The 57,671-nt window shown below is 70.5% G+C and carries 48 protein-coding genes (2 of these 48 only partly in view); 31 read left to right on the top strand and 17 right to left on the bottom strand.

The window, feature by feature from the left end; all coding sequences use genetic code 11:
- The 4 genes in view from ACQP0P_RS47375 to ACQP0P_RS47360 are tightly spaced (each overlapping or abutting the next) and all read right to left on the bottom strand, a layout consistent with a single transcriptional unit that may run on beyond the window.
- Positions 1 to 581 carry the 5' portion of a class I adenylate-forming enzyme family protein gene (locus ACQP0P_RS47375; protein WP_433369706.1) on the bottom strand. It extends 934 nt beyond the left edge of the window, so only the first 581 of its 1,515 coding nucleotides appear in the window; the start codon lies at positions 579 to 581; the stop codon falls past the left edge of the window.
- Positions 578 to 1,699, bottom strand: a complete 1,122-nt coding sequence (locus ACQP0P_RS47370; protein WP_433369703.1) for a cytochrome P450 — start codon at positions 1,697 to 1,699, stop codon at positions 578 to 580. Before ACQP0P_RS47370 ends, ACQP0P_RS47375 begins: the two co-directional genes overlap by 4 nt.
- A complete protein-coding gene (locus ACQP0P_RS47365; protein WP_433369700.1) occupies positions 1,696 to 2,427 on the bottom strand; it encodes a glycosyltransferase in 732 nt (243 codons plus the stop codon). The genes ACQP0P_RS47370 and ACQP0P_RS47365 overlap by 4 nt, the downstream gene beginning before the upstream one ends.
- Positions 2,427 to 3,386, bottom strand: coding sequence for a 3-oxoacyl-ACP synthase III family protein (locus ACQP0P_RS47360; RefSeq protein WP_433369698.1), 960 nt, complete (start codon positions 3,384 to 3,386; stop codon positions 2,427 to 2,429). Before ACQP0P_RS47360 ends, ACQP0P_RS47365 begins: the two co-directional genes overlap by 1 nt.
- Before the next feature lie 156 nt (positions 3,387 to 3,542).
- Here ACQP0P_RS47360 and ACQP0P_RS47355 point away from each other — a divergent pair, with 156 nt between their 5' ends.
- The 3 genes from ACQP0P_RS47355 (at position 3,543) to ACQP0P_RS47345 (ending at position 7,006) form a co-directional block, all read left to right on the top strand.
- Positions 3,543 to 4,982: an MFS transporter gene (locus ACQP0P_RS47355; RefSeq protein ID WP_433369696.1), complete on the top strand. Its 1,440-nt coding sequence runs from the start codon at positions 3,543 to 3,545 to the stop codon at positions 4,980 to 4,982.
- A gap of 90 nt (positions 4,983 to 5,072) precedes the next feature.
- Positions 5,073 to 5,453, top strand: a complete 381-nt coding sequence (locus tag ACQP0P_RS47350; protein WP_433369694.1) for an ArsR/SmtB family transcription factor — start codon at positions 5,073 to 5,075, stop codon at positions 5,451 to 5,453.
- Between the two features lie 128 nt (positions 5,454 to 5,581).
- The gene (locus ACQP0P_RS47345; protein WP_433369691.1) at positions 5,582 to 7,006 is read left to right on the top strand and encodes an ABC transporter substrate-binding protein; all 1,425 of its coding nucleotides are present in this window, start codon (positions 5,582 to 5,584) and stop codon (positions 7,004 to 7,006) included.
- Here the strand turns inward: ACQP0P_RS47345 and ACQP0P_RS47340 are convergent.
- The gene (locus ACQP0P_RS47340) at positions 6,992 to 7,987 is read right to left on the bottom strand and encodes a GlxA family transcriptional regulator (protein WP_433369688.1); all 996 of its coding nucleotides are present in this window, start codon (positions 7,985 to 7,987) and stop codon (positions 6,992 to 6,994) included. The genes ACQP0P_RS47345 and ACQP0P_RS47340 overlap by 15 nt on opposite strands.
- A 260-nt stretch (positions 7,988 to 8,247) precedes the next feature.
- Here ACQP0P_RS47340 and ACQP0P_RS47335 point away from each other — a divergent pair, with 260 nt between their 5' ends.
- Together ACQP0P_RS47335 and ACQP0P_RS47330 are read left to right on the top strand one after the other, a co-directional pair.
- Complete coding sequence (locus ACQP0P_RS47335; protein WP_433369685.1) at positions 8,248 to 8,760, top strand: N-acetyltransferase family protein; 513 nt, start codon at positions 8,248 to 8,250, stop codon at positions 8,758 to 8,760.
- 152 nt (positions 8,761 to 8,912) lie between these two features.
- Positions 8,913 to 10,622, top strand: a complete 1,710-nt coding sequence (locus tag ACQP0P_RS47330) for an ABC transporter ATP-binding protein (RefSeq protein WP_433369682.1) — start codon at positions 8,913 to 8,915, stop codon at positions 10,620 to 10,622.
- A gap of 93 nt (positions 10,623 to 10,715) precedes the next feature.
- On the opposite strand, the gene ACQP0P_RS47325 is transcribed toward ACQP0P_RS47330, so the two are convergent.
- The 10 genes from ACQP0P_RS47325 to ACQP0P_RS47280 all read right to left on the bottom strand — a co-directional run bounded on the left by ACQP0P_RS47325 (position 10,716) and on the right by ACQP0P_RS47280 (position 21,360).
- Positions 10,716 to 11,498, bottom strand: coding sequence for a glycoside hydrolase family 16 protein (locus ACQP0P_RS47325; protein ID WP_433369680.1), 783 nt, complete (start codon positions 11,496 to 11,498; stop codon positions 10,716 to 10,718).
- Positions 11,499 to 11,500: 2 nt separating this feature from the next.
- Complete coding sequence (locus ACQP0P_RS47320) at positions 11,501 to 12,643, bottom strand: hypothetical protein (protein ID WP_433369677.1); 1,143 nt, start codon at positions 12,641 to 12,643, stop codon at positions 11,501 to 11,503.
- A gap of 138 nt (positions 12,644 to 12,781) precedes the next feature.
- Positions 12,782 to 13,543, bottom strand: coding sequence for a hypothetical protein (locus ACQP0P_RS47315; protein WP_433369674.1), 762 nt, complete (start codon positions 13,541 to 13,543; stop codon positions 12,782 to 12,784).
- The gene (locus tag ACQP0P_RS47310; RefSeq protein ID WP_433369671.1) at positions 13,543 to 14,535 is read right to left on the bottom strand and encodes an AAA family ATPase; all 993 of its coding nucleotides are present in this window, start codon (positions 14,533 to 14,535) and stop codon (positions 13,543 to 13,545) included. Before ACQP0P_RS47310 ends, ACQP0P_RS47315 begins: the two co-directional genes overlap by 1 nt.
- A gap of 50 nt (positions 14,536 to 14,585) precedes the next feature.
- Positions 14,586 to 16,475, bottom strand: coding sequence for a hypothetical protein (locus ACQP0P_RS47305; protein WP_433369668.1), 1,890 nt, complete (start codon positions 16,473 to 16,475; stop codon positions 14,586 to 14,588).
- Positions 16,472 to 18,370, bottom strand: a complete 1,899-nt coding sequence (locus ACQP0P_RS47300; protein ID WP_433369666.1) for a hypothetical protein — start codon at positions 18,368 to 18,370, stop codon at positions 16,472 to 16,474. The genes ACQP0P_RS47305 and ACQP0P_RS47300 overlap by 4 nt, the downstream gene beginning before the upstream one ends.
- A 30-nt stretch (positions 18,371 to 18,400) precedes the next feature.
- A complete protein-coding gene (locus ACQP0P_RS47295) occupies positions 18,401 to 19,174 on the bottom strand; it encodes a hypothetical protein (protein ID WP_433369663.1) in 774 nt (257 codons plus the stop codon).
- Positions 19,175 to 20,308: 1,134 nt separating this feature from the next.
- Positions 20,309 to 20,674: a DUF2795 domain-containing protein gene (locus tag ACQP0P_RS47290; protein ID WP_433369660.1), complete on the bottom strand. Its 366-nt coding sequence runs from the start codon at positions 20,672 to 20,674 to the stop codon at positions 20,309 to 20,311.
- 220 nt (positions 20,675 to 20,894) lie between these two features.
- On the bottom strand, positions 20,895 to 21,125 hold the full coding sequence (locus tag ACQP0P_RS47285; protein WP_350913499.1) for a hypothetical protein: 231 nt from the start codon (positions 21,123 to 21,125) through the stop codon (positions 20,895 to 20,897).
- Positions 21,115 to 21,360 carry a DUF6400 family protein gene (locus tag ACQP0P_RS47280; protein WP_433369657.1) on the bottom strand — a complete coding sequence of 82 codons (246 nt, stop codon included), beginning with the start codon at positions 21,358 to 21,360 and terminating at the stop codon, positions 21,115 to 21,117. Before ACQP0P_RS47280 ends, ACQP0P_RS47285 begins: the two co-directional genes overlap by 11 nt.
- 324 nt (positions 21,361 to 21,684) lie before the next feature.
- Between ACQP0P_RS47280 and ACQP0P_RS47275 the strand changes: the two genes are divergently transcribed.
- The 23 genes from ACQP0P_RS47275 (at position 21,685) to ACQP0P_RS47165 (ending at position 49,915) form a co-directional block, all read left to right on the top strand.
- Positions 21,685 to 21,915, top strand: coding sequence for a hypothetical protein (locus ACQP0P_RS47275; protein ID WP_433369654.1), 231 nt, complete (start codon positions 21,685 to 21,687; stop codon positions 21,913 to 21,915).
- A 179-nt stretch (positions 21,916 to 22,094) separates the two neighbouring features.
- On the top strand, positions 22,095 to 24,287 hold the full coding sequence (locus ACQP0P_RS47270) for an alpha-galactosidase (protein ID WP_433369652.1): 2,193 nt from the start codon (positions 22,095 to 22,097) through the stop codon (positions 24,285 to 24,287).
- Positions 24,288 to 24,358: 71 nt separating this feature from the next.
- Positions 24,359 to 25,900 carry an MFS transporter gene (locus tag ACQP0P_RS47265; RefSeq protein WP_433369649.1) on the top strand — a complete coding sequence of 514 codons (1,542 nt, stop codon included), beginning with the start codon at positions 24,359 to 24,361 and terminating at the stop codon, positions 25,898 to 25,900.
- 206 nt (positions 25,901 to 26,106) lie between these two features.
- On the top strand, positions 26,107 to 28,308 hold the full coding sequence (locus tag ACQP0P_RS47260) for a polysaccharide lyase 8 family protein (RefSeq protein ID WP_433369646.1): 2,202 nt from the start codon (positions 26,107 to 26,109) through the stop codon (positions 28,306 to 28,308).
- A 144-nt stretch (positions 28,309 to 28,452) separates the two neighbouring features.
- Positions 28,453 to 28,770 carry a hypothetical protein gene (locus ACQP0P_RS47255; protein WP_433369644.1) on the top strand — a complete coding sequence of 106 codons (318 nt, stop codon included), beginning with the start codon at positions 28,453 to 28,455 and terminating at the stop codon, positions 28,768 to 28,770.
- Positions 28,771 to 29,220: 450 nt separating this feature from the next.
- Positions 29,221 to 30,255, top strand: coding sequence for an oxidoreductase (locus ACQP0P_RS47250; protein ID WP_433369642.1), 1,035 nt, complete (start codon positions 29,221 to 29,223; stop codon positions 30,253 to 30,255).
- Entirely contained in the window at positions 30,236 to 31,156 is a 921-nt protein-coding gene (locus ACQP0P_RS47245; RefSeq protein WP_433369639.1) for a sugar phosphate isomerase/epimerase family protein, read from the top strand. The genes ACQP0P_RS47250 and ACQP0P_RS47245 overlap by 20 nt, the downstream gene beginning before the upstream one ends.
- On the top strand, positions 31,153 to 32,466 hold the full coding sequence (locus ACQP0P_RS47240; protein ID WP_433369636.1) for a M20/M25/M40 family metallo-hydrolase: 1,314 nt from the start codon (positions 31,153 to 31,155) through the stop codon (positions 32,464 to 32,466). The genes ACQP0P_RS47245 and ACQP0P_RS47240 overlap by 4 nt, the downstream gene beginning before the upstream one ends.
- Positions 32,463 to 33,611: an Ldh family oxidoreductase gene (locus ACQP0P_RS47235; protein ID WP_433369633.1), complete on the top strand. Its 1,149-nt coding sequence runs from the start codon at positions 32,463 to 32,465 to the stop codon at positions 33,609 to 33,611. The genes ACQP0P_RS47240 and ACQP0P_RS47235 overlap by 4 nt, the downstream gene beginning before the upstream one ends.
- Positions 33,608 to 34,531 carry a Gfo/Idh/MocA family protein gene (locus ACQP0P_RS47230; RefSeq protein WP_433369630.1) on the top strand — a complete coding sequence of 308 codons (924 nt, stop codon included), beginning with the start codon at positions 33,608 to 33,610 and terminating at the stop codon, positions 34,529 to 34,531. Before ACQP0P_RS47235 ends, ACQP0P_RS47230 begins: the two co-directional genes overlap by 4 nt.
- Positions 34,528 to 34,992 carry a DUF6917 domain-containing protein gene (locus tag ACQP0P_RS47225; protein WP_433369627.1) on the top strand — a complete coding sequence of 155 codons (465 nt, stop codon included), beginning with the start codon at positions 34,528 to 34,530 and terminating at the stop codon, positions 34,990 to 34,992. Before ACQP0P_RS47230 ends, ACQP0P_RS47225 begins: the two co-directional genes overlap by 4 nt.
- Positions 34,993 to 35,239: 247 nt before the next feature.
- Positions 35,240 to 35,767, top strand: a complete 528-nt coding sequence (locus tag ACQP0P_RS47220; protein WP_433369624.1) for an EF-hand domain-containing protein — start codon at positions 35,240 to 35,242, stop codon at positions 35,765 to 35,767.
- Between the two features lie 189 nt (positions 35,768 to 35,956).
- Positions 35,957 to 37,138: a DegT/DnrJ/EryC1/StrS family aminotransferase gene (locus ACQP0P_RS47215; RefSeq protein ID WP_433369621.1), complete on the top strand. Its 1,182-nt coding sequence runs from the start codon at positions 35,957 to 35,959 to the stop codon at positions 37,136 to 37,138.
- On the top strand, positions 37,135 to 38,286 hold the full coding sequence (locus ACQP0P_RS47210) for a DegT/DnrJ/EryC1/StrS family aminotransferase (protein WP_433369619.1): 1,152 nt from the start codon (positions 37,135 to 37,137) through the stop codon (positions 38,284 to 38,286). The genes ACQP0P_RS47215 and ACQP0P_RS47210 overlap by 4 nt, the downstream gene beginning before the upstream one ends.
- Positions 38,283 to 39,266 carry a UbiA family prenyltransferase gene (locus ACQP0P_RS47205; RefSeq protein WP_433369616.1) on the top strand — a complete coding sequence of 328 codons (984 nt, stop codon included), beginning with the start codon at positions 38,283 to 38,285 and terminating at the stop codon, positions 39,264 to 39,266. The genes ACQP0P_RS47210 and ACQP0P_RS47205 overlap by 4 nt, the downstream gene beginning before the upstream one ends.
- On the top strand, positions 39,263 to 40,597 hold the full coding sequence (locus ACQP0P_RS47200) for a protoporphyrinogen/coproporphyrinogen oxidase (protein ID WP_433369614.1): 1,335 nt from the start codon (positions 39,263 to 39,265) through the stop codon (positions 40,595 to 40,597). Before ACQP0P_RS47205 ends, ACQP0P_RS47200 begins: the two co-directional genes overlap by 4 nt.
- Positions 40,598 to 40,674: 77 nt before the next feature.
- Positions 40,675 to 42,282, top strand: coding sequence for a class I adenylate-forming enzyme family protein (locus tag ACQP0P_RS47195; RefSeq protein ID WP_433369611.1), 1,608 nt, complete (start codon positions 40,675 to 40,677; stop codon positions 42,280 to 42,282).
- Positions 42,273 to 44,099, top strand: a complete 1,827-nt coding sequence (locus tag ACQP0P_RS47190; RefSeq protein WP_433369608.1) for a CoA transferase — start codon at positions 42,273 to 42,275, stop codon at positions 44,097 to 44,099. The genes ACQP0P_RS47195 and ACQP0P_RS47190 overlap by 10 nt, the downstream gene beginning before the upstream one ends.
- A 14-nt stretch (positions 44,100 to 44,113) precedes the next feature.
- Positions 44,114 to 45,787: a class I adenylate-forming enzyme family protein gene (locus ACQP0P_RS47185; RefSeq protein WP_433369605.1), complete on the top strand. Its 1,674-nt coding sequence runs from the start codon at positions 44,114 to 44,116 to the stop codon at positions 45,785 to 45,787.
- 5 nt (positions 45,788 to 45,792) lie between these two features.
- On the top strand, positions 45,793 to 46,617 hold the full coding sequence (locus ACQP0P_RS47180) for a class I SAM-dependent methyltransferase (protein WP_433369603.1): 825 nt from the start codon (positions 45,793 to 45,795) through the stop codon (positions 46,615 to 46,617).
- Positions 46,614 to 47,057: a carboxymuconolactone decarboxylase family protein gene (locus tag ACQP0P_RS47175; RefSeq protein ID WP_433369600.1), complete on the top strand. Its 444-nt coding sequence runs from the start codon at positions 46,614 to 46,616 to the stop codon at positions 47,055 to 47,057. Before ACQP0P_RS47180 ends, ACQP0P_RS47175 begins: the two co-directional genes overlap by 4 nt.
- Positions 47,058 to 47,222: 165 nt before the next feature.
- Positions 47,223 to 47,936, top strand: coding sequence for an ABC transporter ATP-binding protein (locus tag ACQP0P_RS47170; protein ID WP_433369597.1), 714 nt, complete (start codon positions 47,223 to 47,225; stop codon positions 47,934 to 47,936).
- On the top strand, positions 47,933 to 49,915 hold the full coding sequence (locus ACQP0P_RS47165) for an FtsX-like permease family protein (protein ID WP_433369594.1): 1,983 nt from the start codon (positions 47,933 to 47,935) through the stop codon (positions 49,913 to 49,915). Before ACQP0P_RS47170 ends, ACQP0P_RS47165 begins: the two co-directional genes overlap by 4 nt.
- Positions 49,916 to 50,124: 209 nt before the next feature.
- Here the strand turns inward: ACQP0P_RS47165 and ACQP0P_RS47160 are convergent, their stop codons facing one another.
- Together ACQP0P_RS47160 and ACQP0P_RS47155 are read right to left on the bottom strand one after the other, a co-directional pair.
- On the bottom strand, positions 50,125 to 50,760 hold the full coding sequence (locus tag ACQP0P_RS47160) for a hypothetical protein (protein ID WP_433369591.1): 636 nt from the start codon (positions 50,758 to 50,760) through the stop codon (positions 50,125 to 50,127).
- Between the two features lie 377 nt (positions 50,761 to 51,137).
- Entirely contained in the window at positions 51,138 to 53,189 is a 2,052-nt protein-coding gene (locus ACQP0P_RS47155; RefSeq protein WP_433369588.1) for a cellulase family glycosylhydrolase, read from the bottom strand.
- Positions 53,190 to 54,077: 888 nt separating this feature from the next.
- On the opposite strand from ACQP0P_RS47155, the gene ACQP0P_RS47150 reads away from it, so the two are divergent.
- The 3 genes from ACQP0P_RS47150 to ACQP0P_RS47140 all read left to right on the top strand — a co-directional run.
- On the top strand, positions 54,078 to 54,866 hold the full coding sequence (locus ACQP0P_RS47150) for a DUF2637 domain-containing protein (RefSeq protein ID WP_433369585.1): 789 nt from the start codon (positions 54,078 to 54,080) through the stop codon (positions 54,864 to 54,866).
- Positions 54,867 to 55,664: 798 nt separating this feature from the next.
- Entirely contained in the window at positions 55,665 to 56,873 is a 1,209-nt protein-coding gene (locus ACQP0P_RS47145) for a hypothetical protein (protein WP_433369582.1), read from the top strand.
- A 338-nt stretch (positions 56,874 to 57,211) separates the two neighbouring features.
- Positions 57,212 to 57,671: the beginning of a GmrSD restriction endonuclease domain-containing protein gene (locus tag ACQP0P_RS47140; protein WP_433369579.1), read on the top strand. Its footprint extends 1,235 nt past the window's final position; 460 of the gene's 1,695 nt are visible here — the first part of the coding sequence; its start codon is at positions 57,212 to 57,214; its stop codon lies off the right edge, out of view.

Genomic DNA, 57,671 nt, shown 5'->3' with positions numbered 1-57,671 from the left:
AAGATCACCGCCGCCGGCTGGTCCGGGTCGGATCCGTACGCCCGCCGCCCGGACGGGCCGGACGGGCCGGACGGCGATCGGAGAATCCCCGGCAGTCGCAGCGCACCTCGGGGAACCCCCGGCAGCCACGGGCCGGTGTACAGGTGGCGGACGGGCCGGCCGGGAAGCGGATCGGCGAGGTTCGGCAGGAGCAGGCCGCGGCGGCGGGCCAGGCTCCTGAGCGGGCCGCTCAGCGTGTAGAGCAGGGACTCGCTGATCACCCACGCGGGCCGGGTCGCGGCCATCCGGGCCGCGAGCACGCCGGGCGCCAGCCCGGGGTCCGCGAGGACGAGCGTCCCGCCCGCCGCGACCGCCCCCAGCGCCAGCGTCACCGCGTCCACTCCGGGCCGCACCGCGAACAGCACCCCGTCCCCAGGCCGCATCCCGTCCTCAGGTGACGGTCCGCCCATCGCGTCGCGGACCGCCGACACCCGGCGGGCGAGCTCACCGTAGGTGATCTCGCGGCCTCGGCCGTCGACGATGGCGGTCCGTCCCGGCTCCCGCCCGGCGATGGTCATGATCCCGTTGATGATGTCGTTCACGTGGCACTGACCCACAGGTGCTCGTAGGTGGGAATGAGGACCCCTCTGGCCGCGCGCCGTCGCAGCACGCGTACCCGGTGGGAGAGCAGGACGGAGGCCACCGCCCGGATCTCCGCCAGGGCCAGCGGGTAGCCGATGCAGAAGTGCGGGCCCGCGCCGAACCAGAGCCTGCGCAGCTCGGGCGGGTGGGGGCGGGAGGGATCGAACGGGCCGTACGCCCTGGCGCAGTTGTGGGTGACGATCAGCACCCTGTCACCGGGGCGCACCGCGGCCTTGCCGACGTGCGCGGCGGTGGACACCGAGCGGAGCATCAGCGGGGTCGGCGTGGTGACCCGCATGGCCTCCTCGATGACCTGGTCCAGGTCGTTCACCGGGGTCCGGTGGTCGTGCAGGAGGGCGAAGAGCCGGGGGACGAACGTGGCGACCGTCTCGGTACCGGTCAGGAAGAACGCCCCGGCCGCTCCCCTGGCCTCGGCGGGCGAGAGCCCCTGTGCCCGCATCCGGCCCATCACCGTGGACTCGTCGGCGGCCTCATAGGCGGCCTGCGCGATGTCCCCGATCCGGTCCAGCACCTGCCGGGCGGCCGCCACCTGCCGATCCGACAGCCGCCGCGAGCGGAGCGAGACCATCGAGACGACCCGCTCCCCGTCCGCGAACAGCTCCCTGGCCCGAGTCTCGGAGACCTCGCCCAGCCCGATCACCCGGCAGATCACCGCTCCGGCCATCAGCCGCATGGCGTCCACCAGGTCGACCGCCTCGCCGCGTCCCAGCCGCGCCGAGAGGTCGTCGAGCGGCCCGCGGAGCACGTCGTCCACCAGTGCCGAGACGTACCCGGGGGTGAACAGCGGCATCAGCTTCCTGCGCAGCGCGAGGTGGCCCGCTCCCTCCATGTTGAGCAGCACGGAGGGACCGAGCACGGGCGTCCACAGGTCGCCGGGCGATCCGGGACCGTCCTTGCGGAACCGCTCGTCCATCAGCACGGCCCGCGCGACGGTGGCGTCGTTGACCACCACGCCCAGCCCGGGAACCCGCACCACGGGCCCGAGCCTGGCCAGCAGCCGCAGGAGCGGGTAGGCGAAGGGATGCGCGGCCAGGTAGAGCCGCGTCTCGTGGTTCACCGGACGTCGATCACTTCGGGGCGGTAGTGGTGGTCGGCATACCAGGCGAGGGTGCCCACGAGGCCGTACGCCCTGAGCCTGCGCACGGAGCCGAAGACCACCACGTCGCGGCGCGAGCCGTACCCGGCGGTGAGCATGCGCACCCGGTTGACCAGGGCGCGGTCCTCGTGGACCTCCTCGATCGCGGTCCTGGGGAAGCCGCCCGCGCGGTCGTAGAGCTCCGCGGTGATGGCCAGGGTGGCGCCGGGCATCATCACGTACGGCCCCAGGTAGCGCGGGTCCCTGTTGCCGGGCCGAAAGCGCCCGAAGGCGGCCGCCACCTCCACCACGAACGGGATGAGGTGCCGTTCCCAGAACTTCAGCCGGAACTCGTCGGTCCGGGGGCGCAGCCGGCCGCCGACCATCTCCAGCCCGTCGCCGAAGGCCCGCCGGATGTTGCGCACCCAGTCGGGGCGGGGCAGGCAGTCGGCGTCGGTCCTGGCCAGATGGGTCGCCCCGTGCGCGATGGCGTGGCGCATGCCGGTGTCGGAGGCGGCGCCCGTGCCCTTCCGGGTCTCGACGATCACCTGGACACCGTGCCGCCGGACGATCTCGGCGGTGCCGTCGGTGCTCGCGTTGTCCACCACGAGCAGCGTGAAGTCCCGGTCGTCCTGCTCGGCCAGCGCCCTCAGCGTCGCCTCGACGCCGTGCGCCTCGTTGTAGGCGGGGACGATCACCCAGAGGTCCATCACATCTCCGCCAGGATCACGCCGGTGCTGATCCCGCCGCCCAGCCCGAGCAGCGCCACCCGGTCGCCGGATCGCCAGCCGCCCAGCGCGAGCTGGAGCGGCAGCGTGGTCGAGGCGCAGTTGCCGTGCTCGGGCAGGCTGACCACGAGCCTGTCGGTGGGGATGTCGAGCACCTGGGCCAGAAAGCGCAGGTAGGGCAGCGCCACCTGATGCACCGCCACGATGGCGAAGTCGTCCCAGGTCAGGCCGGTGCGCTTGAGCGCGTTGAGGAAGATGTCCGGGCCGACCGTCTCGAACGCCTCCTTCAACCTGCGCCCGTCGCCGCGGAAGTAGGAGTATTCGGGGTCGCGAGGATGCGCCGAACCGCCTCCCGGCAGGGTGCCGATCGCCCACGCCGTGGAGTCGGCCGCGAAGTCGCGGTAGAAAATGCCACGTTCCATGTCGGCGGCGACCATGACCGCGGCTCCGGTGTCCGACATCGTGTAGCCCGCGAAGGAGTCGACGAACTGCGCGCGGTCCCTGACCCGCCAGCGGATCGCCCGTGAGGGGATCTCGCCCGAGCAGACCAGTACCTTGCGGTGCGCCCCGGACAGGATCAGCGCCTCGGCGATCTGGATCCCGTTGAGCATGCTGTTGCAGGCGTTCTTGATGTCGAACACCGGGCAGGAGAGTCCCAGCTTGGCCGCCACGATGTGCGCGGTGGCGGGCTCGACCATGTCCTGCGAGGCCGATGCGAAGACGAGCAGGTCGACACCTGAGTGGTCGAGGCCGCGGGCCGCCTCGGCGGCCAGGTCCGAGGCCTGCTGGTCATCGCGGGCCACATGGCGCCGTCGGATTCCCGTCAGCCTCTCGACGACGCCTCCGTAGGGCACGTAGCCCTCGATCCGCCGCTCCACATCCGCGCTGGACATGGTCCGTTCCGGCAGATACGTCGCGACGCCCGTGATCCGGGCTTTCATTGATCTCCCTAAACAGGATTAAGTCTCCCCATATCCCCATACTCGCGCAATGTATCGAAAAGATGGAGATTTATCCTGATCGTGCAGCTGAGGACCGGTGAAACGGCGCGCCTCCCACCGGCATAAGCCGGTTATGCGGGGGTAACCGCTCCTGTCGTGAGCGACGTTCAGACGGGGACCGTGACCACGAAGGTCCCCGCGAGGTTGGACCGGCTGCCGTGGTCACGATGGCACTGGATGATCGTCGTCGGCCTCGGCACCGTCTGGATCCTCGACGGCCTCGAAGTGACGATCGTCGGAAACCTCTCCGCCCAGCTGGCCAAGGAGGGCAGCGGCCTGGCGATCACCCAGGCCCAGGTCGCGGGGCAGGCCGCGGCCCTCTACGTGGCCGGGGCGTGTCTCGGGGCGCTGTTCTTCGGCTGGCTCACCGACAGGTTCGGCCGGAAGAAGATGTTCATCATCACGATGGCCGTCTACCTGGTCGCCACCGCCGCGACGGCGTTCTCCTTCTCCGTCTGGTGGTTCTTCCTGTTCCGGTTCCTGACCGGTTTCGGCATCGGCGGCGAGTACGCGGCCGTCAACTCGGCCATCGACGAGCTCATCCCGAGCCGCCATCGCGGCAGGATCGACATCATCATCAACGGCAGCTACTGGCTCGGCGCCGCCGGAGGCGCGCTGCTGACCGTGCCGCTGCTCGACAACCTCCCGCTGAACATCGGCTGGCGTGTCGCCTTCGGGATGGGGGTGGTGCTCGGCCTGGCCATCCTGCTGGTCCGCAGACACGTGCCGGAGAGCCCTCGCTGGCTGTTCATCCACGGCCGCGACCGGGAGGCCGAGAGGCTGGTCGACGAGGTGGAGAAGCGGATCGAGCGCGAGGAGGGCATCCCGCTCGACGAGCCCTCGCGGTCGATGACCATCCACCAGCGCACGTCGATCGGCTTCGGGCGGATCGCGCACACCATGGTCGCCCTCTACCCCAAGCGCACGGTCCTCGGCCTGGCGCTCTTCATCGGTCAGGCGTTCCTCTACAACGCCATCACCTTCGGGTACGCACAGATCCTGTCGACCTTCTTCGGCATCGTCACCCACACCGGCTACTACTTCGCGATCATCGCGGTCGGCAACTTCCTCGGCCCGCTCCTGCTCGGGCGGTTGTTCGACACGGTCGGCCGCATCCCCATGATCTCCGGCACCTACATCGGGTCCGGGGTGCTCCTTTTCGGCACGGCCTGGCTGTTCGACCAGGGGGTGCTGACCGCGATCACGCTCACCGCCTGCTGGTGCGTCGTGCTCTTCTTCGCCTCCGCCGGGGCGAGCGCGGCCTACCTGACGGTCAGCGAGATCTTCCCGATGGAGACCCGGGCCATGGCGATCGCGTTCTTCTACGCGATCGGCACCTTCGCCGGTGGCGTGTCCGGGCCGCTGGTCTTCGCCAACCTGGTCAAGAGCGGCAGGCCCGGTGACACGGCGCTGGCCTTCTGTATCGGCGCGACCCTCATGATCATCGCAGGGCTGGTGGAGCTCTTCCTCGGGGTCAAGGCCGAGGGCAGGGGACTGGAGGACATCGCCCAGCCGCTGAGCGCCAAGCAGGGCTGACCGCCCCACCGGGCTCGCGGGACCCGTCGCCGTCCGGGCGACTTGGTACGATAGTCATTATCATCTGAGTATCTGTTCAGGAGTTCGCCCATGGAAGTCGTCGCCGGCCTGGACGCGTGCGTGACCGTGGAGCCCGACGAGGCCAGGGTCGCGGCGACACGGGATCGCCTTGTCACCCCGGGCGAGGCGGCCCGGCTCGCCGACCTGTTCAGACTGCTGGGCGACCAGACCCGTGCGCAGCTGCTGTACGCGCTGCTCGAGGCCGGTGAGCTGTGCGTCTGTGATCTCGCCGAGACCGTCGAGGTCAGCGACACCGCCGTGTCGCACGCCCTGAGGCTGCTGCGGACGGCGGGCATCGTGGCCAATCGCCGGTCCGGCCGGATGATCTACTACCGTCTCGCCGACGCCCACGTCAGGATGCTCCTCGACCTCAGTCGCGAGCACCTCCGTCACGAGATCGTCGAGGGCTGAGAACCGCCCGTCCGGTTGTCGCCGGGGTTCGCCGCGCGGTTCACGGCAGGATTGAGGGGCGCAGCGGGGTTTTGGCGGCCGTCGTCGCGGCAGAGGAGCACATAAGATCTTTTTTCACGATCTACACCGTGATTGAAGTCGCCGGGCTGAACACCGTCACCCGCACCGTGATCCTTTTGAAGGTATGCATGCGTGGTACAGCTCGCGTGTTCGCCATGACCGCCGCCCTCGCCCTGGGGCTGACCGCCTGCGGCGCCGGCGGGGCGGCCGAAGGCGGGAAACCGGTCGAGCAGTCCGTTTCCAAGCCCACGGAGAAGCCGACCGAGAAGCCGACTGAGAAGCCCGCGGGGCCCGTCACCCTGAAGTACTGGACCTTCTCCCCGCCCGAGGCCGGGCTGAAGGCGGCGCTCGCCGCCTTCGAGGAGGCGAATCCCGGCATCAAGGTCGACCTGCGCACCTTCGGTGAGGCCGACTACCGCAAGCGGCTGCCCAAGGCACTCGACGGCGACGGGGCGCCCGACGTCGTCGGCATCCACATCCCGACCATGACCGGCGCGGTCAAGAACCGGCTCCGTCCGGTCGCCGACTGGAAGGACGAGGTCTCCGGCGACCTGCTCGGGGAACTCGACCCGGTCGCGGTCAAGCAGACGGAGCAGGTCGCCAAGGACGGCACGCTCTACTCGGTCCCGATGGGATCCACCGCCGGCGCGGTCATGTACTACGACGCGGCTCTCCTGTCCGAGCTCGGGGAGTCCTTTCCCAAGACGGTCGCCGATCTCGAATCCATCGTCATGCGGGTCAGGAAGGAGATCCCCGACCTCCAGCCGATCGTTTTCTCCGGCGAGCCGCGCCGGCAGGAGGAACTGCTGTTCACCATCGCCGGCCAGACCCACCCGACCCTCTCCGACGACCTGCTGGCCGGCGGAAAGTCATGGAAGAGCGCCGAGATGGTCTCGGCCCTGACCGCCTATGGGGCGATGTTCGACAGGGGCATGCTGGCGAGGTCCGCGCTGGCCCTCAGGGGCGACGGCCCGGCCGAGCTCTTCCGCTCCGGCAAGGCGCTGTTCCTGGTGGACGGCTCAGGCCAGAGCTCGATGCTGTCCACGTCCTACCGCAGGACCGGCAGGTTCTCCGTCAAGAAGATCGGTGCCGGCCCCTTCCCCACCGTCCTGCCGAACGCCAGGCCGGCCGTCCGTAGCACGGCCGAGGTGGGCCTGGCCGTCCCAAGGAATTCCGGGCACGTGGCCGAGGCGGCCACGCTGATCGAATTCCTGACCGTGGGCGACGGCGTCTCCAGCTGGGCCGGAGACCTGACGATGACCCCCGCGGCCGCGAACTTCAAGGTGGAATCGTCGGTCTTCGCCACCCCGGAGGGTAAGGACGGCTACGCCGCGCTCCAGGAACTCATCCGGGGCGGCGGCTCGCTGAACGTCCCCGACGAGGTGTTCCTGGAGCGCGCGGAGGGCGATGTGATCCTCGATGTCGCCCACGGCAGGATCACCCCGGAGAAGGCGGCGGCCCGCCTGCAGGAGGAGTGGTCACGCAGCCGGTGACGGCTCCGGACCCGGTGCGGTCTCCACGGGCCGGAACGTGCGGCGGTAGGCCAACGGCGAGACGCCGACGACCACCTGCAGGTGCTGGCGGAGCGAGGCCGCGGTGCCGAACCCGGCCCGCAGGGCGATGCCGTCCACCGGCAGGTCGCTGCTCTCCAGGAGCTGCCGGGCCAGCTCCACCCGCTGCAGGGTGAGCCACTGCCCGGGGCTGAGGCCCACCTCGTCGCGGAAGCGCCGGGTGAAGGTACGGCGGCTCATCCGGGCGTGGGCGGCCAGCTCGCTGAGGGGGAGCGGCTTGTGCAGCCGTTCCAGCGCCCAGGCCCTGGTCGCCGCGGTGGTCGTGGCGGTCGGCGCGGGAAGCGGGCGCTCGATGAACTGGGCCTGGCCGCCGTCGCGCCACGGCGGCACGACGCATCGCCTGGCCACCTGGTTGGCCACCTCGGTGCCGTGGTCGCGCCGGACGATGTGCAGGCAGAGGTCGATCCCCGCGGCCGCTCCGGCGGAGGTGAGCACGTCCCCGTCGTCCACGAACAGTACGTCCGGGTTGACCCTGACCCGAGGAAACAGCTTCTGGAAGTGCTCGGTGTGGCTCCAGTGGGTGGTCGCCGGGCGGCCGTCGAGCAGTCCGGCCGCCGCGAGCACGTAGGCGGCGGTGCAGATCGAGACCAGGCGGGTGCCCGGCCGGATGAGCGCGATCGCATCGGCCATGGACCTGGTGAGCCGTCCCTCGGTGGAGACGGGGCCGAGCGCGCGGGTGGCGGGGATCACCACGGTGTCCGCGCCGGCCAGGGCCTCGGCTCCGTGGTCCACCGCGATCGAGAAGTCGGCGTCGGTGCGTACCGGGACGCCGCCGACGGTGCAGGTGAGCACCTCGTAGAGCCGCTCGCCCTCGGGGCTCCTGGCGATACCGAAGATGCGCGGCGGGATGCCCAGCTCGAAGGGGATCACACCGTCCATGGCGAACACGACGACCCTGTGCATGGCCTGATTCTCACATACGGCGGATGCGGGCCATCTTCATCGGAGGGTCACGCCCGGCCCGTGGTCGCCCAGGGTACGGGCCTGGCGGTGGAGACGATCACTCCGCTGCTCAGGCGACTTCCGGGGAAGGGGGCACGGCACGCGTCCGTGACCGAGGAGCCGTGTTCCGGCCGTCGCCGAGTGTACTGATCTTCCGGCGCGGTGAGATTCTTTATGCGGCATATCCCGTATAGGGGTGCATGTCCTGTTACGATCCGCCGATGATTATCCGTGACGGGCACCTCGGCGACGTACCGGCCGTCCTGGCGATGTTCGACAGCGCGGTGGCGTGGCTGACCTCCCAGGGGCGCACCGGCCAGTGGGGCAGCGAACCGTTCTCGACTGACGCGGCCCGTGTGCAGAGTGTCACCTCATGGGCGACGTCCGGCGGGATGCGCGTCGCCGAACTCGACGGCCGGCCCGCGGGATGCCTGGTCGTGGGGTCCGCGATGCCCTACGTCACCCCCGCCTCCGAGCCCGAGCTGTACGTTCAGGGGCTGGTCATCGACCAGCGGTTCCATGGTCGTGGGGTCGGCTCGGCCCTGCTGGAGCGTGCCAGGGCCGAGGCCGTCGAGCGGGAGGTCGCGCTGCTGCGGGTCGACTGCTACGGCGGCGACGACGGCCGGCTGGTGGCGTACTACGAGAGCCAGGGCTTCACCAGGACCGAGAGTTTCAAGGTCGGCGACTGGCCCGGCCAGCTCCTGGAGATGAGGCTTCCCGCAGCGGGGGGCTGAACGGCTCGCGACGGGCGGGGTGGTCCGGCGGCGGCACGCGCGGCATGTCACGCGGGCGAAATTTCGATACGAGAGGATTGATCGTAGATCTACCATTATTTGGGGGATTTGTGGTTGGCGCTCTCGATCACCGCTATCGCGGTGAGCATCCAATGCGTACGCTCGCCTATCTCTTCCGGGAGGACCGCCTCAGGCTGCTCGTGGCGGTCTTCGCCTTCCTCTTCAAGCACAGCCCCACCTGGCTGCTGCCGCTGATCACGGCCAATGTCGTCGACATCGTGGTCGGTCACGGCCCGATCGCGTACCTGTGGGTCAACGCGGGCGTGCTGCTCGTCCTGCTGCTCCTCAACTATCCCCTCCACCTGCTCTACGTCCGCTGCCTGCACGGAGCCATCCGCCGGATGGGGACGGACCTGCGCTCCGCGCTCTGCCGCCGCATGCAGCAGCTCTCCATCGGCTACCACTCGCGGGTCAGCGCCGCCGTACTCCAGACCAAGGTCATCCGGGACGTCGAGAGCGTGGAGCAGACCAGTCAGCAGGCGGCGGACATGGGCCTGTCCGCGCTCACCATGCTGGCCGGGGGCCTGGTGGTGATCGCCGTGCGGGTGCCCGCCGCGATACCGGTCTTCCTGGTGGTCGTACCCGCCGCCGCGCTGCTCGTGATGCGGATGCGCACCCGGCTGCGCGACGACAACGAGAGCTTCCGCCGCGAGGTCGAGCAGCTGTCCACCCGGGTCAACGAGATGACCACGCTCATCCCGATCACCCGCGCGCACGGCCTGGAACAGGACGCCCTGCACCGCGTCGACGGCACGCTGACCAAGGTGCTGCGCAAGGGGCTCCGGCTTGACCTGCTCAACGGCAGTTTCGGCGCGCTGGCCTGGATCCTGCTCAACACGCTCGGTGTCGCCTTCCTCGCCGGCTCCGCGCTCGTCGCCTACTACCAGGTCATCCCCATCACCGCGGGCGACGTGGTCATGCTCACCACCTTCTTCGCCACCCTCACCTCCGCCGTCACCTCCCTGCTCAGCCTCACCCCGGTGGTCAGCAAGGGGCTGGCCTCCGTACGGTCCATCGGCGAGGTGCTCCAGGCGCCCGACCTGGAGCACAACGCGGGCAAGGAACAGGCCGCCTCCGTCGGCGGCGAGATCGAGTTCCGCGACGTCGAGTTCTCCTACGGCGAGGGCACCGCGGTCACCGGGTTCAACCTCACGGTGGCTCCCGGAGAGACGATCGCGCTGGTCGGCCCCTCGGGAGCGGGCAAGTCGACGGTGCTCAACCTCGTCATCGGCTTCGTGCGTCCCACCTCCGGCCGGATCCTGCTGGACGGGCGTGACATGGAGACGCTGGACCTGCGGACCTACCGCAGGTTCCTGTCCGTCGTACCGCAGGAGTCGATCCTGTTCGAGGGCAGCATCAGGGAGAACGTCACCTACGGCATGGCCGACGTTCCCTCCGACAGGGTGCGGCAGGCGCTCCAGGACGCCAACGCGCTGGAGTTCGTCGACCGGCTCCCCGCCGGCCTCGACACGGTCGTCGGAGAGCGGGGCGCCCGTCTGTCGGGCGGCCAGCGTCAGCGGCTGGCCATCGCCCGCGCCCTGATCCGCGACCCGCGGGTGCTGATCCTGGACGAGGCCACCTCCGCCCTGGACACCCGCTCGGAGGCGCTCATCCAGGAGGCGTTGACCCGCCTGGTCGCCGGGCGCACGGTCCTTGTCGTCGCTCACCGGCTGTCGACCATCCGCGGTGCCGACCGCATCGTGGTCATGCGCGAAGGCGGGATCCAGGAGATGGGCACCCACGACGAGCTGATCCGGTTGCGTGGAGCCTACGCCGGGCTGCAGGGCGCCCAGCTCGCCTGAGCGTCTTCCGCACGTTCCCGGAGCAGCCTGTCCGGGAACGTGCGGAGGGTGCGGGACTCATGTCCCGCACCCTCCTGCCCTACCGAGATGGGGTCAGCCCGCGACGCCCGCCCCGGACGGGTAGATGCGGAGCCAGTCCACCTCCATCCACGCCTCTCCCGAGCTGCCCTGGCCCGGGAACCAGTCCAGCTGCAGGCAGACCGACATCGAACTGCGGGTGGCGTTGCCGGAGCGGAACCACTCCTGCCCGTCGATGTAGCCGACGACGCTGTTGGGGGTGATCTCCACCGCGTAGGTGTGCCAGGTGGTCATGTCGATGTTGGCGTGGGCCTGCTCCTGTCCCTGCGGGGTGTGCAGGAAGAAGTTCGGCCGCTGCCTGTTCGGGTCGTCGATGACCTCCAGGAAGTCCACCTCCTCGCCGGTGGAGCTCTGCACGTTGCCGCCGCCGTCCTTCGGCCACAGCAGGGCGACGGGATGGTACGACCCGGCGCCCGGGTACAGGCGGATGCGGGTCTCCCAGCGCCCGTAGGCCTGGTCGTGACGGGCGGCCAGCCCGGCCGTGGTCCCGTCCTCACGGCCGTACAGGTAGAGCGCCCCGTTGCCGAGGTAGAGCTGCTGCGGAGAGCGGCGGCCGTTACCCGCGTGCCCGGCCGAGTCGTAGAACACCCAGTCGGACTCGTTGAGGTAGTCGTCGAACTCCGCGCACCAGGACGGCGTGCCCCAGTTGAGGGCTTGCGCGGCGCTGGCCTCGCCGGTCGTGGCGGGGGCGCAGGGCGCCGCCGTGACCACCTCTCCCTGGGCCGCGCTGAGAGTGCTCACCGCCAGCGCGGCCACCATGCTGAGTACGGCCACCCGCACGTGGGATCTGGTGATCATGATTACTCCTCCCAGGACCTGGCGCAGAGTTTGGAGGGGCTGAAGCTCCAGCAGCCGACGGTCGTCGGGCTGGGGGCCGCCGTCCTCATCGGGCTTGACAGCGGCTGGGCGGACTGGGGCGGCGGTGCGAACACCCAGCGGGGCGCGTTCGACGACGACGATCCCTGGTTCGAGACCGGCAGGGCGTCAGGAGACTCCGCGGTACGGCTCCGCCAGGGCGCGAGGCTCCAGCACGAGGCGATGTCGGCGGGGTCGCACACCTCCGAGGAGGAGCGCTTGAACGAGGGCGGCGGCGCGACGGCCCGCGGGGAGGAGTCCACCGCCTGGGGCTGGTTGTCACGGACCCCCTCGCTCAGCAGGGTGGGCTCGTAGACGCCGGTCTGCGCGGGGGCGGGCTGTGGCGTGTGCGACGTCTGGCTCGGCGCGCCGGTGCGCGGTGGCGTGGTGGGGATGGTGGGGGTGGTGGGCTGACTCGCCGAGGGCTTCGGCGTCGCCTTCGGCGGGATCGACGTCGGCTTCGGGAGTGTCGGCTTCGGGAGTGTCGGCTTCGGGAGTGTCGGGAGTGTCGGCTTCGGGAGCGTCGGCCTCGTGGGACTGGGGGTGCTGGCCGGTGCCGTGGTGGCCGGCGGGGTCGCGGCCGGGCTGGTGGCCGTCTCACTCGGCTTCGGCGCGGAGGTGCCGGAGGGTGCCGGTGTCGCGGACGGCGGCTTGGTGTCCTCGGGAGGATTGGTGGGCTTCGGGGCCGTCGTCGGCTCGGTGGTGCGCCTGGTGGTGGTGTTCGCGGGTGGTTCCTCGGTCGGACGCGTCCTGGCGGGCGTCGGGGCCGCCGATGAGGTGGTCCCGGTCCGTGCGGGTTGCCGGGCCGCCGTGGTCTCCTCGGCGGGCACCTCCTCCTGTGGGGTGGGCGCGGCGTTCCTCGTACCGGGGCTGCTACGGGTGACCGGCGCGGTCTCCTCGGTGGTGCGGGACTGTCTCGTCGGGGTGGGCGGAGGGCTCTCCCGCTGGGCCACGGGGGCCTCGGTGGTGCGGGATTGTCTCGTCGGGGTGGGCGGGGAGCTCTCCTTCTGGACGGAGGGGATCACGATCTCGGAGACGGCCTCCTGCTGGGGGAGCGCCTCCTGGATCGGGCCTGAGGTGGTGCTCACGCCGGGATCCGCCATGGCGGCCCACGGCTGGGCGATGACCGCGCCTGTCGTCGCGGATACCGCGGCCAGCAGGAGGCCGGAGAGTAAGCTGACTCGCCGGGACGAGCTACGTGGGGGCATTGATGGCTCTTCCTGGATCTATGGGGTGGGCTTTGGGCCGGAGACGGGTCTCCAGCCGGAGGTGGTGAATTCGGGGGTGCCCGGCAGGGCGACCGGCGGTATGGAGGCTGCCAGGGGGTCGGGGATGTTGACCCAGTCCCCCTGGTTCGCGCCGCGCATGCCGGGCTGCCAGCGCATGAGCAGGCTGATGGCGTACGAGTTGGAGAAGGTCGGCTCGGTGTCCCCGACGCCCCTGGTGGCGGTCACCTGGACCAGGACCGAGACCTGCGTCTGATCCTGGCCGCGGGGTTTCCACTGGACGCCGACCGTCCGTGTCCGCATGGCGGCGCCGTCGGGTAGCGCCCCGTCCTTGGGAAGGCCGAGGATCTCGCGCCATCCGGCGACGGCCTCGCGGGCGCCGGCCCGTGCCGCGTCGTGCTGCTCGGGTGCCGCGTACAGCAGCGCCGCCTGCTCGGCCTGTGCGGAGTCCAGGGTCCACGCTGCCTCCAGCGCGGCGGCGGCGGCCGAGATCGCGCCCACCTCGCTGCGGGGGAATCCGACGGGGTAGCCGGCCGCGCCCTCGTAACCGGAGGGCGGGGCGAGCACGACGGTGTCCCCGGCGTTCCCGACGGGTACGGAGGCGCTCACGGTTTCGGATTCGGGTCGCAGGAACTGCCAGGCCGCGGCCGCCAGCAGGATCGCCCCCACGATCGAGACGACCACGATGATCATCCGGCGCCGAGGGTTCGGCGGTGGGCCCAGATCCCAGTTCAGCTCGGGATCGTCGGCGACATGGCGCACTAGTGGCTCCGATCGGTGCGCTGGTTGAACGTCTGCCCGGCCGCCGCCGCCAGGCGGAGGTAGGCGCCCCGGGTCGTGGGCCGCAGGCGGACCAGGTCAACCTCGGCACCCTCCTTGAGGTGCGGGTCGTAGGGGATGCGGATCACCGCGCGGCAGCGGGAGGTGAAGTGGCGCTCCAGCAGGTCCAGATCCACGTCGGACTTGGCCTCCACGGCGTTCAGCACGACGATGGCGTTTCTGACCAGGTCGGCGTGGCCGTGGGCGGTCAGCCAGTCCAGCGTCGCGGCGGCAGAGCTCGCCCCGTCCACAGCGACCAGGCTGACCAGCACGATCTGGTCGGCCAGCTCCAGCGTCGCGCCCATGGCCCCGTGCAGCAGGCCGGTACCGCAGTCGGTGATGCAGATGGAGTAGTAACGCTCGATGAGACCGGCGACGGTGCGGTAGTCCTCGGCGTTGAAGGCCTCGCTCACGGCCGGATCGGTGTCGGAGGCGAGGACCTCAAGCCGGGCGGGGGACTGCGAGGTGAAGGCGCGCGCGTCGGCGTAGCGCAGGATGTGGGGGGCCTCGGCCAACATGGTGCGGATGGTCGCGGCCGTCTCGGACTTGACCTTGAGGCCCAGGGTCCCGCGGTCGGGGTTGGCGTCGATCGCGATCACCCGGTCGCCGCGCAGGGAGGCCAGGGTGTTGCCGAGGGCGACGGTCGTCGTGGTCTTGCCCACCCCGCCCTTGAGGCTCATGACCGCGATCCGGTGGTGCCCGCTCGCGACGGGGGTCTGTGCCTGCGCCATCAGCGTGCGCCGTTCCAGCTCCGCCGCCGACTCCGCGGGGATGATGCGCCTGCCGGAGAGTTGCCAGACGAGGCGGCGCCATCCTCCGGCGGGCTCAGGGCGGCGGTTGGTGAGCAGGTGTTCCGCGGTGAGCGGGACCGTTTCATGGAACTGCTCGGCTGGAGTGGGCGGCGATGCCTGGATATAGGGGGAGGTATCCGTCATTGCCAAGGTCCTTTCGCAGAGAGCGATCGTGGGGAAGGGGTACGGGGCTGTCAGCAGGTCCGCCAGCGCACCGTCGTAGTGATCGAGTCGTCGAGGCCGTGAACGGTCAGCGGGGCGGTGACGGAGGCGGGGGCACCACACCAGTTGCGGATCCGGTGGGCCCGCAGGTTGATCACCTGCGTGACCCCTTCCCGCAACGTGCCGTCGGAAGGGCTCACGGCCAGGCCGGGAGCCGATATCCGCCACTTCAACGGCTCTCCCGAGACGGTGAGGACCATGCTCCCCTGGCCGAACTCGTCCAGCGTCACCACGGGCGGGACCCGCATGCGAGAGGCGAGTCCGTCTCGTCGCGCCGGCGCGTCCGCGGTGGGGCCGGAGTCGAGGGGAGCCTGGGTGGTCTGGCTGGTGGACGCCTGCAGCGACCTGGCCGGCTCCTTTGACTCGATCGCGGGGCCGAGAAGGTTCATTCCGGTGAGGGTGCCGGCCGCGCCCGCCACGACGATGATGACGATCTTGATCGTCATGTTCCTGATCCGGGCACCGGCCCAGCTGAGCGCCTCCAGCACGCGGATCCCCATCTCGATCCGCTCCTCGTCGGGGCGGTCGTCGGGTTCGGTGTGGAAGCGCAGCGCGGGAACCTGGGTGTCGTCGCGCATCTCGACGGACGCCTGCCCCGCGATGACGACGGGCTCGGCCCTGGCGACAGGTTGAGAGGCGGGCGGCGCCTGCCTGGGGATGGTGCCGGTGATCTCCTCGCTCTGGGCGAGGACCTCGCGCGCCCATGCCTGGGTGAGCAGGGCGTCGTACAGCGGGGTGTCGTGCCCGGGTACGGGGGGTGCGGACGGTGGGCGGACCGGCCGAGTCCTGCGGGGTGGCAGGGCGGGCAGCGGGGGCAGGCCGGAGGGATCGGAGGCGCCCGCCGCCGGCCCGCCGGCCGGTGGCGTGACCGTACTCGCCGCCCCTGTGCCCGTTGACGTCGTGGCCGGTGGTTTCGCCGGTGGCCTCGAGGCCACCGGCGGATAGGGAGGCGTGCCGACCCTGGGCGCGGGTAGTGCCACGGCCGGCGGTACCGGAGCGGCGGGGACACCGCTCCCGGCCGGAGAAGCGGGGAGGACGGAGGACCGGCCCTCGGCGGGAGGTGCGGGCAGGAGCGCGGGCCCGCCGCGGGCCGGGTGTGCGGGCGGGACCGCCTCCGGGGGCAGCGAGTCCGTGAGCCGCTGCCGCTCCTCGGCGGAGAGCGGCGCGACCGGCGGGTGGGAGATCATCTGTGGGACCGTGTAGCGGATGTTGATCGGCCGCGTGCACGCGGAACACCTGATCATGTGGGAAAGCAGGGTGGTCCGGGCGTCGTCGGGATCGATGGCGGAGGATGCCTGCCCACCGGGCCTACCGGTGGGGAAGACGCCGGGAAAGACCGCCTCCACCAGCGGGGCGAGCTCCGGACAGGTACGCCGCCCGTTGGCGAGCGCGTCCAGCCCGCTCACCAGGGTCTCGATCAGATCCTGGGTACGGGTGGCGAGCCTGCCGATCTCGTCGGCGGGCATCCCCAGCACGTGGGGGAGATCCTCCATGCCGAGCGCGTGGCGGTACATCAACCTGAGCGTCTCCGTGCCCAGGGGGTCGACGATCGTCCACACCCGTTCGATCAGCAGGGCATCGGGCATGCCGGGCCCCGAACCCGGCACGTACCGCTCCCGGTGACCGGTGGAGGTGCGGCAGTCACGTCGCAGCGTGGCCAGCAACCGTCCCCGGACCGTGACGCCCTCGGGGGCGGCCTCGGCCCGGCCGGCCGCCAGCGCGGCGACGACCGCCGCGCGTGCCCGGCCGGATTCGAGGCGGGAGGCGGCGTAGTCCATCAGGTGCGCGCCATGCTCGCGCACCCAGGCCGCCCCCTGGCCGGGGCCGGGCGCGAAACGCCCGGATCCGGTGGGTGTGCTCATTGGCCGTCGTATTCGACCGGGTCCGGCTCGACCTGGCCTTGGTCGGGCTGGAGGGGGGAGGTCCGGTTTCGGTCGTTCTCGCCGCGCCCCCACTGTGCGGGGGCACCGTCTCCGGTGCCCGGCTGAGCCGGGCTCAACCGGCCGGGATCGGGCTGTGCGGGAACCTGCCGGCCCTGGTCGGGCTGATCGGGAAGATTCTGGCTGGGAAAGGACTGGCCGGGATCGGGCTGGCCGGGATCGGGCTGGACCTGGTCGGGCACCGGCTGGGGAAGCGGCGCGGGAGCGGGGTCGGTCACCACGAGTTCCAGGTTCCGCTGGGGCAGGCCGGTGAACTTGGTCCAGTTGCTGACCTCACCGGATGCTGGCTCCGCGTAGAGCCAGCGGATGAACGCGGGCCACAGGCACGAGTCGCGGGGGATCGTCTGGCCGCTCTGGGCCGGGCTCGGACCCTGGGACGTGCTCAGCGCCTGGAGCTCCTCGGCGGTGTAGTTGCGGCATGGTGGCGTGCCCGGCGGGGCGATGTTGAGATCCCACACGCCGTTCTCGTCCGTGTAGCGCATGCCCCTGTCCAGCCCGAGGGCCTCGTAGGCTCGCCGCAGGAGCTCAGGGTCCTCGAAGACCGGCAGCGAGACGCCGTTCTGGCCGCCGGGGAGTTGCGGCGTGGCCGGCATGAGCACGGTTCCGTCGGGCCCCTGCGACGCGTTCTCGCCGGGCACGGCGGACGGCTGCGGCTGGACGGGCTTCAGGCTGCCACCGGGCGCTGTCGGTGTCACCGTTCTCGGCGGGGCCGACGGCCGTGTGCTCAGCGAAGGCGCGCCCGCGTCGTCCGTCGGCCTGGTCGCGGGGGGCACGACGACAGGCGCCGTGGGTGGCCTGACATCGCCGGAGGGCACGATCGGCTGGCCCGTACCCGACCGGATCGCCGGCCGCAGGGTGCCCGTCGGCCGGGTGTGCGGTGCCGTCTCCCCTGGCTGGGAGGTTCGGCTGCCGCCGGTGGGCTGTGGCTGGGAGGGCTTGTTGCCGCCGGTGGGCTGTGGCTGGGAGGGCTTGTTGCCGCCGGTGGGTTGCGGTTGTGAGGTTCGGTTGCCGCCGGGGGGCTGGGAGGGCTTGTTCCCGCCGGGGGGCTGGGGCTGCGACGACAGTGAGGGGCCCGAGGGCTTCGTCCTGCCGGCCTCAGGAGCAGGCTTGGGTGGCGAGACCACCTCGACCTTCTTCTCCTCGGGGTGCTCGATGACGCTGCCGCTCTCGCTCTCGCTCTGCGAGATGTTCCCGCTGACCCTCTCCGTCGGCGTCGGCGCAGGAGGGGCCGGGGGCTTGACGGGCTGGGGATTCGCCACCGGTGGTGGAGCCGGGGGTTGCACCGGCCCCGGGTTGGGGGCGGGCTGCACCGGCGCCGAGGTGGCCTTGGGGTCCGGGGCATTCGTCGGAGTCGAGGGTTTCGCCTTCGTGGTCGTCTTGGGCGGTGGTGGGGTCGGCGTGCTCTTGGGGTTTCCGGGCCGCTGTGCGAGAGGGGCTGCGGCGGCGGCCAGGGCCAGGACCGGGAGGGCGACACAGCCTTCCCCCGATGCCTCGACCGCGTGCCCGTCGGTGGTGGTGGTCAGGCAGACCCGCGGGTCGGTGGAGCCGCCGCTGCCGGCACCGCCCGCGATGGTGCTGCCCGCGTCGGCGCCGGAGAGCGGGACCGGTTGATCACCGCCGGAAGACGCGCTCGACGACCAGGCCCTGGCCTGGTCGTCGAGGAGATACGTGCCCGCGGCCAGCCGCATCACCTGCCCCCCGCCGGGGTCGGAGCGGACGGCGATGACGGTTCCCAGCCCGGCACCGGCGCTGAAGACGCCGATCGCGACACTCGCAGTGAGCACCGTCGCGCGCGATGGCTTACGTGAGGGTGTCATTATGAATGTTCCTTTTCTTCCGGTGAAACGTCAGTCGCCGTGGCTCTCCAGGACGTCGCTCCACTCGCCCAGCACGCGAGCGGGCTCGTTCGAGCCGGCAGGGGGGACATATGTCACATACATGCGTCCGTATGTGGCGCTCACCGAGTGGGCGAAGGCCTTACCACGGGTGCGGACGGCGGCCGAGCCCTTCAGCTTGACCGTCGCGCCCTCCCGCTCCGCTTCGCGGACCTCGGTGGAGCGGGCTCCATACCAGACCAGGGCGCCCCCGTCACTGGTCCTGAGCGCGCGTACCGGTCCCTCAAGCCGGTACGACAGCGTGAGCTTCCAGTCGGCCTGTCCCAGCTGCGCCCGCTCCTGCTGCCAGAACAGTGCGGCCTCGCTGGTCCACGGCCCCTCGTCGAATCGTGCGTCGATCTCGGCGTTCTGCAGGCTCGCCAGGTGTGCGCGGGCGATCTGGCGAGGGGTCGCGCTCAGCCCGGTGGTGTTCTCCGGCAGGCTCGTCGCGTAGCCTTCGGCGTCGGTCGCTATCTTGGGGAACCGCGCCGGGGTGGCACGCGCGTCGGCGGCCGAGGCGACGAGCCGCCAGCCACCGGGGGCCGAGCTCATCACGTCGACGATCCGGGCGACACCGGGTTCGTACGAGACCGCCACGAACCAGTCGGCGCTGCCGTTCACGTGGCGCGGGATCCACATCTGCGGGTTGGGCCATATCCCCGAGGCCAGCGACTTCTTCTCCATCTCGGCGGTCTTGAAGCCGGCCCGCGTCATCTCCAGCGCGAGTCCGTGCTCCAGCTTCGCCATGGCGGCCTGGTCCTTCCTGCTCTGGGCGGCCGACAGCCCTCGCTGGTAGCGGCCGTGGATGCCGTACGCCTCCTTGACGGTGAGCTGAGGCGGGCGGGACGCGGCCGGCGAGCCGGTGTCGGGCGGGGGGGTTTCTGTCTCGCTCCGGGGTTTCTCCGTACGGGGCTTCTCGGTGGGAGGTTTCTCCGTACCGGTCGCCTCGGGGCGAGGAGAGGACCTACCGCTCTTTGCGGGTTTCGGGGTTGATCCGGGGGTGGGGGGTGAGGAGGACGGCGTCGGTGAGGGCGAGGAAACGGCCTTCTCCCAGCCGGCGTCCGAGGAGTCGGGGGTGGGGTTCGCCGCGAGGGACGGACCGGAGGGCTCTCTGGTCGCGAGCCAGAGCGCGGAGGCGGCGATGATCGCTAAAACCGCCGTGAACAGAATGACCTTCCGCCAATCGAATGACAGGAGGCGCTCGGGATGCCAGTCGGATCCTTGTTCGGAATCATGCCTGGAGGAAGCACTGCCACGGCCAGAGGACCCAGCCTGTCCATCTGGGAAATCTGATGCACGCCATGACATAGGTCCAAATATTAGACTGACCGTGATCTATTGGGAAGGTAAAGGGCTTAGTAATTAGTACTTATGGCTATTTGATTATAAATAACACTTAAGTCGACATATGGGCTGTCCGAAATACGAACTGCCCCCACCTGCTGGCATCCTGTCGATGGACCGTACCAGTAGTTCTCTAGAGATGTGCCGTCATCTCTGGGTTTCGGGTGACCTTCCGTGCTCCTTGGTGAACTGCCCTTTTTCCAGAGCAAGCCTGTCGTTCACCTTCCGTTGGGCTTTCCGGTCCCCGGCCGGGCGTCCCGCAGGGGGCAAGTGATCGCGAAAACCTTTCACACTCCGGATTGGTACAAGCTCCATAACAACTTGATATGAATGCGTTTCCCGGGTTCGGCTGTTCGGCCTCGGATCCCGTTCCGGGAATTGGAGCTCCGTCTTTTCCGTACCCGCCGGGGGACGACGGTCTCCCGCCTCGGCAGGGGTGCTCCGAACGGCCCGCCGGGCACGCGATCGGCCCGCGACGGGCGCGGGTGGGGAGGCCCGGTGCCGACGCGAAACGCCCCATCCGGGCAGGGGTGCCGTCTACTCCAACTCGATGAGCTCCACCAGAACCGCGTCCACCCCGGGGTACTCCCGTTCCGGGATCATCAGCAGCGAGTCGACCACCACCTGGTGAGCTCCCCGGGTCCTGGCCTCCGCGACCAGGTGCTCGCGCCGGGCCGGGTAGGAGACCCCCTCCAGATAACGCCGGGCGACCTCGCCGAACGCCTTGTTGACCTCGGTCGGCGAGTGATAGTCCCGGTCGGGGAGCTGTCGCAGGATGCCGTTGACCCGCTCGCATTCGTCGCGTACGTGGGCGACCAGGTCGTCACGGCGCTTCGGGTAGTTGACGCCGCGCAGATGGCGCTGGAGCAGAGCAGGATTGATGAGCTTGCCGTCGGCCATCATGACCAACCCCCCGGTGGATGTTCTCGTGCGGGTGCCGCCCGGAGCACGCACGCCCGTGTCGCACCCGGGTGACGAAGATCGCGCGGGTGTCGTTCGAACTCGATGATCCCCCGCGAGAGCCGCCCTCCGGCCTCCCGGACCTTCCTGCACGGAGTCCGGGGAGCCGAGGCGTCTGATGCGATCCCTGCCCGGTCCTGCCGGGTTGACACCTTTGGCCAGGTCAGCCGGAGGTGGTCCGGCCGCCCGCGCCGAAGCCCGTCTCGTGGTTCCACAGGTGGGTGCATCCCGGGCACTGCAGGTGCAGCAGACTTCCGGTGTTGCCGATGAGGTAGCGCCAGTGCTCCCCGCAGTTGCGGCCGCCGAGGCAGTCGTCGCAGTCGCGGTGGTCCTGGCAGCCGGGGCAGGGCACCCACGCCCTGCGTCCGAAGTCGGCGTGTGGGTCAAGCGGCACGGCCGGACCCCCTGGGGGGAAGCACGCCGGCGGCCACGAGCATGTCGTAGGTCTCCTGCTGCCGGCTGTCGAGGCCGGAGTAGAGGAGGTCGTACGCCTCCTCCTCGGCCCGCAGCACCCCCGGCGGATCCCAGTCCGGCTCCAGCGCCGCCATGACGGCGGCGCGGCGGCGAGTCTCCTCAAGGGTGAGGTCGATCTCGAAGTCGACATACGGGCTGGCGCTGTCCTGACTCATGACATGGCTTCCGGGTCTGCTGGTGAGCGTGGCGGAGGAGTGATCGGGGAGGGCGGCGCCCGGTTCGGCCCGGGCTGGGCCGCTCTTTGAGATCAACCACATGTGCTGCGGGGAGGGACTCCTCCTGGAGGAAAATTCCTGTCCATTATATACCCATATGTACTTTATATTGCCTTTAGTGGTACTTCGGGTGATATGTGGCAGCCGGGCCGCGGGCGCCGCCTGATGTCCGGCGTCCGGGACGGGGAAACCGGGAGCCGAGGGCAGAACCCGGGTGACCGGGTATAGAGCACCCCGAGGACAACTACGGCTCGGGGGCCTGCCATGACCACCTACACCCTGTCGATCGTCGAAGGCGACACCGGCGGTATCTCGTCGGGCAAGGATCTCTTTTCGCCCGACTCTCCGATCGATTTCAGCGACCTCGGCCCGTATGCCCTGATGTGGCTGACCGAGCACGGTTACCAGGAGCAGGGCAGGCGGGTCCTGGTCACTCCCGTGGGCCGGCATCCCGAGGGGGTCCACGTGATCGCCTCCCACGACGTGGACCTCTGACTCCCGTCGGCTCACGGCTCCCCGGACGCCGTATCCGATCCCCTGGCGCCACCGGGCGTCATACCCGATCATGGTTGGGCGCCCCGGCGGAACCGGGCAGCGCACGGCAGGCGCTTCACCGGGCGGTACCGGTGTCCCGCGCCCGGCAGGGGAACAGGGGAACTCGGAGAGGAACCGCGATGCCCAGGTGTGACGGGCGGGTAGTCCAGCTGCGCGCGGGGGGCACGGGTCTGGTCGTCGACCTGACCGGAGCGGTGCCCGCGGTCCTGCACTGGGGAAGGGATCTCGGCGAGTTGTCCGAGGCGGCGCTCGCCGCGCTCGTCCTGACCGGCGAGCCCGCCGTGTTGAACAACGCCATCGACACGCCTCGGACGTTCTCGATCTGGCCGACGGAGGCCGAGGGCTGGTCGGGAACCCCGGCGCACCAGGGGCATCGGGGTGGCACCGCGACGACGCCCCGCCCCCACCTGGCGCGCGCCGAGCGGCACGACCGACCGGACGGCGGCATCGAACTCGCCGTCCACCTCCGGGACGACGTCTCGGAGGTGGACATCGCGGTCACCTACCGGCTCGGCGCCTCGGGGATCCTCGCGGTTCAGGCGACCATGACCTCCATCCAGGAAACGGTCACGCCGCCGTACGACGTGGCCGACGTGTCGCTGCTGCTGCCGCTGCCGAGGCGTGCCACCGAGGTACTCGACTTCACCGGAAAGTGGTGCAGGGAACGGGCGCCGCAGCGGACCCGGCTCGGTTTCGCCGGTCATGTCCGGGAGGTCCGGCGCGGCAAGCCGGGGCAGGACTCCCCCTACCTGCTCACCGTCGGCACCCCGGCCTTCGGGTTCCGCTCCGGTGAGGTGTGGGGCCTGCACGTGGGCTGGAGCGGGAACCAGCGCTACCTCGTCGAGCGGTCCCCCGAGGGCGCGGGTGTGCACGCCTCGGTGCTCGGCGGTGGCGAACTGCTGCGAGCGGGCGAGATCCGGCTCGCCCCCGGGGAGTCGTACCAGACGCCCATCTGCTACTTCGCCTGGTCCGACGAGGGGCTGGACGGCCTCGCGAGTCGTTTTCACGACATGCTGCGGGCCCGTCCCACCCACCCGCGGACACCCCGGCCGCTGGTCCTCAACACCTGGGAGGCGGTGTACTTCGACCACGACCTCACCCGCCTGCTCACGTTGACCGACCTTGCCGCGCGGGTGGGCGTGGAACGGGTCGTGCTGGACGACGGCTGGTTCCGCGGGCGCCGCGACGACACGGCGGGACTGGGCGACTGGAGTGTGGACGAGACGGTCTGGCCGGAGGGTCTCGCCCCGCTGGCCGACCACGTCCACCGGCTCGGTATGGAGTTCGGGCTCTGGTTCGAGCCGGAGATGGTCAACCTGGACTCCGACCTGGCACGCGAGCACCCGGAGTGGATCCTCGGCCCGGCGTCCGGGCTCGGCCCCTCCGCGAGAAACCAGTACGTGGTGAACCTGGCCGACGAGCACGCCTGGGCCTACCTGCTGAACTCGATCGACGACCTCGTCCGCCGGTACTCCGTCGACTTCCTCAAGTGGGACCACAACCGGGACCTGCACGAGGCGGTCAGCCGCGAGCCCGGCGGCCTGGAACGGCCGGGCGTGCACGCCCAGACGCTCGCGCTGTACCGCCTCGTCGACACCCTCAAGGAGCGCCACCCCGGCCTGGAGATCGAGAGCTGCGCGAGCGGCGGGGGTCGCGTCGATCTGGGCATCCTGCACCGCACGGACCGGGTGTGGGCCTCCGACTGCAACGACCCCGTCGAGCGCCAGGCGATCCAGCGCTGGACGGCCCAGCTGATTCCCCCCGAACTCATCGGCTCGCACGTCGGCGCGGAATGGAGCCACACCACGCACCGGGTCACCACGGACTCGTTCCGTCTCGCCACCACCCTGTTCGGGCACGCCGGCATCGAGTGGGACCTGACCCGGTGCTCACCGGCCGAGCTCGACCGGCTGACCACCTGGGCGGCGCTCTACCGGGAGTTCCGGCCGCTGCTGCACGGTGGCCGGGTGGTGCGGGCCGACCTCGACGACGACGCGACACTCCTGCACGGCGTGGTCTCGGCGGACTCCGCCTCAGCCCTGTTCTGCTGGGCGCGCACCGTCACGTCGGCCGAGGGTCAGTCGGGCCGGGTCCCGTTCCCCGGCCTGACGGCGGAGTACGACTACCAGATCCGGATCCGGATCGAGGCGGGACTGACGGCCATGCACCAGACGCAGGCCCCCGCCTGGGTCACCGAGGCGTTCACCGGCTGGGTGACCCTGCCGGGTCCCATCCTGGTCACGGCGGGTCTGCCCATGCCGACGCTCAGCTCCCAGCAGGCCATCCTCATCGAGGTACGGAAGTCGGGCTGACCTGCGGCAACAGGCCGATCCCGGAGCCAAGGGTTGACCTCAACTCTCATTGAGGTTTCATGATTGGCCGGGTGACGAGAACTCAGGCGGGCACCGCGCCGCGACCAGGCCACAGGGCCACCCGGCGGGAGTGGATCGGGCTCGCCGTGCTCGCCCTTCCCGCCCTGCTCGCTTCGCTGGAACTCACCGTGACGCATCTGGCGCTGCCGGCCATCGGCAGGGATCTGAGAGCCACCGGCGCCCAGTTGCTGTGGATCGTTGACGTCTACGCGTTCCTGCTCGCCGGATCGCTGATCACTATGGGTACCCTGGGCGACCGGATCGGCCGCCGCCGGTTGCTGATGATCGGTGCCGCCGCGTACGGCGTCGCCTCGGTGCTCGCCGCCTACTCGCCCAGTGCCGAGACGCTCATCGTGATCCGCGCGCTGCTCGGCGTCGCCGGCTCGACCCTGATGCCGTCCGTTCTGTCGCTGACCGCCGCCATGTTCCTCGACCCCAGAGAACGTACGATCGCCGTCGGAATGGTCATCGCCGGCGTCTCGGGGGGCACCGCGATCGGCCCGCTGGTCGGCGGGTGGCTGCTCGACCGCTTCTGGTGGGGCTCGGTGTTCCTGCTGGGCGTGCCGGTGATGGTACTGCTGCTGGTGGTGGGACCGAGGCTGCTGCCCGAGCACCGCGCCCCGGCGGCGCGTCGGCTGGACCTGATCAGCGCGGCCCTGTCACTGGCCGCGGTGCTACCGGTGGTCTACGGCCTCAAGCAGATCGCCACCGGCACCTCCGGCCGGCTGCCCGTGCTGTCCATCGTGGCCGGCCTGGCGTTCGCCGCCGTGTTCGTGCGCAGGCAGCAGGTACAGGCCGACCCGCTGATCGACCTGCGGCTCTTCGCCAACCGGGCTTTCAGCACCTCCGCGGGTGCGCTGGCGCTCGGCATCTTCGTCCTGTGGGGAGCCAATTACGCCATCGCCCAGTACCTGCAACTGGTGTATGGGCTCTCACCGCTACGGGCGGGGCTGTGGACGGCTCCCTCGGCGGCAGGGGTCATCGCAGGGTCGATCCTGGCCTCCAGGATCGTGCGCCTGGTCAGCCCCGGAGTGGTCATCGGGGTCGGGCTGGCACTCGCCGCCGCCGGTTTCTGGACGCTCACCCAGGTCGGCGGGGCCGGTGGGCTCACCGTTCTGGTGACCGGATCCGTCGTCGTCTCCGCCGGCCTCGGGCCGATGATGGCCCTGGCCACCGCCATGATCGTCGCTGCCGCCCCGTCCGAGCGGGCCGGCGCGGCGTCGGCGATCTGCTCGACGGCGCCGCAGTTGGGCGGGGCGCTCGGCATCGCGATTCTCGGCAGTGCCATCACCGCCGTGTACCGGGACGAGATGGCGGGGGCTCTGCCGTCCGGAGTCCCCACCGAGGCGGCGTCCGTCGCGCGGGACAGTCTCGGCGGTGCGGTGGCGGTGGCCGGGCGGCTTTCCGAGCCGCTCGGTTCCGAACTGCTCGGCGTGGCCCGTGCGGCGTTCATTCAGGGGTTCCACCTGTCCGCGGCCATCAGCGGTGTCGTGATGGCGGGCATGGCCGTCGTGGTCGTCGTCCTGCTCCGGCACATCCGGGCGGGCTCGTGACCCGAGCATCCTTCGCCTCGCGTTCGGTGATCGGAGAGCGGTCGCTGAGAGCGGCTGAGCAGCGGCGTGGCATCCGGGACAGAGGGTGATTTCCGGCTGACAATCCATATATGACTGGACATTCCAGGAGATTATTTCTCCGGCTCGGCGGGGTCGTCGTGGCCGGAGCGATGGTCCCGGCGCACGCCGAGCGTACGGTGAATCCGGTGAACGACCACTTCGCCCCGCTACGCCGCCGCTGGCGGGAGACGTCGGCGGGGTCGGGGTTCGATCCGGCGGCCGAGCCGTACCGAACCCGGCTGGCGGGGCTGGGGACGACGGCCGCCGGATACCGCGACACCATGGCGCCCACCGGCACCTCGCTCTGGCCAGGGCTGGCGTTCCCCTCCTTCACCGACACTCCGGCGCGGCTGCGGACCATGGCCCGCGCCTACGCGCTGCCGGGCACCGGGCTGACCGGCGACGCGAACCTGGCCGTCGCCGTCGCGGAAGGCATCGACCACTACCGGCGGCGGGTGTACGCCGCGGGCGCCGACCCGGCGGGCAACTGGTGGAACTGGCAGATCGGTGTTCCCAGGAAGCTCCTCGACGCGGCTGTGCTGATCGGTCCGCACCTGACAGACCCGCGAAGCGGGGCGCTTCAGGACGCGGTGGACCACTTTCTCCCCGAGTGCCGCCTGAACGACTACGAGGGCACCAGCACCGGGGCCAACCGGGTGGACCTGTGCACGGTGATGCTGCTCCGCGCCATCCTCGGCTCCGACCCCGGAAAGGCCGCGCTGGCCGCCTCCGCGCTCTCCCCGGTCTTCCGCCACGTCTTCGAGGGCGACGGGCTCTACCGGGACGGCTCGTTCATCCAGCACACGTCCGTTCCCTACCAGGGCGGGTACGGGGTGGTGCTGCTGTCCGGGCTCGCCACACTGTTCGCGGTGCTGCGCGGCTCGCCATGGGAGATCACCGATCCGAACAGGCAGGTCGTCTTCGACGGCGTCGAGAGGTCGTTCGCGCCGTTCGTCCACGACGGCTTCTGCATGGACCTGGTCAGCGGCCGGGGGATCGGCAGGGAACCGTACGGCGACCACCGCAGGGGGCGCGACATCGCCGCGGCGATCCTGCTGCTGGGAGAGACGGCCTCCGCCGCCGAGCGGGTCCGCTGGCAGGGCATGGTCAAGGGATGGACGCTGCGCGATACCTCCAGACCCATGCTCGACGCGGCGGAGAGGAGCGACCTGGGGTTCCACGCCCGCCTCGCCGCGGTTCTGGACGACGACGCGATCCCGGCGGCCGAGGAACCACTCGGGCACCGGCTGACGGCGATGAGCGCCCGCGCCGTCCACCGCAGGCCGGCCTGGTGCGCGGGGCTCAGCATGGCCTCGTACCGGATCGGCCACTACGAGCACGGCAACGGCGAGAACCGGCGCGGCTGGCACACCGGCTCGGGGATGCTCTACTGGTGGGGCGAGGGCCACGGTGACCAGTACTCGGACTCCTTCTGGCCCACCGTCGACCCCTACCGCCTGCCGGGCACGACCGTCTCCACCAGGCGGCTGGCCGACGGCGCCGGTAACGCCTGGGGCGACACCTGCCCGCCCGCCCGCTGGGTGGGTGGCGCCACCGACGGCACCTACGCGGCGGTCGGCCAGCACCTGAACGGCTTCGAGAGCACGATGGAGGCTTTCAAGTCGTGGTTCTTCCTCGACGACGCGGTGCTCTGCCTGGGAGCCGGGATCACAAGCGAGGACGGCGCGGTGGTCGAGACCGTCGTGGACAACCGCAGGACCGGCGCACCCCTCACCGTGGACGACCGGGAGGGCTGGGCACACCTGGCCGGGCACGGCGGCTACGTCCTGCCCTGTCCCACCCGGCTGCGCACACTACGTGAGGAACGCACCGCAGGCCAGGTGACCCGGAGCTACGTGACGCTCTGGCTGGACCACGGCGTCGACCCGGACTCGGCCGGTTACGTCTACCTTCTCCTGCCGGGGGCGAGCCGGGCGGAGACCCGGGCCCGCGCCGCCGACCCCAGCTGGGCGCGGGTGCTCGCCAACACCGCCCGGCAGCAGGGCGTCCGGGTCCCGTCTCTCGGAATCACCGCGGTCAACTTCTGGAACGACGGAGCCGTCGGCGGCCTGGCAGCCTCCGCCCCGTGCGCGGTCCTGGTCAGGGAGCGCGGCGACGGTACGGCCACGCTGACCGTGTCGGACCCCCGGCGCGAGGAGGACGAGCTGATCGTGACCTGGGACCGGCCGGTGGCCGAGGTGCTCGGTGAACACCCGCTTCTGACGAGCGCCACGACCGGCGCGAGCCTCACCTTCGTCTTCGGACGACTGGCGGACCGGGGCGGCGGCTCGCAGACGGTCACCGTACGGCTCGACCGGCGCGCGGGGCTGGAACGTTCGCCGGGTTGACCGGCTTCGGATTTTCATTACCCAGAGTGATTGACACATCACTTTCCATTACCTGATGATGGCCGATGTCGGTGGTTCCGTATGGACGACGCCGGGGCGCCGAGATCTTTCGGGGCATGCTTCAAGACCATCCAGGAGGAGCGAATGAAGCTGTTCGGTGCTGTTCTGGGGGTGATCGCGGTGTCGGCCACGGCCGTTCTCGCCTGGGCGGGGCCGGGTGCGGCCGCCGAGGGCGAGGTCATCGTCTTCACCACCGAGTTGGAGGAGCTCGGCAGGTACCGGGACCTGCCCGCCGGTGGATGCAGACGGCTCCCGCCGACCGCGCATCTGCTGATCAACCTGACCGATTCCAAGGTCTTCATCCACGCGGGTCCGCTCTGCCTTGGCCCCGGTGTTCCGGTCGAGCCGAATCATGGCTGGCACGCCCCGCCCGGCGGACAGTCCAGCTTCTCCACAGCCTGATCGCGACAGGTGAACGGTATGACGTGGGCCGGGTTCGCCCGGTAGGCGCGTCCGGCTCGCTGCCGACCCGACCGTCAAAATCATGACCACCGGTGATCAGAGGCGGAGGTCACCCGGAAAATTCCCGCCCGCACAGGCCGGCGTCCCGATCGCGCGAAATTCCAGGTTTTCGGGTTCAGGGGTGCCGGTCGGCTCTTTATTCATGTCCCCATCACGGCGGTCCGGTCCCACGCACACGTTTCTTCACCTGGCGCCCGACACCCGCTATTCGATATCTGACGCTCGATGGCATTCAGCCCGACGCGGTGAGTGGAACAGCACGGGTTTCGGGATGCTCGCGGTGGCGTCGAACCATGCGAATGAAGATTCCGCCGAACGCCTGACATGTACCCGGGAAAACATGTGTTTTGGGGTTATGTGACAGGCAACTCGGAAAGGCGCTGATGCATCATGTTGCATACCTTCATCCTTGGAATGGGCAGGGCCGGAGAAGGGCTGCATCTACCGGCGTTGTCCAGGGTGCGCGCCGCGATCCCGGACCTGCTCGCACCCGGGCGGGTCATCGTCCACGACCCGTTCCGGCCTCCCCCCGATGTCGCCGGCGTGGTCGCGGTCGGCACTCTGGAGGAGGCCGCCGGGCGCACTCCACCCCACCGCACCGTGGTCCACCTGTGCACCCCGCCGCATATTCGTTCGGGCATGCTGGAGCGGCTGGCCGAGCTCGGCTACCGAAAGATCATCATCGAGAAGCCCCTGGCCCTGGACCTGACGGGCCTGGCGGCCATCGCACGCACGAGGCGACGCTGGGGCCTGGACATCACCGTCGCCACCCACTGGCTGCACAGTTCCCTGACCCACCGCCTGCGTGCGGCGGTGGACTCGGAGGAGTTCGGCAGGCTGCGCGGCATCCGTGTGGTGCAGAACAAGCCCCGGTTCACCCGCAGCGCGGCGGTCCCCGGTCACCCCACCGCCTTCGACGTCGAGATGCCGCACGCACTCGCCGTGGTGCTCACCCTGGCCGGCGGTGCCCGGATCGCCGATGCCTCCTGGACGGACATGGTGACCGACCAACTTCGGTTGCCACGCCTGGGCCGCGCCAGACTCCGGTTGGACCACCGTTCCGGTGTGCGCACCGAGATCGACTCGGACCTGACCTCGCCCGTGCGAGAGCGCCGTATCACCCTGGACTTCGAGGGGGCGACGCTCATCGGTCACTATCCGTGCAGCGACGCGGACCACACCGCCCAGCTCCGGGTGGTGATCGAGGGCCGAGATCAGACCTGCTCGGCGTTCGCCGACGACGCCCTGTCCGCCTTCGTCCGCAGCACCTACACGCGCTACGCCCGGTTTCCCTCCACACCGGGGACGCTGCCGGTGCAGATCGACGCCGTCCGGCTACTCAACGAGGCCAAGGATCTGTGTGCCGCGCACGAGCCGGACACCGCTCGGCACAAGGAGGTCCGGCGTGTCCACGGCGTCCGCTGAGCACCCGCCCGCCCCGCCGGGCGGAGTCGTGCCGGCCGGGATCGGAGACGAGGCGGCCCCCGACCTGCCCGGCCAACTCGCCGCTCTGGGCGAGTTGGGCTGGAAGCACCTGGAGTTGCGCACGATCGGCGGCCTTCCCATCGCGAGGCTGGACGAGGCCACCTTCGCCCACTCGGCGGAGCGCATCCGGGCGGCCGGCGTCACCGTGGTCTGCGTCGCCTCCAAGATCGGCGACTGGTCCCGTCCGGTGACCGGTGACTTCGCCCTCGACCTGGCCGAACTGGACGTCCTTGCCCGACGCTGCGCCGCTCTGGGAACCCGCCTGGTGCGCGTCATGTCCTACCCCTCGGGTGGTCTGCCCGAGGCCGAATGGGGCCGTCGCGCCCATCGGCGGCTGCGCGAGCTGGCGCGGCGCGCCGAGGACGCCGGGCTGCTGCTGGCGCACGAGAACTGCACGGGCTGGGCGGGCGATCGCGCCGAACGAATGCTGGACCTGGTGACCGACATCGGCAGTCCGGCGCTGCGGCTGCTGTTCGATGTCGGCAACGGCGTCGCGTATGGATACCCGTCAGCGCCGATGCTGGCCGCCGTCGTCCAGCACGTGGTGCACGTGCACGTCAAGGACGCGGTGACCGGCCCGGAGGGCAGAGTCGGCTTCGTCCCGCCGGGCACCGGTGAGGCCCAGGTCGCGAAGTGCCTTCGCCTGCTGTTCGCCCATGGCTACACCGGGGCGCTCTCCATCGAACCGCACCTGCACCTGCGCCCGCACCTCGCCGCGGCGAGCACCGACGCGGCGCCCGGTGATCCAGGCCGTGGCGACCACGCCGCATTCGTGGCGTACGGACGTGCGCTGGAACGACTTGTGGCCCAGGCCGCCGCACCGGCCGGAGAGCTCCGATGACCGCTCCGCCCGCCCGCGCCGTGCCCCCGATCCCGCTCACTCCGGCCGACCACGACCTGCTGCTGCGACTGCTGCGGCTGCCCACCGCCGGTCCGCTGGAGACCGGCCCGGAGGCGCCCGCGCCCAGGCTGCGCGAGGCGCAGGCCGACTATCTCCGCGCCGCCGCCGAGATCGGCTTTCGCGACGTACACCATGCGCCCGCCGAGAGGGCCGAGCTTGACCGCCCCGATGTCCCGGCACCCGTGCGCGCGGCGCTGGACATCCCCGGTTTCCTCGAACACCAGCCCAGCCTGGTGCTGCTGCTGGGTCCCGCCCTGCCGGTCGCCCGCACCGTGATGTTCAACGTGCACCTGGACACCGTCGCCGGATGGCAGCCCGTCCGTTTCGACGGCGAGTGCTTCTACGGTCGCGGCGCGATCGATGCCAAGGGGCCCGCGGTGGCGCTGCTCGCCGGGGTGCGCGCGGCACGGGCGCTGCGCCCTGCCATCGGCCGTGACATCGGGATTCTGATCCAGGCCGTGGCGGGTGAGGAGGGCGGTGCCATGGGCGTCTTCGGCACCAGGCCGTTGGTGGAGCGCGGCTACACCGGGCGACTGAACGTCTTCTGCGAGCCCACCCGGCTGCGGTTCCTGCCGCGCGGCACGGCGGCGATGACCGCACGGGTGGTCGTCGACGGGATGGACGCCATCGACGACCACCCCGCCCACGGGCACAACGCCAGCGTCCTGCTGGGCTTTCTCGCCCAGCACCTGGGCCGGGCACTCGACCGGCACGCCACCGAGGGCGCGGTGTGCGTGGCGGGCCTGCACACGGGCACCCTGCACAACAAGGTCTACGGCGGCGGATCGCTACTGCTCAACCTCGCCTACGCCTCGGCCGCCGCCGGGCGGCGGCTGGAGCGGGACCTGCGAACCGCCCTGGACGACGGTCTCGACGCGTTCGTCACGGCCTTCGCCGGCACGACGCTGTTCGCCAGAACCGCCGCCGAGGCGCACGTCATCACTCGGCTGGAGTGGCTCAAGCGCGGCCTGCCCGTCCTGGACGACCGTGACCCCCGGATGCACGCGCTCCTGCGTGACGCGGCCGGGATCGTGCCGTGGCCGTCCGACGAGCCCGCCTTCAGCTGCGACGCCATCTGGATGTCGGAGGTCGCCGGGGCCTGCACCGTGGTGCTGGGACCCGGTGACCTCGCCGCCAACAACGCCCACGCCGACGGCGAGTTCGCGCGAGCCGACGAGCTCGCGGAGTTCGCCGCCGCGGTGGCCCGACTGCTGCTGGCCTTCACCGACGACACGAACGGACGACCGTGAACCAGACCCTGTCAGCCGCGCGACCGTACCCCGAGCCCGCGTCGTCGGTGCCGAAGACCGTACGGGTGCGCCACGCCGACCTGCTCGGCTTCACCTCGGCGGTGTTCGCCGCCCGGGGCCTGGCACCCGAGCGGGCGCACGAGGCCGCGCGGGCGCTCTGCTACGGCGACCTCACCGGCCTGAACTCGCACGGCCTGGTCAACCTGACCCGGCTCTATCTGCCGTTGTTCGACGAGGGGCGGGTCAACCCCCATGCCGAGCCCCGTACGGTCGCCGACCGCGGCGCGGCCGTGCTCATCGACGCCGACCGGGCGCTTGGCCTGTGGGTCGCCGGAGTCGCGATGGACGTGGCGGCCGAACGCGCCGCCGAGTACGGGATCGGTGTGGCGGCCGTGCGTGGGGCCACCCATCTGGGCTGTGCCGGGCACCACGCGCTGCGCGCGGTCACCCGCGGCATGATCGGCCTGGTCGCCAGCAACTGTGGCGGCCAGCGCATCGCCAGGCCACCCGGCGGTGCGGTGACGATGCTGGGTACCAACCCGCTCAGCGTCGCCGCCCCGGCGGGCGACCATCCCCCGTTCGTGCTCGACATGAGCACCACCGCGGCCCCCACCGGCCGCATCCGCCAGGCCGCCCGCGCCGGGCGACCCGTCCCCGAAGGATTGCTCCGCGACGACGGGGGCGCCTCCGTCACCGACCCCGCCGCCTTCGACGCCGGGCGGGCACACCTGATGTGGCTGGGGGGCGAGGCCGGGCAGTACAAGGGGTTCGGGCTGGGCATCGCGGTGGAGGTGCTGGCCGCGCTGGTGCCCGGCGCGGGGCTGGGCGCGCATCCCGACGCGCTCGCGGGCGACGGCGGGCCGGGCGGGCGCGACGACGACATCGGCTTCTTCGTGGCGGCCGTCGCGCCGGGGGCGTTGCGGGAGGGGGCCGAGGCCGACGCGAACGCCCTGTTCGGCGCGTTGCTGGCCTGCCCGCCCGTCGACCGGGCGAAGCCGGTGCGCTACCCCGGGTGGCACGAACACCGGCGTGCAGAGGAACACCTGAGTACGGGAGTCCCGCTGGACGCGACGGTATACGCCGAGCTGGCGGAGGTCGCAGCACATGCCGGTCTTGTCGTACCGGACGTCCTGGCGGAGCGATGACGGTCCCGCTGCGGATCGGGGTCGTCGGCCTCGGTGTGATCTCCCGCTTCTACCTCGCGGCGCTGCGCGGCTCGGCGACGCTGCGGCTGAGCGCGGTGTGCGACCGCGATCCGGCGGTGCTGGCCGCGCGGACCGGCTCGGTGCCCGTCTACACCGATCATCTGCGGCTGCTGGACGAGGCACGTCCGGACGCGGTGGTGGTCACCGTGCCGAACGACGCGCACGCGCGGGTGTGCGCGGACGCGCTGGAGCGCGGAGTGGCCGTGTGCGTGGAGAAACCGCTCGCGTTGGACACGGAGCAGGGCGTCTCGCTGGCGCGGCTGGCCGAGCGCGGGGACGTTCCGTTGTTCACCGCCTTCCACCGCAGGTACAACCACGCGGTCAGGCGGTTGCGAGCCGGGCTCGCCGGGGCACGGGTCGAGAGACTGACGGTGCGCTACCTGGAACGCATCGAGGAGCACGCGGGTGCGGACACCTGGTACCTGGACGCGCGGCGGTGCGGCGGCGGATGTGTCGCCGACAACGGCCCCAACGCGTTCGATCTGGTCGAGTTGCTGCTGGGGCCGGCCGAGGTGGTGTCCGCGCGGATCACCCGTGACGCGGCGGACACCGATCGGCGGGCCGACATCGGGCTGCGCGCCGGGGCGGCGTCGGTGCGGGTGTTGCTCGATTGGTCCTATCCGGGCGAACGCAAGGACATCGAGGTCCTGCTGGCCGACGGCCGAACGCTCTACGCCGACATGCTGACGGGCCATCCGGGGTTCAAGAACTCCCTGTGGCACGAGTACGTGGGGGTGCTGCGCGCGTTCGAAGGGCGGATCCGGAACGGCGGGGGGGACGGTGACGGCGGGCTGTCCGCCCTACGTCTCGTCGAGGACGTCTATCGGCTGGCGGTGGCCACCGGAAAGGAGACGGTGTGAACCCGGACGAGGACGGTCCCAAGCGTGAGGTCACCGCGACCCTGGTGAAGCTGCTGGTCCACCGCCGGACGGACCGGGGCATGCGACTCGAACCGTACGCAAGCCGGTGCGTGCGAGCCGGGGAGGTGCACGAGTTGATCGTCACCGACCAGACCGAGACCGCAGCCGGAGCCAGGATCGACCGTGTCGGTTTTCTCGGCTTCGTCGAGATCGCCACGGCGGGTGTGCTCGACCGGGGTGACGAGGTCTGGATCGGCCGGCGTCGAATCGGCGTGCTGCTCGGGTTCGACGGCTGCCACTTCCCCAATCACTACAACGTGCTCATCCATGCCGATCCGATGGTCACCGGCCGGGATCTGAAGCTGGCACCTGAGATGTCGCTGGTGTTCCGGCAGGGCGAGCCCGGGGGCACGGATGAGTCCGGTGCAGGCGTGCGTGATTTCACGGTGATCGGGCTATGAGAATTGGCCGATCCTCGATATTCACATATCAGCGGACAACAGATTTATGTCCAGCTACTTCCTTTTTGATTCCCTGGCCAGGTAAAGCCATGGGACTTTCTTGATCCTGTGTTTACGAGTCGTCACGCATGGCTATATCTCCGTTGCAGAGAGTAGTGAATTCCAAAGGATGGAATTCTGCTGCCGAATCTGCTCACCCCGGGCGCTCATCCATTGGGCTGCCCAAAATTCTCGGGAAAGGACTGGAATGGCCGCAGGTACCAAGGAGAGCAGCCGTCTGGAAGAGCGCTTCCGTCTCTGGGATTCGGACGGCGACGGTGTGATCGAGCGTTCGGACTTCGAAACCGAGGCCGACGACATCATCACCGGCCTGGGCGCTCAGGGCACCCCGAAGGGCGCCGAGCTCAGGCAGGTCTACCTGGCCATGTTCGACCGCCTGTCCAGGGCCGCGGGCACCCCTCAGATGGACAAGGGCCAGTTCATCCAGGCCGCCAACCAGGAGATCATCAGCAAGGGCGACGCCGGATTCGCCAGCGTGGTCGGTCCCACCATCCAGGCCATCGTCAACGTCCTGGACGGCGACGGCGACGGCGAGGTCAGTCAGACGGAGATGACCAAGTGGTTCGAGGCCATCGGCCTTGAGCCGGACGTGGCCGACCAGGCGTTCCGGGAGCTGGACACCGACGGCACCGGCCGACTCTCCGTGACGGAGCTGATCGACGCGGTTCGCGACTACCACCTCGGCAAGAACGACATCCCCCTGCTGGGCCGCTGACCCAGACGCGTCCGCCGTACGCCCGCCGTGCGGCTGCCCGGAGGCGCCCCGGGCAGCCCACGGCTGGTGCGACCGGACGCGCGAGACCGACACACAGCCTCCCGAGCCATGCCGCCGTGCTCTCTGGACCTGATCTCCCCGACCATGCCGCACAGGAAGAGAGCCATGGAGAGATCCCTCCCTCCTCCCGTGACATCCCCGGCGCGAACCGAGTCCGCGCCCATCCCCTTCTTCACCCAGGCCGCATCGTTCGATGAGCTGTGGCCCGAGATTCGCGCTCACTGCGTCGACATCCTGGACCGGGGCAAGTTCTCGCACGGCGCCAAGGTCGCGGAGTTCGAGGGGGCGCTCGCCCGGTGGACCGGCGCGAGGCACGTCGTCGGTGTCAACTCCGGCACCGACGCGCTGGTGTTGCTGCTGCGCGCCGCCGGACTACGCCCCGGAGACGAGGTCATCGTCCCCGCCTACACCTTCATCGCCACGGCCGGCTCGGTGGTGCTCGCCGGAGGTGTGCCCGTCTTCGCGGACATCGAGGAGCACGGGTACGGGATCGATCCGCGGTCCGTGGACGCCGTGGTGACCCCCCGCAGCCGGATGGTGATGCCGGTGCACCTGTTCGACCGCCTCGCGGACATGCGGGGCGTGCACGAGGTGGCGCGAAGGCACGGGCTGACCGTCCTGGAGGACAGCGCCGAAGCCATCGGCATGCGTCTGGACGGCACGCACGCCGGGCTGCTCGGCGTCGGCGGGGTGCTGTCGTTCTTCCCGACCAAGACCCTCGGCGCCATCGGCGACGCCGGGGCGCTGCTCACCGACGACGACGCCGTCGCCGAGACCGCGCGGGCGCTACGCCACCACGGTCGCGGCGGACACACCCTGGACCACTTCCCCGGTATCGCCAACCCCACGGTGCTCTCCGGCCTCAACAGCAAGATGGACGATATCCAGGCCGCCGTCCTGCTCGCCAAACTCGCTCGCCTCGACGCCGACATCGTCCGCCGAGACGAGCTCTCGGCGCGCTACGACGACCGGCTCCGCGGTGTCCCGGGGGTGCACGCGGTTCCCGGCGCCGTCCCGCCGCATCCCGGCGGCAACCGGGTCTGTTACGTCCATCTCATCGAGGCAGGGGATCGCGACGCCCTCGTCGCGCATCTGGCCGCCAAGGGGATCGAGTCCGAAACCTACTACCCGGTTCCGATGCATCTTCAGCCGTGCTTCGCGCACCTGGGACACGCACCCGGCGACTTCCCGCGTGCCGAGGCGGCCTGCGCGAGAGCCCTCGCGCTACCGCTCTATCCCGACCTGGCCGAGTGGCAGGTGGACCGGGTGTGCGACGAGATCGAGAACTTCTACGCGGGAGGACGACGGTGACCGCCCCGACCACCACGACCATCCCCTTCTTCCCACCCGACCTGTTCGAGGAGGACCGCGACGCGCTGCTGGAGACGGTGCACACCATCGGCACCGCCGCCCCCCAAAGATTCATCCTGGGCGAGCACACGGCCCGGTTCGAGCGGGAACTGCGCGATCGGCTGGGCGCCGGCGACGTCGTCGCCTGCTCCAGCGGCACGGCCGCCCTCACCCTGGTGCTGAACGCCATGGGGGTCGGCCCCGGCGACGAGGTGGTGGTGCCCGCCTTCGGCTGCGCGCCACTGGCCGCGACCGTCGTCAACATCGGTGCTCGGCCGGTCTTCGCCGACGTCGACCCGGTGCGGCTGACCATGGACCCCGCCGCCGCCGAGGCACTCATCACCCCGCGTACCAAGGCGCTGATGCCGGCGCACATGTTCTCGACGATGGCGGACATGCCCCGCTTCCGTGAGCTGGCCGACCGGTACGACCTACGCCTGCTGGAGGACTCGGCGGTCGCGCAGGGTGGCACGCTGCTGGGGCGTCCCGCGGGTCGCTGGGGTGACGCGGGCGTCTACTCGTTCGTACAGGTCAAGACGTTCGGGATGCCGGGTGAGGGCGGCGTGGTGGTCACCGACGACGCCGTCCTGGCCACGCGCGTGCGGATGCTGCGCAATCACGGCCAGGACGGCACGCGCCGATTCGTCCACCACCGCATCGGGCACAACAGCCGCTTCGACGAGGTGATGGCCGCCTTCCAGACGCATCGGCTGGCCGGTCTGGGCCGACGGCTGGCGCGCCGGGCGGACATCGCCGACTACTACTCCACCCGGTTCGCCTCCCTGGCCGCCCTCGGGGTGTCGGCACCTCCCGTCGGCGGTGACGGCCGCTGCCACTACGTCTACGCGGTGCTGGCCACCCGCCGCGAAGAACTCAGAACCCACCTGGCCGCACGTGGCGTCGACTCGCACGTCTACTACCCGCGCACCCTTCCCGCCCAGCCCGCGTTCGCGCCGCACGCGCCCCGCGACACACATTGGCCCAACGCGGCCTCGGCCGCCCGGCGCAACCTCGCCCTGCCGCTGTATCCGCACCTCAGTGACATCCAGTTGGAACACATCGCCGACACCGTCTGCGCCTTCGCCCACGAAACCCGGGGAGCACGATGACCGATCAGTTCACCGGCAGGGAAGCGGAGTCCGCTCCGGCCGCGACCGCACGCGGCACCCTCGGGGCCTACGCGCGCCTGGCCAAGCTCGACGTCTACGACTACTACATCGGCCTGCCACTGGTGTGGACGCTGCTCGTCCCCGCCGGCCGATGGGAGCCGGGCGTCATCGGCCTGCTGGTGCTGATCTGTCTCGCCGAGGTCACCGTGGTGGCCGCCATGGTCGGCTTCGACGACATCACCGGCTACCGCGACGGCAGCGACGCGGCCAACTACGGCGCCGATGCCGCCAAGCGACGCCTGGCCAGGAAACCGCTGGTCGCCGGCACCCTCACCGAGGCGCAGGCGCTCCGTTTCGCCTGGGCGGCGACCGCGCTCGGCGTGCTGTTGTGGGCGCTGGCGGTGGCCGCCGCGCCACACCGCCCGCCGTGGGTGGTCGTTCTGGCGGCGGTGTGCGTCGTGGCGTCGGTGCAGTACTCCTGGGGGCTGAAGATCAGTTATCGAGGATTTCAGGAGATCTTCCTGATCGGTCTGGGCGTCGGCTGGGTGCTGGTGCCGTACGGCCTGCTCACCGGCGAGGTGACCGATCTGGTTCTCGTGCAGGCCCTGCTGTTCGGATTCGGGCCGATGCTGTTCGGGCTCTACTCCAACACCCACGACATCGACGGCGACCGTCGCGCCGGGCGCGTCACCGTCGCGGCCCTGGTGCCCGCCGGGGTCAACACGGCGTTCATCACCGTGATGACCGCCGCCGCGGGCCTGCTCATCGTCGTCGGCCCCCTTGTCGGCGCCGTGCCCTGGTGGTTACCGATCGTCTTGGTGCCGGTTCTCGCCATGCGCGTGACCCACCTGGTAATCGGCTCCGTGCGAGGTGACATCCTGCGCGCCCGGCGGGTCGCCATTCGCGCCCATCGGGTCACGGTGGTCCTGCTGGTCATCGCGAACCTGGCCGCCCCCCTGCTCGCCGGCACCGCCACATGACCTCCGCACTGGACGTCGCGGTGGTCGGCGCGGGTCCCGCCGGACTGGCCGCCGCCTACGCGCTCGCCGAGGCGGGGTGCTCGGTAAGAGTCTTCGAGGCCGCCGACGCGGTCGGCGGGCGGATGCGCACCCTGCGCGCCCACGGCTGTCTGATCGACACCGGGGCCGAGATGCTCCCCTCGGCCGCGGGCTACCCGGCCACCTGGAGGCTCATCGCCGCCCTCGGCCTCGACGCCGACCCCGAGGCCGTGCCCCGGGTGCGCGACGCGCTCGCCGTGTGGCGTGGCGGCCGATCCAGGCCACACGCCGGCCGCCCGCTGGGACTGCTCACCGGGGCGGGGCTGCCGCCTCGTGCGCGGGTGGACCTGTTCCGCCTCCAGACGCGCCTGGCCCGGCTCGGCGACCTCGACCCTGACCGCCCAGAGCGCGGCCCACTGGGCTCCGCCACCGTCGCCGACCTCGTCAGGCGCTACCATCCCGACCTTCGCGACTACCTCATCCAACCGCTGGTCGCCGGATTCTTCGGGTGGGATCCCGAGCGCGCCGCGGCGGCTCCGTTCGCCGCGCATCTGACGGCTTCGGGCAGCACGAACGGCTGGCACACCTACCGCGACGGCATGGACACTCTCGCTCGCGCGCTGGCCGCGCGGCTCGACGTGGTCACCGGGCACACCGTGACCCGGGTGGTCGCGGACTCCGGCGAGGTCCGGCTGGAGTCACCCGGCGGCACCGTCACCGCGCGCTCGGCGGTACTGGCCGTGCCCGCCCCCGTCGCGGCACGCCTGCACACGGACGCCCCGCCGGTCGAACGCGCCTACCGGGATGCGTGCGGCTACGCGCCCATGCTCCGTCTCACCCTGGTCCTGGACCGGCCGATGGCCCCCACGGGCGTACGGCGCGGCTTCGCCACCCTCGTCCCCGCTGCCGAGGACCCCCTGGTCAACGTGATCACCGTGGATCATCACAAGCATCCCGGACGGGTGCCCGCGGGGCGTGGCCTGGTGTCGCTCGTCGCCTCACCCCGGGGCACCGCCGAGCTGATCGACGCTCCCGACGAGGAGGTGAAGGACCGCCTCACCGCCCGTGCCGAACACTTCGTGCCCGGGATGGCCGCGTGCGTCACCTCCGCCCACGTGCATCGGTTCCGGTACGGCCTGCCCGAGGCGACACCGCGTGCCCTCGAACTGCGCGCCGCGTTCGAGGCCCGTCCGGCCTCGGCGGTGGAGTACGCGGGCGACTGGACGGCGCTGCGCCCGTGCAGCGAGGGTGCGGTCGCCTCAGCCGCGCGGGCCGCCGCGCGGGTGCTCGCCCACCTGTCGCCCGGCGGCTGACCAGGGTCGCCCGCCGTGGCCGCGCCGTGGCCGCGCCGCGGCTTCCCGCCCCCATCCCCGAACCGGAAGGCGAGCAGATGGCACTCCTCACCAAGCCCATCGAGTTGGGCACCCTGTTCGACGATCTGGCCGACCGAGGCCACGCCACGGCCGTGCATCTGAGCCGGCCGCTGGACATCGCGCCCGCGCTGGGTTCCGCCCTGAACATTCCCGGCCTGGCCGGGCTCGTTCGCGATGTCGCCGGGTGGCTCGCAGCCGCCGGGGTGCGGCGCGGTGACCGGGTCGCCATCGCCAAGCGCAACCACTGGGACTACGTGCTGCTGAACTGCGCGGCGGCGCGCATCGGCGCGGTGCCCGCGTCGCTCTCCGCGAACCTGGCCCCCGACGTGCTGGAGACGCTGCTGAAGCGACTGGAGCCGGCCCTCCTGGTCACCGATTCCGCGCTGCTGGCGTCGAGCCGCGAGGCCGGCACCGACCTGACCTGTTTCGCCACCAGGACCCTGCTGGTCGACGGTGCGGCCGAGGGCACCCTGTCCATCGACGATGTACGCGGCCATGCCGCACCGCCCGCGTACCGCCCGCCCGCCGACGACCCGCTGGCCATCATGCACACCTCCGGCACCACCGGCGTGCCCAAACTCGTCATCCACTCCACCCGTACGATCATGCGTCGCCTGGCCGGGTTCGAGGCGCACCGCTGGCCGGTGCTCGGCAGCCGTCCCGGCGACACCGTGGCCAGTGCGATCTCCTTCGCGCACGGCCGCGCGCTGGCCCAGGCCGCGAGCGTGCTGTGGCTGGCCCCCGCCAAACTCCTGGCGGTCTGCGCCCCCGACTGGGCCGAGGCCGGCCCGTTCCTGCACCGGCATCGGCCCACCACCCTCGAAGCGCTGCCCGCGACCTACGTGCGCTGGCAGCGCCACACCGAGGAGCAGGGCGGTCCGTTCGAGCGCGTCCGCCTCTACATCAGCACCTTCGACGCCATGCACCCGCCCACCGTGCGGGCCTTCCTGCACACCACGCGGCACCGTCGCCCGGTGTGGTTGCAGGGCTGGGGTCAGAGCGAGACCGGTCCGCTGACCTTCCGGTTCCTCACCCGGCGTGCCATGGCCACCGCGCACGACCGGCACCCCACCACCCGCGACCTCGGTCGTCCGATCCCCACCCGCACCCGGCTGCGCGTCGTGGATCCCGAGACGCTGCGACCGGTGCCGCGAGGCACCACCGGCCTGGTGTACTGCCGGACCAGGGCACTGTGCCTCGGATACGTCGGCGAACAGAGCCGCTGGCAGGACAAGCGGGCGGGCGAGTGGTGGAACACCGGCGACGTCGGCGCCCTCGCCCGCACCGGCGGCATGCGTTTCGTGGATCGGGAGGTGGACGCCATACCCGAGGGAAGCTGCGTCGAGTTGGAGGACGTCATCGACGACCGTATCCCCGAGGTGCTGGAGTGCGTCATCCTGAGCGTTCCCGAGCGCCCCTCCCTGCCCGTCGTGGTCACCGAGAACGGCGCACTCGATCTCGGATCGTGGCGGCGCGCCACCGCCGATCTGCCGCGACTGGCCGACCCCGTGGTGCTGACCTGGGATGAGATACCGCGCACCGGCACCGGCAAGGTCCGCCGGATGGCTCTGCGCGACCGGCTCGGCGAGATGCGGGAGACCCACGGGACGGGCCGGTGGACGTAATCCGGTCCGGGGTGGCGGCGGGCCGGCCGCTGGCGGGGACGGCCGTGCGCGCGCTCGGCGACTCACCCGCGCTGCGGGTCGCCGTACGGCGGCTGCGCGCGCTGGGCTGCGCCGTCGAGACGGGGAACGAGTCGCCGCCGGACGGGGCACCCGCGGGGTGGCTGGGCGTCACCCGCCTTCCGTTCGCGGCGATGGGCGGTGCGCTGCCCGAGTGCCGGATCGGCTGGTCAGGGCCCGTGGCCGTGCCCATGGCCGGCGAACGCGACGTGCAGGCCGCCTGCGGGATCATGCAGGTCCACGGCCGGGCTGCCGGCGGGCCGCGACCGCTGCGCGTGGACTACGTCTCCGTGTGCGCCGGGGTGCTCGCGGTCCAGGCGGTCAGCGCGGGTGTGCTGGCCCTGCTGCGCGGCGGGCCTGCCCTGGCGGCGGCCACCTCGGCCGCCCAGGCGGCGCTGCTGGCCCTCACCCAGTACGTCGCGGCGGCCACCGCCGAGCCCGGTCTCGGCTCACCCGGCTCACCCGGCTCACCCGGCCCGGCCGGCCCGGCCGGGTCGGCCGGCCCGGCCGGGTCGGCCGGGTCGGCCGGGTCGGCGGGGTACGGTGCCCCGCCCTTCCGCTCGGCGGACGGCGTGCGTTTCGAGATCGAGACGCTCGACGCCGAGGACTGGAGGCGCTTCTGGACGGAACTGGGTGCCGGCCCCGCCGCGGTCGCGGCGGGCTGGCCACCGTTCCAGCAACGCTTCGCCACCGCGACGTGCCCACTGCCCGCCGCGCTCGGGACGGCGGCGGCCGCGCTGGACTACCGGGCCGTGCGAGCCGTGGCCGAGCGCAGCGGCGTCAGCGTGCTGCCGGTGCGGGCCGCCGACGCCCCCGGTCTTCTTCCCCCCGCCCCGGCGTCGCCGTGGCGGCTGCGCGGGCAGGCCGTCACCGATCCGGCGTCCGCCCTTCCGCCGCTCGGTCCGCATGACCACGCCCCGCTGGCCGGGCTGCGGGTCGTGGAGGTCACCAGCAGGGTGCAGGGCCCGCTCTCGGGGCACCTGCTCGGCCTGCTCGGCGCCGAGGTCGTCCGGCTCGAACCGCCAGGAGGTGACCCCATGCGGGGAGTTCCGCCCATGGCGGGAGAGTGCTCGGCCAGGTTCCAGGCGCTGAACCGGGGAAAGCGGGTGGTCGAGGCCGATCTGAAGTCCGCGCCTGGCCGTCGTGCCGCCCTGCGGCTCATCGCCGCCGCGGACGTGTTCCTGCACAACTGGCCGCCGGGTCGTGCGGCCCGGCTCGGCCTGGACCATGAGGCCCTCGCCGTCGTGCGGCCCTGTCTGGTTCACGCGCACGCGGGGGGTTGGGCGGACCTCCTGCCCGACCCCCAGCCGTTGGGCACCGACTACCTGGTGCAGGCGTACTGCGGAGTGGCGGCCCTGGTCGGCGGCCCCGGCGAGCCGCCCGCGCCGTCCCTGCTGACCCTCACCGATGTGCTGGGCGGGCTCATCAGCGCGGAGGGGATCGTCGCCGCACTACTGGCCCGCTCCCGTACCGGCGCGGGGGTGCGCGCCGAGACGGCCCTGGTCGACGCGGCCCGCCTCATCCGCGACGCCACCGTCCCGCACGGTGGGGGGGATGCCACGCGCACCGGCACCGAGATCGGCGCCGCGCCCGCCTGCTCACCCGCCCGGTGGCCGGGCGGGACCGGTGCCGTCACCGTGGTGACCGAACTGGCCGAGATGGCCGCCGACCCCGCGTTCTCGACCGCGCTCGACATCGGCGGCGAGGCCGTCTACAGCCGCGCGCCGTGGACGTTCGTCCCGGCTATCGCGCCCCTTTAGTTGGAGAACGCCCGATGAGACCCGTCAATGCGCCGCCCTGGACCTCCGCCAACGGCATCGTCCTGACCGATCGTGTTCCCGGACGGCTGCGCGCGGAGTGGACCGCGCGTGGACTGTGCCCCGGCCGGGATCTGTACACCCTGTTCGGTGAGCATGTCCGGACGGCGCCCGGCCGCCCCGCGGTCATCGACGAGGCGGGCACCCTCGACTACGCCACGCTGGACGTCCGGGTCCGCCGCGCCGCCGCCGCCCTGTCCGGGGCGGGCTGGGGCTCGGCTGACATCATCGGCGTCCTGCTGCCCAACGGACGCGACGCGGTGGTGGCCGAGCTCGCGGTCGCGGCGATCGGCGCCGTGGCCTTGCCCATTCCCGCCGCCCGGGGGCTTCGCGATGTCGTCGCCCTGCTCGCCAGATCCCGGGCCGGAGCCCTCATCACCGTCCCGGCCACGGTCGAGGCGACCCGCGACCGGCGGTGCGAGATGCCGCACCTTCGCGAACTGTGGACGTTCGGCCGGCCCGTGACAGGGGCGCGCGGCCTGGACCGTCCCGCGGGGAACGAGGTCCGGCGCTGGCATCCCACCCGCCCCGACCCGGAGGCGCCCGCACGCATCCTGGTCTCCTCGGGCTCGGAGGCCGAGCCCAAGATGGTCGCCTACTCGCACAACGCGATGGCGGGCGGGCGGGGCAACTACCTGGCGGCGCTGCGGTTCGGCCCGGAGCCGATGCGCAATCTGCTACTGGTCTCCCTGGCGTCCTCGTTCGGGTCCTGCGGGACCTCGGTGACCCTGGCCAGGCACGGCGGCACCCTCGTGCTGCTGTCCCGCTACGATCCCGCCGCCGCGCTGCGCGCGATCGAGCGGCACCGCCCCAGCCACGTGCTCGGCGTACCCACGATGCTGCGTCGCATGGCCGATCTCGACGGTCACGCCGACGCGGACCTGTCGTCCCTGCGGGCCGTGATCGCCAGCGGGGCGCCGCTGCATCAGGAGGCGTGGGACGCCTGTGTACGGCGGTTCGACCGGCCCGTCGTCAACGTCTACGGGTCCACCGACGGTGTCAACTGCCATACCGGAGGCGACCCCGGCCGGTGGTGTCCCGGGCTGGCCGGTCGCCCCGACCCCGACGTGACCGAGGTGACCGTCCGGGACCGCGAAGGGCGACCGGTGCCCGCCGGGGAGATCGGGGAGATCTGGGCGCTGGGACCGATGAGCCCGCTGTGCCACGTGGCGGCACCCGAACTGGACGACCGCTACCGGGCCGCGGGCGGGTGGGTGCGCACCGGCGATCTGGGCCGGTCGGAAGCCGACGGCACGCTGTGGGTCGTCGGCCGGATCCGGCGCGTGGTGGTCAGGGGCGGGCTCAACATCTCTCCGCTCGAAGTGGAGCGCGAGCTCGGCACCCACCCCGATGTCGCGGACGTGTGCTGTGTGCCGGTCCCCGACCCGGACCTGGGCGAGCGCCTGTGCGCGTGTGTGGCCCCGAAGAAGGGCGTCCCGTCGCCGTCCCCGGCCGTACTGACCGCCTACCTGCGCGACGAGCGCGGCCTGGAGCCACGCAAACTGCCCGAACGGTTCGTGGTGCTGCCCGAACTGCCGCTCGGTCCGACCGGCAAGGTCTGCGCCGCCACCCTCGCCCGCATCGCGGCCGAGTCCGCCGTCTCCGGCTCTCTCACACCGACCGAGGAGTAGGACCCATGCACCCAACCGTCACCGCCGCCGGGACGAGCGCGTCGCGCTACGTCTTCGACAATCACGGTGAGCACGCCCTCGACCAGCATCGCTGCCTGGCCCGCGCCTACGACCCGATGACCACGGAGCGCCTAGCCCAGGCCGGGGTCGCCCCGGGGTGGCGGTGTCTGGAGGTGGGGGCGGGCGGCGGCAGCGTGGCGGTGTGGCTGGCTCGGCGGGTGAGTCCCACCGGGAGCGTGGTGGCCACCGACATCAAGCCCGAGCGCATTCCCACCGTCCCCGGCCTTGAGATCCTGCGCCACGACATCGTGCGCGACCCGCTGCCCGAAGCCGAGTTCGACCTTGTACACGCCAGGCTGGTCCTGCTGCACCTGCCCGAACGCCTCGCCGTGCTGGACCGCCTGGTACGCGCGCTCAAACCCGGCGGCGTGCTCCAACTCGACGAGTTCGACATCACCTACGGTCCCGCGCTGCTGATGCCCGACCCCGCCGCGCGGCAGCTCTACGAGACGTTCATGGAGGCCAAGATTCGCCTGATGACCCGCGCGGGCGCCGATGTGGCGTGGGGGCGCCACGCCGCCGCCGCGATGTGCCGTGCCGGCCTGGTCGACATCGATCCGCTGCCCAGGCTGGAGCTGTGGCACTCGGATTCCCCGGGGGTGCATCTTGTCGCCCACCACACCCGGCACCTGCGTGATCAGTTCGTCCAGGAGGGGATGACCGACCGGCAACTCGCCGACGTGCGCGTCCTGCTGGCCGACCCAGGCTTCCGGGCCGGCTCGTGCGTGATCTACTCGGTGCAGGGCCGCCGCCCGGTGGAGGCCCGATGAAGCCGCGCGTCAACATGCACGCCACGGCACCGTATGTCCACTCCGTCATGACGGTCTTCGACGCGGCCGCGTGCGAGGGACTGGAGCCGGCCCTCGTCGAGCTCGTGCGGGTGCGCGCATCACAGCTCAACGGCTGCGCGTTCTGCCGTGGCCTGCACACCCGGGCCGCCCTGGCCGCGGGAGAGGACCCGCGCCGTCTGGACGCCCTGTCGGCCTGGCGTGAGAGCCCACTGTTCACCGAAGCCGAACGCGCGGCCTTGGCACTGACCGAGTCCGTGACCCTGATCGCGGAGAAGGGCGTTCCCGACGAGGTCCTCGACGCGGCCGCCGAGCACTTCGACGACACCGAACTGGTCCACCTGCTGTGGACGATCGCCGCGATCAACGCCTGGAACCGGATAGGCGTCGCCACCGCCGCGGGCGGGGTGGCGCTCCGCTGAGCCCGGTCCCGACCGGCGGCGTGGCCTTTCAGCCGGTGATGTTTCCGGCCGCCACCGCACCCGGGGGGCGTCTTTACCAGGGTGGACTTTCGGCCGATACGGGACATGGGCGATCAGCCGGTCGGCCGATCCGGGAGAGCGGGCGGGCAGGCCAGGGTCGGAGGCATGAGTGAATTCGTGCTTTCCGGCCACCGCCTGGTCAAGCGGTTCGGGCCGGCCGTCGCCCTGGCGGGGGTGGATGTCGGGATCGGCCGCGCGGAGGCTTTGGCGATCATGGGGCCGAGCGGGTCGGGGAAGTCCACTCTGCTCCACTGTCTCGCGGGCATCATGAAGCCGGATTCCGGAGAGGTGTGTCTGCTGGGAGAACGGATCGACACGATGGGGGAGCGGGCTCGCAGCGCGCTGCGCCGTACCCGGTTCGGATTCGTGTTCCAGTTCGGGCAGCTCCTGCCCGAACTGCCGGCGGACGAGAACGTCGCGCTGCCGCTGATGCTCGGCGGGACGGCGCGAGGGCGGGCCGTATCGGAGGCGCGGGCGTGGTTCGGGCCGCTCGGACTGGGCGGGATGGAGGGGCGGCGGCCGGGCGAGCTGTCCGGAGGGCAGGCACAGCGGGTCGCGATCGCCCGCGCGCTCGTCACCCGCCCCGCCGTGATCTTCGCGGACGAGCCCACCGGCGCCCTCGACCAGGCCACCGGCCATGAGATCATGCGCATCCTGGTCGAGGCCACCAAGCACAACGGCGCGTCCCTGGCCGTCGTCACCCATGACCCGGAGGTGGCCCGGTGGTGCGACCGGGTCGTCGAGGTCCGCGACGGCATGATCCTCCCCCCTGGCCAGAGGCAGGGCCACCCCCAGGCGCTGTCCGGGGGGAACGCGTGAGGAACCTGCTGGAGCTGAGCTGGCGGCTGCTCCGCGGCGGCGGACGCCGGTCGATGCTGGGGACGGGGCTGACGGCCGCGGCCGTGGCGATCTCGTCGGCGCTGCTGATGTTCGCGCTGGCCGCCAACGTCGCCTTCGCGGCGCGCGCCGACCGGGAGGCGTGGCGCAACCCGGTGGAGGCCAAGGGGACGCCCGTCGCGATCGAGGCCACGGCCAAGGACTACGTCCGGGACCTGAGCATCACGGTCGTGGACGTCGCGCCGCTGTGGGACGCTCCCTGGGTGAGGCCGCCGGGGATGAGCCGGATGCCCAGGCCGGGTGAGGTGTGGGTGTCGCCGGGGCTCGCGGAGCTGATGAGGGAACTGCCGGCCGGGCAGCTCGCCGCGCGCTTCCCCGGCAAGGTGGCGGGCACGATCGGGGACGACGGGCTGCTGTACCCGGACGAGCTCGTCGCCGTTGTGGGACGCACGGCCGCCGACCCCGCGATGGCGGCCTCCCGGACGGACCACCCGCTGACGTCCACGCCGCCGACGAAGATCAGTGATTTCGCGGGAAGGGCCGGCGACGAGAGCGTCGTCTACCAGATCATGGCGCTCATCGCGAGCGTGCTGATGGTCGTGCCGCTGCTCGTGTTCGGGGGCGCGGCGGCCCGGCTGACCGTGGCGCGGCGGGACCAGCGGCTGGCCGCGCTGCGGCTGGTGGGGGCGACGCCGTGGCAGGTCGTCATGATGACGGTCGCCGAGGCGGTGATCACGGCGTTCGGCGGGGCCGTGCTCGGCCTGGTGCTGTACGGCGCGGCCGTTCCGCTGCTGAGCCGGATCGAGATGGCCGGCGGGTCGTGGTTCGCCGCCGACCTGTGGCCCGGAATCCTCCCCGTGCTCGGCGTACTGCTGGCCGTACCGCTGCTGGTCGGCCTGTCGGCGGTGGTCGGGCTGCGGCGGGTGGTGGTCAGCCCGCTCGGGGTGGCGAAACGGGAGACGCCGCCCGCGATGCGGTTCGTCCGGGTAGTCGTGCTGTTCGTGATCCTGATCGCCGTCCCGCTGTCGTTCCGGAACACGTCGACAACGGTCGTCGCGGGCGTGCTCGGGCTGGCCTTCCTCGGCGTCAACCTCGTCGGGCCCTGGGTGGTGGGCGTCATCGGCCGAATCACCATCCGTACGGCGCGGCGGCCCGCCAGGCTGCTGGCCGGCCGCCGCCTGGTCGACGACCCGAAGTCGGCCTGGCGGACCGTCAGCGGGGTGGCACTGACCGGCTTCATCGCCGGGTTCGTCGGGCTGCTGAGCCCGTCGTCCGACCTGCTGGGCGCTCCCCCCGCCACGGCCGGTCTGCGCCTTGTGGTCCCCGACGCCCAGGCGGCCGCCCTCGCGGAGCAGGCGAGGGAACGGCTCTCCGGAGCCGGGATCGACGCTCACGTCACGACCTCCGGCAGGTCGGGGTCCGGGCGGGCGAAGGAGAGGACGCTCACGATCAGCCTGCCCTCGGGTGACGGACACACCATGCGGATCGACACCGCCCGTACGGCGCTCGCCGGACTGGTGCCGGGGCGCATCGCCACCTCGCCGGTGGACGACCAGTGGCAGGGCATCCGTCTGCTCGGCGATGTCCGCACCGGGACGTTGGTCGTGCTCGGGGTCTCCTTCCTGGTGGCGATCGCGAGCGCGGGGATCACGGCCGCCTCGTCGGTGCTCGACCGGCGGCAGGCGTACGCCCTGCTCCGCCTGGCCGGGACCCCGCTCGAAGTGCTGGATCGGGCGCGGCGTACCGAGACTCTCGTCCCCCTCGCGGTGATGGGCGGCGGTTCCATCCTGATCGGCATGTTCTGCGCGTTGCCGTTCGTGTACGCGGCGATGAGCGTGAGCGGGGCGGTCACGCTGCTGACCTCTGTCGCCGTGGGGTTCGCCGGGGTGCTGGGGGCGGGCGCGCTGTCACGGCCCCTGCTCCGCTCGGTCACCGCCAACCCGGTCCCACGACCGGACTGACATCGCCGAAACCGTGGCGTCGGGATCACCGGGTGTTCGGACTGTCCGCTCCTCCGTCGATGGCGTCTCCACGGATCACACCCTCGACGAGGGCTGTCGTCGGTGGGCGGCCGAGGCATCGGCGCAGGGCCAACGCCGGTTCTTTCCAGGGTGCGGTGACCCGTCCCATGCCGCCTCAGGCGGCATGGGACGGGAGTGATGCTCGGAACTCAGGAGGTCGGCGCGGGTGAAGAGGTCGATGGCCGGCCGGGCTGGTGGTCGTGGTGCGAGCGGTCTCCCTTGCCGTGCCACTGGCCTCCCTTGCCGTGCCGGCCCTGCCCGTCGCGCATGGTCGCGTCATGGATCGCGACGGCGGTGGCCGTGCTGCCGTCCACCTTCGCCATGACCATGACCTTCTGCCCGGTCTTCACCGCGTCGCCACCCTCGCCGCGGCGGTTGATCCGGGTGTCGCCGTTGATCGCGTACTCCTTGGTGTAGCCGTCCTCGCTCCTGACCGTGATCGAGTCCTGGTCGACGGCCGTGACGTCGCCGTACTGGGTGGCGACGGTCACGTACCTGCCCTCACCGTCGGGAACGACGAACTCGCCGTGGATGGAAGGTCCGCCGAAGCCCATCCTGTGGCCCCGGCCATGTCCCGGCGCCTTGTCGGAAGACGTCTCGGACGGGACCGCCGACGGTGTCGGGGACGGCGAGGGCGAGAACGCGGCCGCGGTGGCGACGCCGGCACCCGTGACCACGACGAGTGCGGTGGTGGCGATGAGCAGTGCGGAGCGGGGGATGCGGCGCCGGGGTGGCTCGTTCGCCAGTATTTCCGCGGTGCTGAATTCGTCCGCCCCAGAGGTCATCTTTCTTCCTCCCACGAGCATGTGATAGGAGAACAATGCAGCAGGCCGTCTAAGACTGCCGTAAACGCCGTTCGTGCTCCGATGATCACCCTCCGTGTGGAGCGGCCTTCGCGCCGTCGGCTCCGGTGTGCGAGGGCGCCCATGTCGATCGGCACGCGATCACGGTGGTGGAGCACCTGGATGACTGGATCGAGGCGCACGCCATGCAGGTCAGGCCACGGCCCCTCAAATGATCATTCGGCTGTACGTCAGGCCGAACACCGGCCGGATGAGGTTGCAGGCGTACGTTCCGGTATGGCCTGGGACGCCGGTGGACCACGATCCGTTCTGCTGAACCGTGGCCCGCCGGGACGGTGCTGGGCGGGGAGCCCGCTCGATCAGGTCGTGGTACCGGTGACCGTGCTTCCCGATTTGGTGACGAAGTAGGTTACGGTCGTGCCGCTCCAGAAGTGGAGGGTGAGTGTGACCTTTGAGGCGTCGTTGACCTCGGCGAAGAATTCCGGCTTCAGCGTGATTGTGTTGGTGCTGTAGTTGGGCGCGAAGGCGACGTCGAACTCCTTGAACGACGTCCAGTTGTGGGGGCCGGCGTTGGTGCCGTTGGCGTACTTGGCCTCCATGGTGGCGAGCTGGTCACCCTTGAACGTGGTGGGGATGGCGAAGGAGCCCGTCGTTCCGCTCGCGTTCTGCACGGTCGGCGTGTCGTAGGTGACTACGTTGATCCGCCACGGGACGCCCTGGGAGAACCGAGCCGACAGCGTCGCGTTGACGCCGTAGGCCCGGGAGCCCGTCAGCCGGGTGAGCGCGGATGCGGTGAACGTGAGCTGGTCGCCCGAGACGGTGTAGTCGGTGCCGCGTACCAGATCCGTGCTGCCCTGGCGGATCCCCACGAACGAGGTGCCGTTCAGGTTCAGCGTGAGCGTCTTGCTCGTGATGGCGGACGCCTTCGCGTTGAACACCTGATCCGACGAGGCCGTACCCGAGCGCGTTGTCCAACTGGACTTGATCTGTGCGAACAGCTCGGGGTCGGCCCACTGGAACGAGGTCCGGTTGAAGTGCTGGCCGTTGTCCCACAGCATGGTGGTGATCTGCCTGGTACGCGCGTAGTGGCCGAGGAACTCGAAGAACTTCAGTTTCTCGCCCTGCTGGATCGTGCCGGTGTGCCGGTCGAAGCCCAGCAGGCCGTACTCACCGATGATCACGGGGATGCCGCGGGTCACGAAGGCGTTGTACACCCGGTCGAAGGCGCCGGTCAGGTCCTGCTGAACGGTGGCGTCGAAGCGCGTGCCGCCGGCGACGTTGACGCTGAACGGCCAGTATCCGTAGAAGTGGACCGTCGCGATGAGGTTGGGGTCGTTCATCGCGTTGAACGTGCTGACCAGCTCGTCGACTCTGGCCTGGTCGGCCGAGGTGTGCAGGGTAGGCAGGACGAGCAACCGGGTCGCGTTGTTGCCGCCCGACTGGCGCACGATGTTTCGGAAGGATGTGTTGAGTTCGTTCAGCAACGTCGCGTTCTGGGCGTCTCCGGAACTGCCGGTGAAGGTCGGCTCATTGACGCTCTCGAACACCAGCTTGGCGGAGGAGTTCCGGAACGTGCCGGCGATCTGGGTCCAGATCGCGTTGTACCGAGCGAGTACGTTCGTGCGGTCGCCCGGCATGTTCTGGATCCACTGCCACGAATCGTGATGGATATTGATCATCACGTAGAAACCATCGGCGAGGGCCCAGTCGACGACCTCTTTCACCCGGTTCATGTGCGTCGCGTTGATGGTGTAGTTGGGCGCCCAACCCTGGTACTGACCCCAGGTCACCGGGATTCGGATGCTGTTGAAGCCCTGCGCCCTGATGTTGTCGAGCAGTGCCGCCGTGATCCGCGGGTTGCCCCATGAGGTCTCATCCGCGCCGGTGGCATCGAGGGAGTTGCCCAGGTTCCAGCCGGGCTGCATCGCGGCCACGACAGCCTGTGCGTTGCCGGGCGTGGGCGTCGGTGTGGGCGTGGGCGTGGGGGTGGGCGTCGATGTCGGGGTGCCGCCGCAGGCCACGCCGTTGACGGCGAAAGCGGTGGGGTTGGTGTTGGTGCCGCTGTAGCTGCCGTTGAAGCCGACGGTGACGCCGGCTCCCGTTCCGAGGCCCTGGGCGTACGAAGGGGCGGTCACGGTCACGCTCTGGCCCGACTGAGTCCAGGTTCCGCCCCAGCCCTGGGTGACCTGCTGGTTGCCGGGCCAGGTGTAGCGCAGCGTCCATGGGCTGACCGGGTCGCCGAGATTGTTGATCGTGATGTTGGCGCCGAACCCGCTGCCGTTGTCCCAGGCCTTGGTGTAGGTCACGGAACAGGCGACCGCCGCCTGGGCGGCGGGCGAGGTGACGGCCACCCCGATCGCCGCCAGGAGCGCGACCGCTGTGGACAGAGCCCACAAACGCAGTGTCTTCATCTTCAAGCCTCCATGGAAGGGGCGCCCGTATGGGAGCGCTCCCATATTTGGCTTGTTTCGCATGCGTGTACAGGACGTTTCCCCAGGCCGTACCGCTGACCTGCTCCTGGGCACGAAGAATTCAGCGGATGTATGAAAATTTCAGTGGCGCAGGTGGGGTGGGCAGGTCGCCCTCATGCGTAGGGGCGCCGGACCATCACCGTGTAACGACCGAACCGTGCGCACATCTTCTGGGAGCTTCCCTTGGAGAAGGCCGGTGCCGACCCGCTCACAGTGGCCGCCGCACTCGCTACCAACGGCCCGGTGATGACTGTCGCGTACGAGTGGAGATCGCGATGGGCAGTCTTGCGCCGAGTGTTTTCGATCGAGGTTCAACCTCGGCACCGCAGGAGCGACACGGTCCAGACGGGCGGGGGCGTGGTCTTGGACATTGTGGTCGTTCTGGCCGCCGTCCATGACGTGATCACCGATGGGAAGGGGCGTACGGCGTGGTGCCCCTGGACCGGCCTGCCCGCGACACCACGGTCCGGGCAAAAGAAAATCCTGATCACTTGGTCGGTGATCAGGACCTCACATCGATGTGTCCGAGGGGGGACTTGAACCGTTCGCCCATCTCCTGAGCAGCACCGACGCTCCGTGGCTGGACCTCTCATGCCCGGAATAGGCGCGCGGAGAGGGGGCGGTGCCCACACCCATCTCAACGAGATCGGGTCCTACCTCGCGGCACACGCCCATGCCGGGGAAGCTCGGCAACCGCCAGTTCAGGATCCTCAGCAGACGATCTCAACTGCGCTCAGGGCAGCGGTGGTAAGGGGACAGGAGCTCGGTGATCGCAGCACCGAACCCCTTCCTGCATCCCAGCAACCTGATCAACCCGGAAGCCAGGCCGTGCGCCGCCCCTCGACACCAAAAATTGCCGGGGAGGTGGTTCCGGTTGAAGGGGCTTGGGGCGAACGTACTCAACGCGATCAGCACGGGGACCGGATCATCCTGGGCTTTGCGGTGGCTGTCCTGCTGGCGGTCGCCGGCGCGGCCGCCTACGTCTCGTACCACCATTTCTACGGTCTGGCGATCGCTCTGGGTGAGCGGCACGACATGGCCATTCTGTATCCGGCGATGTCTGACGGTGTGATCGTCATGGCGTCGCTGGTGATGGTCTACTGCTCGCGTCGTCGGCTACGTGTGCCGGTGCTGGCATGGGTGGCGCTCGCATTGGGCGGGGCGGTGACGCTGGCGGCGAACGTGGCGCACGGCTGGTCCGGCGGACTCGGATCGCGGCTGATCAGTGCCCTGGCACCGCTGGCCTTCGCGGGCGCGTACGAATTGCTCATGTGGATCGTCCGGAACACCCGGCAGCCGTCCACCGAGACGCTGGCCAAGGACCACGTGTGCCAGCCCGTTGAGGCTCTCGTTGAGGTGGAACGCGTAGTGCCGCTGCTGCCCACCGACCGGTACGAGGCGGCGCGGCTCACCTATATCGAGAGCCTCAGCGAGGGCAATCAGCGGGTTGGCCGACGCCCGCTGATGAGCCGGTGGGGACTGGAACAGCGTGAGGCTGAGGAGATCATCGCCGAAGTGGAGAAGGAGCGGGCCCACGCCATCGTCGAGGTGGCCGATTCGGAGAGTGTCGTGCCGCCGCCGGGAGGCTTCCGTTCGATCGGCACGAGCGAGGCCTGAGGCGGCGTAATGAAGGACATCGGTAACGAAGTGGTCAGGCCGTCCTACAGTCGTCCAGCTCGGTCATCGGGCGGCCTCCCATCTTGAAATGATCAAGGTTCTGGGTCGCGATAAGGCATTTATCGCGACCCAGGATTGACACCAAGATCAGTTTGGGTTCCGCGGAGCATGGGCGCGTGCAGCTGAACTCCGCTTGCGACTAGAGGATTCGTACGTCCGAAGCAACGGCAATCATTCATGTGGATACGTCACCGACAAGCTAGAGATCCTCCTCCTCAATGGAGGAGGTGACGCCAGGTGGCAGTTCCGATTTGGATAAAAGCGATCTGGTATGTGAGGTGGTGAGGTGTCAGGGATTCGAATCCTGAACCTACGGATTAAAAGTATGTGGACTTAGTGTCCGCCAATGCCGCAGGCTATCCGTTTCTATTAGACCGCCCGGATTTGCCGCTGTCAAAGTCCCCGCTGGTAGTGCGCAATGTCGCCCCGTATCACGCACCAATGAGCAACCGCCGAGCAACCATCAGCCACCCCGTCGGGTTTTACCCAAACGCGATTGCATATTCTTGACGTGCGTCCTAAGCCAAAGTGCCCGAGCTGCTGGGGGCGAGTAACCAGGGCGCATCAATGGCCGGTGGACACCGAGAGCTGAATTCCTTTTGCGTGCTTGGTCACGGATCGGCTTCTGAACAGGTCGAGGTCGACTGTGGGGGTTGATCAAGAAAGTTGGCCCGCTCTACACTTTCCGCAGCTGATGCATTGTCGATCGCCCGGCCACTTCAGAGGAGCGTTCTTTCCTTGTCCTTCCCTCCTGGTGACATGGTCGCCGCCGTCGGCACGCACCTGCACTTCCAGAGACTGGAGCGGTTGCTGCACGAACGCCACCTCGAGCTGGGCGACCAAGTCCACGTCAACTCCACCGGATCCCAGCTGTACCTGATGGTCAAACTGCCAGGAGACCAAGGGGTCGTGCTGAGCCAGTCAAGGCTCGGCCATTCATTCGTATGGCTGATCGTCGATCCGGTGCTGGGGAGTGAGCCCTCCGTCTGGCCGCTGAACACATCCGGCGAGGTACTCGTCGACGCCGTCCACGCCCACGCGACTGCCCACCTCGCCGGAGCGCCGGTCGCGTCACCTTGGCGCTGGCACGAGAGCGAACCGTCGGACATGACCGAGCTCGCCGATCTCCTGGCCGAACGAGGAGTACACGTCCAACGTGTGGCGGCCAGCAACCGATACTTCGCCTACGGACCGCGCTACGAGCCCAAGCTCCACATCGCAGACGGGCGCGAAGGAGCCTACGTCGAGGCCAGTTTCTCCGACATCTTCGTCCGGGTCTCCATCAAGGCCAGCGTCGGCTGGCTGGTCGACATGCACCACCCGGAACGTGGTGCCTGGACACGTGTCGATCTCGGCGTTTCGCTGGGGCGCAGGAAACTCCCGACGCCGGGCGTGCCGCGCGCCGACGTCCCCGTGAGCCGGATCGCCGACCTGATCTGCGACGGGCCGAGCACGTGGGTCGAGAGCGGCGCTCCCTGGGAGACGTCCAGGCCCCCGCGAGCATCGGCCGAGACGTGGTCCGACGTAGAGGAATCTCTGTTCCTCACCCTGCCGGCCCTACGGTCGGCAGGCGCAAGGGAACACGTCGACGCCGTTCTGGAGCAGCTCACTACCTTCGGCTTCGGAGACATCCGCGAAGGCGACCTGGCCAGCCCGATTCACTCCGACACCTATCACGTCGATTGGAGCGGCCGGACCAAGGACCTGTCGACGTCCGAGATCCAGCGGCTGAACGGCCTGGCCGCAGCGGCCGGCGAAGACCTGCCGAAGAGGCTGATCGTGATCACCAACGGTGGGCTCAGCCGACCAGCAGCGGAGTTTGCGGACAAGGCCAAAGCATTCGTCTACGGCCTCAACCCTGCGACGGGCAGGCTCAATCCTTTGAACTCACGCGCCCACGACCTGCTGCCGCCCCGCACGGAACCGAGCAGATACAGCCTGGAATAGGTTGCGCCCTTCGGATGGAGACGTCGCGACGAGCTATGACCGTTGGTGTCAGCGCCGCAAACTGTCGAGAGCGGTCGGCAGACTGCCGTCGCTCCAGTGTCCTCACGCCAGATGAACGTGATCAGACAGACGGCTTCGGCCACCGTGGGGTCCTTGGGCCTTTGCTCGTCTTGGAGCGGATTCGAGTAGTCGCACCTCACGATCAGCGGAACCCGGGGAACAACCAGAGCCTCCATCAGACCCGGTGCGCTTCACCCGACGGTCCCGACAAAGCCGGACAGGTCACCCCGCCGGTGCTTCGGGTGACAGCGGCGGGGCGTTCGTGAAAATCTTGGGGTATGTCGCCGATCCCCCATGAGCGCGCTCACCGCCCCCAGTTAGAGAAGATCACCGAGCTCGCGTCGCGGGTCAGAGCGGGGGAGATCAGGCTTCCGAAGTTCCAGCGGCAGTTCGTGTGGAAGGGCCTCCAGGTCCTCGATCTCCTCGACTCGATCTCACGGAACTATCCGATCGGGAGCCTGTTGCTGTGGGACAGCGAGTTGCGGCTGGCGAGCGACCACGACATCGCGGGCATCGAGATCGACCAGGCGCCGAACCGTGAACGCACTGCCTACCTGCTCGACGGCTGCCAGCGTCTGTCGACCATTTGTGGGGCGCTGTACTGGGAGCCGAAGGGCGATCCGAAGAGCCTCTGGAACCTGGTCTACGACTTCGAGGAAGAGCGTTTCGCACACCGGAAGGACTTCGACGAGCCGCCCGCGCACCAGATTCCGCTGAGGCTGCTCGCCCAGCCCTACC

Origin of the sequence: Streptosporangium sp. CA-115845 (assembly GCF_050943795.1) — a bacterium.
GTDB lineage: Bacteria > Actinomycetota > Actinomycetes > Streptosporangiales > Streptosporangiaceae > Streptosporangium.
The sequence above is the reverse complement of the archived record's forward strand: the minus strand, read 5'-3'. Positions and strand labels throughout refer to the sequence as shown.

Coding starts and splice junctions, on each gene's coding strand:
- ACQP0P_RS47365 (WP_433369700.1), bottom strand. CDS start 2,427: ATGGACCTCTGGGTGATCGTCCCCGCCTACAACGAGGCGCACGGCGTC.
- ACQP0P_RS47360 (WP_433369698.1), bottom strand. CDS start 3,386: ATGAAAGCCCGGATCACGGGCGTCGCGACGTATCTGCCGGAACGGACC.
- ACQP0P_RS47350 (WP_433369694.1), top strand. CDS start 5,073: ATGGAAGTCGTCGCCGGCCTGGACGCGTGCGTGACCGTGGAGCCCGAC.
- ACQP0P_RS47340 (WP_433369688.1), bottom strand. CDS start 7,987: ATGCACAGGGTCGTCGTGTTCGCCATGGACGGTGTGATCCCCTTCGAG.
- ACQP0P_RS47335 (WP_433369685.1), top strand. CDS start 8,248: ATGATTATCCGTGACGGGCACCTCGGCGACGTACCGGCCGTCCTGGCG.
- ACQP0P_RS47330 (WP_433369682.1), top strand. CDS start 8,913: ATGCGTACGCTCGCCTATCTCTTCCGGGAGGACCGCCTCAGGCTGCTC.
- ACQP0P_RS47325 (WP_433369680.1), bottom strand. CDS start 11,498: ATGATCACCAGATCCCACGTGCGGGTGGCCGTACTCAGCATGGTGGCC.
- ACQP0P_RS47310 (WP_433369671.1), bottom strand. CDS start 14,535: ATGACGGATACCTCCCCCTATATCCAGGCATCGCCGCCCACTCCAGCC.
- ACQP0P_RS47305 (WP_433369668.1), bottom strand. CDS start 16,475: ATGAGCACACCCACCGGATCCGGGCGTTTCGCGCCCGGCCCCGGCCAG.
- ACQP0P_RS47300 (WP_433369666.1), bottom strand. CDS start 18,370: ATGACACCCTCACGTAAGCCATCGCGCGCGACGGTGCTCACTGCGAGT.
- ACQP0P_RS47295 (WP_433369663.1), bottom strand. CDS start 19,174: ATGGCGAAGCTGGAGCACGGACTCGCGCTGGAGATGACGCGGGCCGGC.
- ACQP0P_RS47290 (WP_433369660.1), bottom strand. CDS start 20,674: ATGATGGCCGACGGCAAGCTCATCAATCCTGCTCTGCTCCAGCGCCAT.
- ACQP0P_RS47280 (WP_433369657.1), bottom strand. CDS start 21,360: ATGAGTCAGGACAGCGCCAGCCCGTATGTCGACTTCGAGATCGACCTC.
- ACQP0P_RS47275 (WP_433369654.1), top strand. CDS start 21,685: ATGACCACCTACACCCTGTCGATCGTCGAAGGCGACACCGGCGGTATC.
- ACQP0P_RS47270 (WP_433369652.1), top strand. CDS start 22,095: ATGCCCAGGTGTGACGGGCGGGTAGTCCAGCTGCGCGCGGGGGGCACG.
- ACQP0P_RS47255 (WP_433369644.1), top strand. CDS start 28,453: ATGAAGCTGTTCGGTGCTGTTCTGGGGGTGATCGCGGTGTCGGCCACG.
- ACQP0P_RS47250 (WP_433369642.1), top strand. CDS start 29,221: ATGTTGCATACCTTCATCCTTGGAATGGGCAGGGCCGGAGAAGGGCTG.
- ACQP0P_RS47240 (WP_433369636.1), top strand. CDS start 31,153: ATGACCGCTCCGCCCGCCCGCGCCGTGCCCCCGATCCCGCTCACTCCG.
- ACQP0P_RS47230 (WP_433369630.1), top strand. CDS start 33,608: ATGACGGTCCCGCTGCGGATCGGGGTCGTCGGCCTCGGTGTGATCTCC.
- ACQP0P_RS47220 (WP_433369624.1), top strand. CDS start 35,240: ATGGCCGCAGGTACCAAGGAGAGCAGCCGTCTGGAAGAGCGCTTCCGT.
- ACQP0P_RS47205 (WP_433369616.1), top strand. CDS start 38,283: ATGACCGATCAGTTCACCGGCAGGGAAGCGGAGTCCGCTCCGGCCGCG.
- ACQP0P_RS47200 (WP_433369614.1), top strand. CDS start 39,263: ATGACCTCCGCACTGGACGTCGCGGTGGTCGGCGCGGGTCCCGCCGGA.
- ACQP0P_RS47195 (WP_433369611.1), top strand. CDS start 40,675: ATGGCACTCCTCACCAAGCCCATCGAGTTGGGCACCCTGTTCGACGAT.
- ACQP0P_RS47185 (WP_433369605.1), top strand. CDS start 44,114: ATGAGACCCGTCAATGCGCCGCCCTGGACCTCCGCCAACGGCATCGTC.
- ACQP0P_RS47180 (WP_433369603.1), top strand. CDS start 45,793: ATGCACCCAACCGTCACCGCCGCCGGGACGAGCGCGTCGCGCTACGTC.
- ACQP0P_RS47175 (WP_433369600.1), top strand. CDS start 46,614: ATGAAGCCGCGCGTCAACATGCACGCCACGGCACCGTATGTCCACTCC.
- ACQP0P_RS47170 (WP_433369597.1), top strand. CDS start 47,223: ATGAGTGAATTCGTGCTTTCCGGCCACCGCCTGGTCAAGCGGTTCGGG.
- ACQP0P_RS47160 (WP_433369591.1), bottom strand. CDS start 50,760: ATGACCTCTGGGGCGGACGAATTCAGCACCGCGGAAATACTGGCGAAC.
- ACQP0P_RS47155 (WP_433369588.1), bottom strand. CDS start 53,189: ATGAAGACACTGCGTTTGTGGGCTCTGTCCACAGCGGTCGCGCTCCTG.